This window comes from Mesorhizobium sp. BR1-1-3, assembly GCF_020165455.1.
In the GTDB taxonomy this organism is placed as follows: domain Bacteria; phylum Pseudomonadota; class Alphaproteobacteria; order Rhizobiales; family Rhizobiaceae; genus Mesorhizobium; species Mesorhizobium ciceri.
The window spans coordinates 227533-284825 of the sequence record NZ_JAIUIC010000002.1; the positions used below are offsets into that span (position 1 = coordinate 227533).

55 protein-coding genes and 2 pseudogenes (2 of these 57 only partly in view) are annotated in these 57293 nt (G+C 61.5%); 34 read left to right on the plus strand and 23 right to left on the minus strand.

What is annotated here, in order from left to right:
- The 3 genes in view from trbG to LB559_RS05475 are tightly spaced (each overlapping or abutting the next) and all read left to right on the plus strand, a layout consistent with a single transcriptional unit that may run on beyond the window.
- Positions 1 to 983, plus strand: partial view of a P-type conjugative transfer protein TrbG gene (gene trbG, locus LB559_RS05465; protein ID WP_411970028.1) — the 3' portion only. Its footprint begins 82 nt before the window's first position; the window shows 983 of its 1065 coding nt (coding positions 83-1065); its start codon lies beyond the left edge, outside the window; its stop codon occupies positions 981 to 983.
- A complete protein-coding gene (locus LB559_RS05470) occupies positions 980 to 2194 on the plus strand; it encodes a TrbI/VirB10 family protein (protein ID WP_224673324.1) in 1215 nt (404 codons plus the stop codon). The genes trbG and LB559_RS05470 overlap by 4 nt, the downstream gene beginning before the upstream one ends.
- Positions 2191 to 2418: a DUF2274 domain-containing protein gene (locus tag LB559_RS05475; RefSeq protein ID WP_127369821.1), complete on the plus strand. Its 228-nt coding sequence runs from the start codon at positions 2191 to 2193 to the stop codon at positions 2416 to 2418. Before LB559_RS05470 ends, LB559_RS05475 begins: the two co-directional genes overlap by 4 nt.
- Here the strand turns inward: LB559_RS05475 and LB559_RS05480 are convergent.
- The 5 genes from LB559_RS05480 to hisC form a co-directional block, all read right to left on the minus strand.
- Positions 2410 to 2829, minus strand: coding sequence for a LysR family transcriptional regulator (locus tag LB559_RS05480; protein ID WP_164766207.1), 420 nt, complete (start codon positions 2827 to 2829; stop codon positions 2410 to 2412). The genes LB559_RS05475 and LB559_RS05480 overlap by 9 nt on opposite strands.
- 120 nt (positions 2830 to 2949) lie before the next feature.
- On the minus strand, positions 2950 to 3558 hold the full coding sequence (locus tag LB559_RS05485; RefSeq protein WP_127369819.1) for an acyl-homoserine-lactone synthase: 609 nt from the start codon (positions 3556 to 3558) through the stop codon (positions 2950 to 2952).
- A gap of 74 nt (positions 3559 to 3632) precedes the next feature.
- The gene (locus LB559_RS05490) at positions 3633 to 4370 is read right to left on the minus strand and encodes a helix-turn-helix transcriptional regulator (RefSeq protein WP_128338103.1); all 738 of its coding nucleotides are present in this window, start codon (positions 4368 to 4370) and stop codon (positions 3633 to 3635) included.
- A 54-nt stretch (positions 4371 to 4424) separates the two neighbouring features.
- Entirely contained in the window at positions 4425 to 5195 is a 771-nt protein-coding gene (locus LB559_RS05495) for a TetR/AcrR family transcriptional regulator (RefSeq protein ID WP_127388545.1), read from the minus strand.
- 18 nt (positions 5196 to 5213) lie between these two features.
- Positions 5214 to 6329: a histidinol-phosphate transaminase gene (hisC, locus tag LB559_RS05500; RefSeq protein WP_224673326.1), complete on the minus strand. Its 1116-nt coding sequence runs from the start codon at positions 6327 to 6329 to the stop codon at positions 5214 to 5216.
- A 341-nt stretch (positions 6330 to 6670) separates the two neighbouring features.
- Between hisC and LB559_RS05505 the strand changes: the two genes are divergently transcribed.
- From LB559_RS05505 to LB559_RS05545, 9 genes are all read left to right on the plus strand, one after another.
- On the plus strand, positions 6671 to 7855 hold the full coding sequence (locus LB559_RS05505; protein ID WP_224673328.1) for a serine hydrolase domain-containing protein: 1185 nt from the start codon (positions 6671 to 6673) through the stop codon (positions 7853 to 7855).
- A 52-nt stretch (positions 7856 to 7907) separates the two neighbouring features.
- On the plus strand, positions 7908 to 9494 hold the full coding sequence (locus LB559_RS05510; protein WP_224673337.1) for an ABC transporter substrate-binding protein: 1587 nt from the start codon (positions 7908 to 7910) through the stop codon (positions 9492 to 9494).
- Between the two features lie 12 nt (positions 9495 to 9506).
- Positions 9507 to 10433 (plus strand): ABC transporter permease, encoded by a 927-nt coding sequence (locus LB559_RS05515; protein WP_224673339.1) that lies wholly within the window; start codon positions 9507 to 9509, stop codon positions 10431 to 10433.
- The gene (locus tag LB559_RS05520; RefSeq protein WP_063170698.1) at positions 10430 to 11281 is read left to right on the plus strand and encodes an ABC transporter permease; all 852 of its coding nucleotides are present in this window, start codon (positions 10430 to 10432) and stop codon (positions 11279 to 11281) included. The genes LB559_RS05515 and LB559_RS05520 overlap by 4 nt, the downstream gene beginning before the upstream one ends.
- Positions 11278 to 12237 (plus strand): ABC transporter ATP-binding protein, encoded by a 960-nt coding sequence (locus LB559_RS05525; RefSeq protein WP_224673348.1) that lies wholly within the window; start codon positions 11278 to 11280, stop codon positions 12235 to 12237. Before LB559_RS05520 ends, LB559_RS05525 begins: the two co-directional genes overlap by 4 nt.
- Entirely contained in the window at positions 12234 to 13184 is a 951-nt protein-coding gene (locus LB559_RS05530; protein ID WP_224673351.1) for an ABC transporter ATP-binding protein, read from the plus strand. The genes LB559_RS05525 and LB559_RS05530 overlap by 4 nt, the downstream gene beginning before the upstream one ends.
- A gap of 21 nt (positions 13185 to 13205) precedes the next feature.
- Positions 13206 to 13916 (plus strand): M15 family metallopeptidase, encoded by a 711-nt coding sequence (locus LB559_RS05535; protein WP_224673353.1) that lies wholly within the window; start codon positions 13206 to 13208, stop codon positions 13914 to 13916.
- Positions 13917 to 14051: 135 nt separating this feature from the next.
- Positions 14052 to 14405, plus strand: a complete 354-nt coding sequence (locus tag LB559_RS05540; RefSeq protein ID WP_224673354.1) for a RidA family protein — start codon at positions 14052 to 14054, stop codon at positions 14403 to 14405.
- Between the two features lie 7 nt (positions 14406 to 14412).
- Entirely contained in the window at positions 14413 to 15651 is a 1239-nt protein-coding gene (locus tag LB559_RS05545) for an NAD(P)/FAD-dependent oxidoreductase (RefSeq protein ID WP_224673356.1), read from the plus strand.
- Between the two features lie 183 nt (positions 15652 to 15834).
- On the opposite strand, the gene LB559_RS05550 is transcribed toward LB559_RS05545, so the two are convergent.
- Both LB559_RS05550 and LB559_RS05555 read right to left on the minus strand, forming a co-directional pair.
- The gene (locus LB559_RS05550) at positions 15835 to 16974 is read right to left on the minus strand and encodes an FAD-dependent oxidoreductase (RefSeq protein WP_224673365.1); all 1140 of its coding nucleotides are present in this window, start codon (positions 16972 to 16974) and stop codon (positions 15835 to 15837) included.
- 322 nt (positions 16975 to 17296) lie between these two features.
- Entirely contained in the window at positions 17297 to 17881 is a 585-nt protein-coding gene (locus tag LB559_RS05555) for an amino acid synthesis family protein (RefSeq protein WP_224673367.1), read from the minus strand.
- Between the two features lie 199 nt (positions 17882 to 18080).
- Here LB559_RS05555 and LB559_RS05560 point away from each other — a divergent pair, with 199 nt between their 5' ends.
- The 9 genes from LB559_RS05560 (at position 18081) to LB559_RS05600 (ending at position 27639) form a co-directional block, all read left to right on the plus strand.
- Entirely contained in the window at positions 18081 to 19886 is a 1806-nt protein-coding gene (locus LB559_RS05560) for a helix-turn-helix domain-containing protein (RefSeq protein ID WP_224673368.1), read from the plus strand.
- 191 nt (positions 19887 to 20077) lie between these two features.
- Positions 20078 to 21070 carry a flavin reductase gene (locus tag LB559_RS05565; RefSeq protein ID WP_127371394.1) on the plus strand — a complete coding sequence of 331 codons (993 nt, stop codon included), beginning with the start codon at positions 20078 to 20080 and terminating at the stop codon, positions 21068 to 21070.
- Positions 21067 to 22578, plus strand: coding sequence for an aldehyde dehydrogenase (locus LB559_RS05570; RefSeq protein ID WP_224673371.1), 1512 nt, complete (start codon positions 21067 to 21069; stop codon positions 22576 to 22578). The genes LB559_RS05565 and LB559_RS05570 overlap by 4 nt, the downstream gene beginning before the upstream one ends.
- Positions 22579 to 22617: 39 nt before the next feature.
- Positions 22618 to 23691, plus strand: coding sequence for an LLM class flavin-dependent oxidoreductase (locus LB559_RS05575; RefSeq protein ID WP_224673373.1), 1074 nt, complete (start codon positions 22618 to 22620; stop codon positions 23689 to 23691).
- The gene (locus LB559_RS05580) at positions 23691 to 24521 is read left to right on the plus strand and encodes an alpha/beta fold hydrolase (RefSeq protein ID WP_063173994.1); all 831 of its coding nucleotides are present in this window, start codon (positions 23691 to 23693) and stop codon (positions 24519 to 24521) included. The genes LB559_RS05575 and LB559_RS05580 overlap by 1 nt, the downstream gene beginning before the upstream one ends.
- The gene (locus LB559_RS05585) at positions 24514 to 24900 is read left to right on the plus strand and encodes a carboxymuconolactone decarboxylase family protein (protein ID WP_063170687.1); all 387 of its coding nucleotides are present in this window, start codon (positions 24514 to 24516) and stop codon (positions 24898 to 24900) included. The genes LB559_RS05580 and LB559_RS05585 overlap by 8 nt, the downstream gene beginning before the upstream one ends.
- Before the next feature lie 131 nt (positions 24901 to 25031).
- Positions 25032 to 25865: a transporter substrate-binding domain-containing protein gene (locus tag LB559_RS05590; protein ID WP_224673375.1), complete on the plus strand. Its 834-nt coding sequence runs from the start codon at positions 25032 to 25034 to the stop codon at positions 25863 to 25865.
- 59 nt (positions 25866 to 25924) lie between these two features.
- Complete coding sequence (locus tag LB559_RS05595) at positions 25925 to 26899, plus strand: amino acid ABC transporter permease (RefSeq protein WP_013525195.1); 975 nt, start codon at positions 25925 to 25927, stop codon at positions 26897 to 26899.
- Positions 26896 to 27639 (plus strand): amino acid ABC transporter ATP-binding protein, encoded by a 744-nt coding sequence (locus LB559_RS05600; protein WP_263498957.1) that lies wholly within the window; start codon positions 26896 to 26898, stop codon positions 27637 to 27639. Before LB559_RS05595 ends, LB559_RS05600 begins: the two co-directional genes overlap by 4 nt.
- Before the next feature lie 150 nt (positions 27640 to 27789).
- Here the strand turns inward: LB559_RS05600 and LB559_RS05605 are convergent, their stop codons facing one another.
- From LB559_RS05605 to LB559_RS05675, 15 genes and pseudogenes are all read right to left on the minus strand, one after another.
- Positions 27790 to 28053 (minus strand): DUF6894 family protein, encoded by a 264-nt coding sequence (locus LB559_RS05605; RefSeq protein WP_224673376.1) that lies wholly within the window; start codon positions 28051 to 28053, stop codon positions 27790 to 27792.
- 141 nt (positions 28054 to 28194) lie between these two features.
- Positions 28195 to 28846: pseudogene (locus LB559_RS05610) on the minus strand (IS1 family transposase); the annotation flags it as partial.
- Between the two features lie 556 nt (positions 28847 to 29402).
- A complete protein-coding gene (locus LB559_RS05615; protein ID WP_224673378.1) occupies positions 29403 to 30122 on the minus strand; it encodes an SDR family oxidoreductase in 720 nt (239 codons plus the stop codon).
- 154 nt (positions 30123 to 30276) lie between these two features.
- Entirely contained in the window at positions 30277 to 31257 is a 981-nt protein-coding gene (locus LB559_RS05620; RefSeq protein WP_224673644.1) for an alkene reductase, read from the minus strand.
- Positions 31258 to 31563: 306 nt separating this feature from the next.
- Positions 31564 to 32052, minus strand: a complete 489-nt coding sequence (locus LB559_RS05625) for an SRPBCC family protein (RefSeq protein ID WP_224673380.1) — start codon at positions 32050 to 32052, stop codon at positions 31564 to 31566.
- Entirely contained in the window at positions 32049 to 32366 is a 318-nt protein-coding gene (locus tag LB559_RS05630; RefSeq protein ID WP_224673389.1) for an ArsR/SmtB family transcription factor, read from the minus strand. Before LB559_RS05630 ends, LB559_RS05625 begins: the two co-directional genes overlap by 4 nt.
- Positions 32367 to 32565: 199 nt before the next feature.
- A complete protein-coding gene (locus LB559_RS05635; protein ID WP_224673391.1) occupies positions 32566 to 33774 on the minus strand; it encodes a glycosyltransferase family 9 protein in 1209 nt (402 codons plus the stop codon).
- Between the two features lie 181 nt (positions 33775 to 33955).
- Positions 33956 to 34654: a hypothetical protein gene (locus LB559_RS05640; protein WP_127371244.1), complete on the minus strand. Its 699-nt coding sequence runs from the start codon at positions 34652 to 34654 to the stop codon at positions 33956 to 33958.
- Complete coding sequence (locus tag LB559_RS05645) at positions 34651 to 35199, minus strand: hypothetical protein (protein ID WP_224673393.1); 549 nt, start codon at positions 35197 to 35199, stop codon at positions 34651 to 34653. The genes LB559_RS05640 and LB559_RS05645 overlap by 4 nt, the downstream gene beginning before the upstream one ends.
- A 424-nt stretch (positions 35200 to 35623) precedes the next feature.
- Positions 35624 to 37023 (minus strand): annotated as a pseudogene (locus tag LB559_RS05650) (response regulator); the annotation flags it as partial.
- Positions 36984 to 38069 (minus strand): ABC transporter ATP-binding protein, encoded by a 1086-nt coding sequence (locus LB559_RS05655; protein WP_063170677.1) that lies wholly within the window; start codon positions 38067 to 38069, stop codon positions 36984 to 36986. The gene LB559_RS05655 and the pseudogene LB559_RS05650, both read right to left, overlap by 40 nt.
- An 11-nt stretch (positions 38070 to 38080) precedes the next feature.
- Entirely contained in the window at positions 38081 to 39013 is a 933-nt protein-coding gene (locus tag LB559_RS05660; RefSeq protein ID WP_064994970.1) for a 3-keto-5-aminohexanoate cleavage protein, read from the minus strand.
- A gap of 29 nt (positions 39014 to 39042) precedes the next feature.
- Positions 39043 to 39891: a carbohydrate ABC transporter permease gene (locus tag LB559_RS05665; protein WP_064994969.1), complete on the minus strand. Its 849-nt coding sequence runs from the start codon at positions 39889 to 39891 to the stop codon at positions 39043 to 39045.
- Entirely contained in the window at positions 39888 to 40823 is a 936-nt protein-coding gene (locus LB559_RS05670; RefSeq protein WP_027161988.1) for a carbohydrate ABC transporter permease, read from the minus strand. Before LB559_RS05670 ends, LB559_RS05665 begins: the two co-directional genes overlap by 4 nt.
- Position 40824: 1 nt before the next feature.
- Positions 40825 to 42075 (minus strand): extracellular solute-binding protein, encoded by a 1251-nt coding sequence (locus tag LB559_RS05675; protein ID WP_224673397.1) that lies wholly within the window; start codon positions 42073 to 42075, stop codon positions 40825 to 40827.
- A gap of 152 nt (positions 42076 to 42227) precedes the next feature.
- On the opposite strand from LB559_RS05675, the gene LB559_RS05680 reads away from it, so the two are divergent.
- From LB559_RS05680 to LB559_RS05690, 3 genes are all read left to right on the plus strand, one after another.
- The gene (locus LB559_RS05680) at positions 42228 to 43151 is read left to right on the plus strand and encodes a BadF/BadG/BcrA/BcrD ATPase family protein (RefSeq protein ID WP_224673405.1); all 924 of its coding nucleotides are present in this window, start codon (positions 42228 to 42230) and stop codon (positions 43149 to 43151) included.
- Positions 43152 to 44174, plus strand: a complete 1023-nt coding sequence (locus LB559_RS05685; protein ID WP_027161991.1) for an SIS domain-containing protein — start codon at positions 43152 to 43154, stop codon at positions 44172 to 44174.
- Positions 44175 to 44315: 141 nt separating this feature from the next.
- The gene (locus tag LB559_RS05690) at positions 44316 to 45506 is read left to right on the plus strand and encodes an ROK family transcriptional regulator (protein ID WP_064994965.1); all 1191 of its coding nucleotides are present in this window, start codon (positions 44316 to 44318) and stop codon (positions 45504 to 45506) included.
- A gap of 503 nt (positions 45507 to 46009) precedes the next feature.
- Here the strand turns inward: LB559_RS05690 and LB559_RS05695 are convergent.
- Positions 46010 to 46681 (minus strand): GntR family transcriptional regulator, encoded by a 672-nt coding sequence (locus LB559_RS05695; protein WP_013525211.1) that lies wholly within the window; start codon positions 46679 to 46681, stop codon positions 46010 to 46012.
- Positions 46682 to 46814: 133 nt separating this feature from the next.
- Between LB559_RS05695 and LB559_RS05700 the strand changes: the two genes are divergently transcribed.
- The 10 genes from LB559_RS05700 to LB559_RS05750 form a co-directional block, all read left to right on the plus strand.
- Positions 46815 to 47402, plus strand: a complete 588-nt coding sequence (locus tag LB559_RS05700) for an amino acid synthesis family protein (protein WP_027161992.1) — start codon at positions 46815 to 46817, stop codon at positions 47400 to 47402.
- On the plus strand, positions 47395 to 49194 hold the full coding sequence (locus LB559_RS32990) for an alpha/beta fold hydrolase (RefSeq protein ID WP_318014153.1): 1800 nt from the start codon (positions 47395 to 47397) through the stop codon (positions 49192 to 49194). The genes LB559_RS05700 and LB559_RS32990 overlap by 8 nt, the downstream gene beginning before the upstream one ends.
- Positions 49191 to 50228, plus strand: coding sequence for an LLM class flavin-dependent oxidoreductase (locus LB559_RS05715; protein ID WP_013525214.1), 1038 nt, complete (start codon positions 49191 to 49193; stop codon positions 50226 to 50228). The genes LB559_RS32990 and LB559_RS05715 overlap by 4 nt, the downstream gene beginning before the upstream one ends.
- A gap of 10 nt (positions 50229 to 50238) precedes the next feature.
- Entirely contained in the window at positions 50239 to 51708 is a 1470-nt protein-coding gene (locus LB559_RS05720; RefSeq protein WP_224673407.1) for an aldehyde dehydrogenase, read from the plus strand.
- A gap of 59 nt (positions 51709 to 51767) precedes the next feature.
- Positions 51768 to 52772 carry an ABC transporter substrate-binding protein gene (locus tag LB559_RS05725; protein WP_127367630.1) on the plus strand — a complete coding sequence of 335 codons (1005 nt, stop codon included), beginning with the start codon at positions 51768 to 51770 and terminating at the stop codon, positions 52770 to 52772.
- 59 nt (positions 52773 to 52831) lie between these two features.
- Positions 52832 to 53692, plus strand: a complete 861-nt coding sequence (locus LB559_RS05730) for an ABC transporter permease (RefSeq protein ID WP_027161996.1) — start codon at positions 52832 to 52834, stop codon at positions 53690 to 53692.
- A gap of 1 nt (position 53693) precedes the next feature.
- Positions 53694 to 54494, plus strand: a complete 801-nt coding sequence (locus LB559_RS05735; RefSeq protein WP_064994959.1) for an ABC transporter permease — start codon at positions 53694 to 53696, stop codon at positions 54492 to 54494.
- Positions 54491 to 55567 (plus strand): ABC transporter ATP-binding protein, encoded by a 1077-nt coding sequence (locus tag LB559_RS05740; protein WP_013525219.1) that lies wholly within the window; start codon positions 54491 to 54493, stop codon positions 55565 to 55567. Before LB559_RS05735 ends, LB559_RS05740 begins: the two co-directional genes overlap by 4 nt.
- 240 nt (positions 55568 to 55807) lie before the next feature.
- Positions 55808 to 56032: a hypothetical protein gene (locus LB559_RS05745; protein WP_224673409.1), complete on the plus strand. Its 225-nt coding sequence runs from the start codon at positions 55808 to 55810 to the stop codon at positions 56030 to 56032.
- A 654-nt stretch (positions 56033 to 56686) separates the two neighbouring features.
- A protein-coding gene (locus LB559_RS05750) for a M23 family metallopeptidase (RefSeq protein ID WP_224673411.1) crosses the window boundary here: on the plus strand, positions 56687 to 57293 show its 5' portion. It continues 533 nt past the right edge of the window; the window shows 607 of its 1140 coding nt (coding positions 1-607); it begins with the start codon at positions 56687 to 56689; its stop codon lies beyond the right edge, outside the window.

Genomic DNA, 57293 nt, shown 5'->3' on the forward strand with positions numbered 1-57293 from the left:
TGCTGTCAGCGACGGCGCTCGCCGGCTGCGCCTCGAAAAAATACATCCCGCCAGAGATCCGGTATGACGATGCGGTCCCCGCCGTGCAGAAGGCCGGCCCGCCCGGTCCGGTAAAGGTGGTGGAACTGCCGAAACCGCTTCCGCTCCCGGGTCAGCTGAAGCCGGTCGGGATCAGCAGGGCGAAGCCCGAGCCGGCCGATCCCAGACAGCGGATCAGTCAGGCGAATGAGGCCGCTCGGATGCAGCCGGTCCGCGACGGCTTTATCAACGCCATCCAGCTCTATCCCTGGAGCGAAGGTGCGCTCTACCAGATTTATGCAGCGCCCGGTCAGGTCACCGACATCGCGCTGCAGCCGGGTGAACAGCTCGTCGGCTCTGGACCCGTCGCCGCGGGCGACACGGTGCGCTGGATCATCGGCGACACGCAGAGCGGGGCAGGGGAGCGGCTACAGGTCCACATCCTCGTCAAGCCGACTCGATCTGACCTTCAGACGAACCTCGTCATCAACAGTGATCGCCGCACCTACCATCTTGAGCTGCGATCGACCGAAAAGACCTATATGGCCTCGGTATCATGGCAGTATCCGCAGGATGAGTTGATCGCGCTGCGGCGCCAGAACGCACAGGCGTCCGCAGCACAGCCAGTCGCTGCCGGCGTCGACATCCAGAAACTCAATTTCCGCTATCGCATCGAGGGTGACGCCGCACCCTGGAGGCCGCTGCGCGCCTTCGACGATGGCGCGAAGGTCTACATCGAGTTTCCGTCTGGCATTGGCCAGGGCGAGATGCCGCCGCTCTTCGTCATCGGCCCGTCAGGGGGCTCCGAGCTGGTCAACTACCGCGCCCGGCAGAATTACTACGTCGTCGACCGCCTCTTTGCCGCTGCCGAACTAAGACTCGGCGGCAAGACGAGCGAGAGGCGCGTCCGCATCGTGCGCACCGATGGGAGCCGGCCCCGGCATAGCGCAGGATTGTTCAGATGAGCGACCCAACGAATGGCTTGAACCGGGACATCCGCGCTGAACTGCTTCTGCGCCCCGAGCCTGCCAGGGTGACGCGACTGTCGCGCAAGGTGCTGATCGGTCTGGGCGGGGTCGCCAGTGTTGCCATCCTTGGCACATTGATCTGGGCCCTCGACAGCAGGCGGCGCGGCATGGAACCAACATCCGAACTCTTCATCACGGAAAACCGCTCGACCGCTGACGGGCTGCAGACGCTGCCGAAGGACTATGCTGGCGTTCCAAAGCTCGGGCCCGCGCTGCCTGGCGATCTCGGCCGACCGATCCTGCGCGCGCAGGAGCAGGGCAGGCCCGCCATTGCGCCTGACATCAGAACGCCTCGCGTCGATCCGGAAGAACAGCGCCGCCTCGCCGAGATCGAGGCCGCGCGCGTCGCAAAGCTCTTCACGGAAACCAGCGCGCGGACAGCTCCGTTGCGGCAGGGTACCGGCGCTGGAACCTCCATCGCGGACACCAAGTCCGGATTGACGCCGCCGGCCGAACCGACGGTGCCTGATGCAGTGTCCACTCAAGATACGCAGGACAGCAAACTCGCCTTCGTCAACGCCAAGCCGGATCGTCGCACCGTTAGTCCCGATCGGCTCGAGGCGAAGGCTTCGCCCTATGTCGTCCAGGCCGGCACGGTCATACCCGCGGCCCTCCTTACCGGCATCCGCTCCGACCTGCCCGGCGTGATTACCGCTCAGGTCACGGAGAACGTCTACGACAGCCCGTCAGGGGTATATCTCCTGATCCCCCAGGGTGCAAAACTGGTTGGTCAGTATGACAGCCAGGTCGCCTTCGGTCAGTCTCGCGTACTCCTGGTCTGGAACCGGCTCATCATGCCGGACGGCGCCTCGATCGTGCTGGAGCGCCAGCAAGGCGCAGATACCCAAGGGTTCTCCGGACTTGAGGACGAGATCGATCATCACTGGGGCCAGTTGTTCCGGGCCGCAGCGCTCTCGACCCTGCTTGGTATTGGAGCGTCGCTTGGCTCCAGCGACGACGAAAGCGATATCGCGAAAGCGATCCGCGAGAGCGCGCAGGATTCGGCCTCCAATATCGGTCAGCAGATCGTGCGAAATCAACTCAACGTCCAGCCGACACTCACCGTCCGACCAGGGTTCCCGGTCCGTGTCATCGTCAATCGCGACCTTGTCCTGGCACCTTACGGCGTGCCGAAGGAACCGTCATGAGCAAGCTGAAACTCTCTGCAATTCCGGATGAGCGGCCAGTCAAGATTACGGTCGAGTTGCCTGCCGCCGTTCATCGAGATCTTGTCGCCTACGCCGAAGTGCTGGGCCGCGAGACGGGACAGACGGTCGCCGATCCCGTAAGGCTGATTGCGCCGATGCTGGTGCGATTCATGGCGACGGACCGCGCGTTCAGCCGGGCCCGACGCGACACGAAATCAGGATAGGCGGACCGTGGCGCGCTTCGTTTCCACGAAACGCAGGGCGACGTCGGGCCTGCTGCGAATGAAGTCGGCAACCGCATCGAGAAGCTCGGTAGCATGCACCGCCATTTCAAAGCCGCCCGGCAGGATGCCGGCCTGTTCTCTTCGGTCCGTTTCCTCCATGGCGAGTGTGCCGTCGAGATCAGTCAGAACGCGGCGAAGATTGCGCAGGAGTCGTGCGCCGGCCAGGGTCGGTCGGACTCCGCCTGCGTGGCGTTCGAAAAGAATTGTTCCCACCGCGTGCTCAAGGCTACGGATGCGCCGGCTCAGTGCGGAATGGTGGATGCCCATGCGTCGGGAGGCGCCGAGGAAGCTGCCCTCCTCGAACACGATGAGGGCGCATTCGAGCGTGATGAGTTGGACGCGTCGCCGCATGGCGCTTCCTCCACCTGGAAGTGATTGTGGCCCGCGCCCACCACGCGAACTGTCCAGTCGCCCGCCTATCTGCCCCATTGAAGTACCTGGTCAAAGCCCCCCGGTTTGGGGGCGAGCGCCTCAGTTGCCAATCGCACCAGTCGGCGGGCTCGCCTTCCGCGTTTCATGCAATCTGGCGAGTGTGCGTTCATCGAAGCTCGCCGTCACCGCCACTGTCTCTTCACCGCCTATGATCTTCGGCAGCCCCAGCGGCGTCACCCTGAAATGCAGTTGGACCAGGCGCAGCAGCCAGAGAGGGTTCATCTCGATGATGATCGTATCGATGCTTCTGTCCAGGCCCCACTCGACGATGCCTGACAAAAGCGCATTCGCCACCGGGCTCAGCATTCTTCCCCGTTCTCGGTACTGCGGCTCGACGCAGTAGCGCGTCCATTCCCAGATGTTTTCGCCCACGGGGCGTTGGCCTTCGCAAAGGTCCGACAGGACCTCCGAGAGCAAGTGGGGGCGGGTCGAAGGCAGCATGCGCTGGTAGCCGACAACGCGCTCCTCAGCCGTAAAGAGCATGTGGACTGCGTGCTCATTGTCGAACCGGTCGATTTCACGACCATCTGCGCGCCGCAGATCCGTCCAGCCCTTTTCTTCGACAAAGACCTTGTGGCGAAGGCGGAACGCCTGTTCCAGCTCCGCCTGATATTCTTCTGAATTCTGCGATGTAACCACAAGAAGCATCTCGGTTATCCTCCAGTTTGGAGGTCAACCAATGGTCGCTTCCTGTAGAAGGCGGCATCACGCGATTGCGTGAGCTAGGCGATCAGACCGTGACGAAAGGCTTCCGCGACAGCATGCACTGTGCTTGCTACTCCGAGCCTCTCGCGCGCCGCCCGCAGGTGAGTGTCTGCCGTGTTGCGACTTACAGCGAGACGGTCAGCGATCTCATCGACAGTCAAGCCTTCCGCTGCCCAGCGCAGAACGTCCCTTTGTCTCGGAGATAAACGTGCCGGCCGGATATTGCGTTTTGCATCAGTGATAACAGCCGCGCAGCCGAAAGCGTAAGCTGCAACCAACTGAAAGGCGAGACGGTCGTGGGGATCCGGATCCAGCTTTTCTCCCGCGACGGAAAACCCGACCGGCTGCCCATCCAATGTGGCAAACGGGACTGTCAAACCCTCGCATAATCTGAAGTCGGTTGCCTCGTCCATGATCCGGCGGCCGAAAGGACAGACCTTGCATAGGTTATCGATCTCGCTCCAGAGGAAGGGCGTGCTGCCCCGGTTCACAAGTTGAATCGTTGGATCGCGATATAGGTAGCCCTTTGAAAAATATCGCTCGGACCATTGTTCTGGCCAGGCATGGAGAATGACATGCGAAGCTTGATCATGTTTCAGGGCTTGGGGTGGGGGAATTAGTCCTGCCAGAAGATTGGTCGCGCCAATGCGTCCGGCGTAGCCAAGGATGTGTCGGCATATTTCCTGTTGAGTTGAGCTCTTACCGACATTGTTCAGAAGCTCGTACGTATCGTCGATGCGTTTAAACCATGCCATATGTACTCCTGCGTCCAGTACTAGGCCGGGACGCGCGCTGCGCCCGTATTCTGGTTATCTATCCGTGGTCTGCTCGCCAGCGTCCTTATCCCTGTTTCGGCCAGGTTTGGCCTGCGCCTCCAGTCCCAGGATCAGGGTTTCGATCAGGAAGTCGTAACCATCCTCGAGCGGGGCGACGTTCCCGCTTTTCCAGCGCATCACGAACGACCGGTTGTACATTTGCGGCAGGTATCGCGTAACCAACGGAAACCGCGCTGGGTCAAGCGCATCAAGGCCTGCGTTAAATGTTTCTACCCATTCCGAGTCTTCGGTAGCGCCGTCTGCGGCGAGTTCCATCGTGATATAGCCTTCCAGGGCGCCAACCACTGAATTGAAGGCATTGATCAAAGCCTGATCCTCGAATCCGGCTTGGGTGAGCGCAGTCAGAATGATCTCGACCCAAGGTGCATTCGGCGCGCCGTTGGAGCGGATATGCGGACCGAGCAGGGGTGCGGCCCTGGGGTGCTCGTGGACTCGCGCGCGAAACCGGCGGAATAGAAGCCGGATCGTGTCGCGCCAATCGTCCGGCAGATCCGAGGGTGTCATCAGGCTTGCAATCAGCGCGCCCGAAATTTCGGCAAGCAGATCCGACTTGGCGCCGCCCGCATGCCAGTACAGGGCGGCCGGATAGACGTTGAGCCGGCGGGCGAGAGCGCGGACAGAGAATCCGGCTATTCCCTCGTCGTCGATCAGGGCAATGGCGGCCTCCACGACGCGCTCCCGCGTCAAGCCGATAGCGCCTGCTCTACCGACCGAGCGCTTCTTGGTGGAAGACTGTGTGTTCAAGGCAGCTTTCCGTCGCCACTATGCGAGGCCGAGGATGTGCCCGACTTCTGTCGCAAATCGTTCATTGTCCCCTGTTGTCCCGATGCTCACCCGCAGAAAGTGACGATAGCCGGCCTCCATCCATGGCTTGACGACTATGCCTTTTTTGATCAGGGCGCTAGCCACAGGGGCAGCTTGGGTCGCCAAGTCGAGGAACAGGAAGTTGGTCTGTGACGGGACAACGCGGACACCCAATCCGGCCAGGCGATCGGCGAGGATGTTTCGGTCGTGCCGTATCTTGGCCGTGGTCTGCAGCATCCATGCTTCGTCCCGGAGCGCGGCAATTGCGGCAGCCTGCGCGGCCGCGTTGACGTTGAACGGGGTCATGCATGAACGCATCGCCCTGGCGATGCGTTCATCCGAGGCGATGCCGTAGCCCGCACGCAAGCCGGCGAGACCATAGGCCTTGGAGAAGGTCCGTAGCACAACCCAGGAAAGATCCGAGCGACCGCCCAGCACCTGCAAGCCATCCGGATAGCTGGAGTCGATCATCTCGAAATAGGCTTCATCCAACACGAACAATGTCGTGGGATGCACCGCGTCAAGCAGCCGGTCGAGTGCCCTACGCGACAAGGCCCGCCCCACCGGATTGGAAGGCGATGAGACGAAAACGATCTTTGGTCTGCGTGTGAGCTCATCCGCCAACCCGTCCACGTCATAATCGAGTGCTGGTGTCATCGGCACCTTGAGCACTTGTGCACCGGCCGCCATGGGCTCGATCTCGTGCAAGCCGAAGCACGGTGAGACGGTCAAGACCGAATCACCCTTTTGCAGATACGCGCGGCAAAGTGCTGCAATCAACTCCTCCGAGCCATTGCCGCAGACGATCTGATCAGAGGAGGTGCCGAGCTTTTCCGAAAGCACGTGCCGCAGCGCAGCCGACGCCGGGTCGCTGTAGCGCGATGGGACAAGTGATGCCAGGGCGGCGGACACTGCCGGCGATGAACCGTAAGGATTCTCGTTGCTTGCCAATGCCGCAATGTCTTGCAGGCCACTGACCCGCCGCGCGGCAACTGCCGATATTCCAGCGTTGTAAACGGGAAGAGAGGCGATTTCCTGCCGAGGGCAGATGGCGTCGTTCGGAAATGACTGCATGATCCTACCTTCTCCTTTTTCTCGCTATTCGCGTCGGTTGCCCCCCGCCAGGGAGGAGGCCAATCCGGGCAAAAAATGTCGTTGACACGGCAAAGGTATATACATAATGTTTTTATTGTCCACTGAACAATAAATCTCAAAGCGGCGGACACTGAGACACTGCACCGACCATCGTAGGTGGCTTCGATGGGCACATGCAGTGTGGGAAAGGGATGGAACAATTCGCACCGGGCGACTTGGGCGCCAGAGTGCCGGCGGATAGGCGTGCAACCTGGTTCGTATCACCGAAGGCCTCGTGCGCAGGCCGCAAATCCAAAAATGTCCAGGAAGGGAAATCCATTATGATCTCGACCCGACGTTCGTTGCTCAAGATGGGTTTGGCGGGGCTGCTTGTTCCCCAGGGGCGCGTTGCATCCGCAGACGAGAAGAAGGGGCAGTCGTTCGAAGCCTGGCGACACGATTTCGAAGCCTCCCTTCCAGCACGCATGGCGGCCGCCAAGGTATCAGGAGCCGCCGTCGCCATCGCCTCCAGAGACAGCGCGACGCGCTACACCGCGGCCTTCGGGTTTGCCGATCTGGCGCAAAACCGCAAATTGACCGCGGACACGCCAATGCATTTGGCTTCGGTCAGCAAACTGGTCACCGCCACGGCCCTGGTTCAGTTGTTTGAGCGGAAGGGCTACGATTTGCACGATGACATCAACAAGTTCATCGACTTTCGGATCAAGAACCCTCGCCACCCGAGCTTGCCGATCACGCCGCATCAGCTGATCACGCACACATCCAGTATCTCGGATAAAGGCTACGACGATCTGGACGTGGCCACCGACGGAGATCCGACGCAAAGCCTGAAGGGCTTTCTAAAGGACTATCTTGTCGAGGGTGGCGCATACTATTCGCCTACCACGTCGTTTTTCCCAGCCAAGCCAGGCAATCGATGGAGCTACTGCAATGTCGGGGTGGCGTTGGCAGGTTATGCGGTCCAGTGCATCAGCAAGCAGAGCTTTTCCGCGTACACCCAGAAGAACATATTCGAACCCCTGGGTGTTCGAAATGCGCATTGGTATCTGAAAGAGTTCGCACCAAACGTTCTCGCCAAGCCTTATGAATTTGGGAAAGGCGCGTTCAACGAGCTGCCGCAGGAGGGATATCCTGATGTCCCGTCTGGAATGCTTCGTTGCTCGGTAGCCGACCTCACAAAAATCCTGCGTGGCATGCTTGGCGGAATAAGCGGCCAGTGCGCGATTTTGTCGCCACGCGCAGTAGCCGCCATGTTGCACGACCAGGTCGATCCGGAACTGGTTTCGTACCAGGGGCTGGGATGGGTTTCTGAGCCGATCAACGGGCACGATTTCGTCGGGCATTCCGGCAGCGACGTGGGCGCCTCCAACATGGTGGTCCTGACGCGGGATCAAACCCATGCGGTCGCCGTGCTGATGAACATCGAGGGAACCAAGAAGACCGGCGATTTCAGGGCCTCGGTGATCGAAGACCTCGTCCTAGGGGCGAAGCTTGCGAGATGGTGAGCAGCTAACCACTCAGGAATGCCGTCACAAAAACTAGAAAAGGGGAGAGAATATGAACAGACGCGAGTTTCTGATTTCGGCATCTGGTCTGTCGCTGGCCGCAGGGGTTGGAGTGCTATCTCCTCCTGCGCATGCCTCGCAGGACGAGCTTGTGCTGGTGCTTGGCAGCAGCAGCAATGGCTGCCCCAACTATGACCCGATCCGCGGCACCTATCTCAATCTTGGAGCCTATTTGATCTACGACAGGCTGATCGAGATGGATGCCGATCAGTCCTACCATCCGCATCTCGCGCAATCTTGGGAAAATTCCCCGGACGGGATGAGCTGGAGCTTCACATTGCGTCAGGGCGTCAAGTTCCACGATGGCGAGCCCTTCAACGCGCACACGATCCCGTGGTGGATCTCGAAATACGCGGGCACCGAGAATCAGTTCATGGTCGACGCCATCGACCACGTCGAGATCATCGATGACCATGCGTTCCGGTTCATCATGAAGCGGCCAGAGCCAAATCTCATCTATTATTTGGCGAACGTGTTCATGGGAATCCCGAGCCCGAAGTCCTATGACGCAGTGAGTGACGGCTACGGCGTGACGGAAGCTGTGGGAACCGGGCCTTTCAAGCTTGAGAGCTTCGTCATCAGCCAGGAAACCGTGCTGGTCAGCAATGACGACTATGCCTGGCCCAATCCGCTCTCCGAAAATCAGGGGCCGCCAAGCATCAAGCGTCTGACGCTGCGCGAGATTCCGGATGCTTCGACAGCCTTCCTGGAACTGAAGACCGGCGGGGTTGGCATGCTGCTTGGCCTGCCTACCGAATTTCTCCCTCAGTTGCAGGCTGAAAAGAGCATCAAGTTCCGGACCCTGCCCGGCATCGGCGTCACCACAATCAAGTTCAACGTTCGCAAGGAGCCGTTCACCGACATCAAGATTCGCCAGGCGACAGCCCTGGCTGTTGATCAAGCTGCCATCCTCAAAGGCGTCTACAACGGCATCGGAACAGAGTCGCACCAATTTCTTATCGCCTCGCTAGCGGAATCGCGGGTCGGCAAGGATTTTGAGATCCACTACGATGCGGAAAAAGCCAACCATCTGCTCGACGAGGCCGGATGGGTTCGTGGCGACGATGGCGTCCGTCACAAGGCCGGGGCGCCGCTGGCGGTCAGCCTCTGGACGAGAGGCGAGACCGAATACAAGCGGATTGCCGAAATTGTGCAGGCTCAGCTCAAGGCGGTTGGCATGGCGGTCGATATCGCTGTCTTCGATAAAGCCTCGCTGGATGATCAACTCAAAAAGGGCGAACACCAGTTTGTCGTCAATCACTACGATTGGAACAATGCGGACGAACTCGATTGGGAGTTCAGCGCAAAACGCATTCCCTTCCCAAACGTATCGATGTGGGACGATCCGCGCTCAGAGGAGCTCAACGAAATCGCAATGCACAAGTCCAAGACCTGGGACGGGCGTGTCGCTAATTTCAAAAAACTGCATGAATATATCCTTAGCCAGTTCGTCTTCATACCCATCCACGAGGCCGCGCAGAATATAGCCTACAATAGCGACATGCTGTCGGTTCCCGAAGCCATCCGTGGGGCGGAGATCATGCAGCAGACGGTTCTCGACCTGAAAGCGGTCGGGTAGGCGACCTGGTCCATGGCCGCATATCTCCTGAAGCGGACGCTGCTGCTCCTGCCCATTTTTGTGGTTGTCTCGGCTCTTGTCTTTATGGTCGTCCACTTGGTCCCGGGCGATCCCATCAACAATCTGGTGCGGGCCGGCTCTTCGCCGGCTCAGCGCGCGCAACTGGTTGTCAAATACGGCTTGGATCGCAGCCTGATCGAGCAATATCTGCTGTGGATGTTCCACCTTCTGCAAGGTGATCTTGGCACCTCGATCCTTCAAGCTCGGCCGGTGCGCGATCTCATCTTGCAAAACCTGCCATACAGCCTCCAGCTCGGCGTGGGGGCGCTTGTCATTTCTTCATTGGTCGGGATTGTCGCCGGTGCGCTCGCTGCCAGCTATCAAGGCACGCGGATCGACGAGGCGATAGGCGCATTGAGCTTGCTTGGTGCGACCCTGCCAAGTTTTCTGCTTGGCCTGCTCCTGATCCTTGTCTTCGCTGTCTGGCTTGGCTGGGTTCCAGTCTCCGGCGTGCGATCCTGGACCTCATTGATCCTGCCGGTCCTTGCGACCAGCCTTGGCGGCATTGCGCTCGTAGCTCGTATCACCAGGATCGCGATGGTCGAGACAGCCAGCCAGGACTTCGTAACCTTGCTGTACGCCAAAGGGCTGTCTCCGTGGCGTATCCAGATCCGGCATGTTCTGCGCCACGCCATGCTGCCTGTCGTCACCATTCTGGGGCTTCGTATTGGCTGGATCATCGGCGGCGCCGTGACAACCGAATATGTATTCGCTCGCCCTGGTTTGGGCAGCCTGCTGATCCGCGCGCTGAACCAGCGTGACTATCCGCTGGTTCAAGGCTGTCTGCTGATGCTTGCGATGGCTGTCATCCTGGGCACCCTCATGGGCGACGTCGCTCAAGCCTTCATTGACCCTCGCCAGCGGAGATCCCAGTCGTGACCCGCAAACGATACACCGCGTTTGTGTCCGCATTTGCCACGCCAAAAGGGTGTGTCGCGGGCGTTTATCTGCTGCTTTTGATTAGCGCGGCGCTTCTCGCCCCATGGTTGGCGCCCTATGGCGATTCCCAGCAGAACCTCTCCATCATGAACCAGCAGCCATCGACGAGCCATCTGCTGGGGACCGATGAGTTGGGCCGCGACGTGCTGTCGCGTGTGATCTTCGGCGCTCGCACTTCGCTCACCGTCAGTTCCACGGCGATTGGCCTGTCGCTGCTCCTGGGATTGTTCCTCGGTGCCGCGTGTGGATATTTCGGTGGAGCCCTGGACCGGATCGTGATGGTGGCGGTCGATCTTACCTGGTCGTTTCCGGAGATACTGATAGCCTTGATGCTGGTCGCCGTCGTCGGGCCGGGACTCGGCGGTGTCGTCTGCGCGGTGGCGATTGCCTACCTTGCACAATTCACCCGGCTGACGCGCACCCAGGTGATCTCGCTCACCGGCGAAACCTATATCGAAGCCACCCGAAATCTCGGCGCCACGCACTTTCGTATCCTGTTTTCCCACCTTCTGCCCAATGTGCTTGCTCCCGTGCTGGTCGCCGCCATCCTTGCCACGGGCGATGCCATCATCCTCGAAGCCACTTTCGGCTTCTTTGGCCTGGGCGCGCAGCCGCCAACGCCGAGTTGGGGCGCCATGATGAGTTCCGGGACGGCGCAGCTCTTCATCGCGCCATGGGTGATTCTGTTTCCGGGATTTGCCGTGGCCATGACGGTCATCTTCCTGAACCTGTTTGGCGACGCTCTGATTGGGGCGCTCAATGTCCGATCCAAACCAAAGGGCGCATGAAAATGCTTCTTGATGTGGAACGACTGCAGATCGGTTTCGGCGCCTTCTCGCCTGTCGATGATGTCACCTTCGGTATCGATCGTGGCGAGGTTCTCGGCGTGGTCGGCGAGTCGGGGTCTGGCAAGTCGCTGTCGGCGACAGCGATCATGGGCCTGTTGCCACGCATCGGTGCGAGGATCAGCTCAGGTCGCATGAGGTTTGACGGCATCGATCTGGTGGGCCTGCCGGAAAAGCGCATGCGCCGGCTGCGTGGCGGAAAGATTGCGTTGATAACGCAGAACCCGATGACGTCGCTCGATCCGATGATACGGGTCGGCCCCCAGATCGACCAGTCATCGCGCCTTCATCTTAAGGTCGACCGTAAGGCCGCCCGCGCACGAAGTCTGGCTCTCATGGCGGACATGCAGATACCCAATCCCGCTGTCGTCTACGATCTCTATCCCTTTCAGCTCTCCGGCGGCATGAAGCAGCGCATTGTCATCGCAATGGCGCTAGCCGGCGAGCCGCAGCTTCTGATCGCGGATGAAGCGACCACCGCGCTCGACGTCACCGTGCAGGCGCAAATCATCAAGATCCTCGTGGATCTCGTAAAGCAGCGCGGATTGGCGCTGATCCTCATAACGCACGACATGGGCATCGTGGCACAGGCTTGCGATCGGGTGGCTGTCATGTATTGCGGGCGGATAATTGAGTCCGGTGCGGTGGAGCGGATCTTTGAAAATCCTCGCCATCCCTACACAAAAGCCCTGATCCGCTGCATTCCTCGCCTCGGCATGGTGCGAGGTAGCCTTAGCGCCATCCCGGGAACGGTACCGAACGCCGCGGCTTATCCGACTGGCTGCCGTTTTCGTCCGCGTTGTCCGGTTGCTGTCGTCCGCTGCCAGACCGAAATTCCCAAACTGCACGGTGATTGCGAAGGCCATGGTACCGCCTGCCATCTGGTGACAGCAGCATGAGCGAGCTTCTATCCGTGAAGGACCTCAGCTGCCGGTTTACGAACACGGCCCTGTTTCGAAAGCCGCGCGTCTTCCGCGCCGTCAGCGATGTCTCATTTGAAACTCAACGCGGCGAGATCGTCGGGGTCGTCGGTGAATCGGGATGTGGCAAATCCACCTTGGCCCGCCTGGTGCTTCGGCTGATCGAGGCCAGCGCGGGAGAGGTCCGTTTCGACGGGCAAGACATCGCCCAGCTGTCGGCGGGGAATTTGCGGCGGTTGCGCCGTCACATGCAACTGGTGTTCCAGGATCCATATTCGGCGATCGATCCTCGTTTTTCGATAAGAGATGCGTTGCTTGAGCCTTTCCGCATCCAGGGCGTGAAGCCAGATTCGGCGGAGGCAACCGTGACCTCGCTGCTGGATATGGTTGGCCTCAGTGGTGCTGTCGCCAACAGCTATCCCCACCAGTTGTCAGGCGGACAGAAACAGCGGGTCGGCATTGCCCGTGCTCTCGCGCTCAAGCCGTCCCTTGTTGTGCTTGATGAGCCGACAGCGTCTCTGGACGTCTCGGTACAGGCACAGATCATCGCGCTGTTGGACCAACTGCGTGGCGAGTTGAACCTTACCTATCTCTTCATTTCCCACGACCTCGGACTGGTCAGCTATTTCTGCCATCGCGTCCTTGTCATGTATCTGGGCCGTGTGGTCGAGGTGATGGCGAGCAACGCCAAACCTTGCCACCCCTACACGCAGGCCCTGTTCGACAGCACATACGAGCCCGACCCCAAGCAACGACGCAAGGTCGCCCGGCTTTCGGGTGAAGTCCCCAGTGGCTATGATATCCCGCCCGGCTGTTCATTCGCAGCACGCTGTCCACGCGCCACCGACCTGTGCCGCCAATTATTGCCGCCCCTGATGACTATCGCCAGCGGACAGCAAGCCGCCTGTCACCATCCCTTGATCTAGAATTGCGAGGAGCAAAATTACATGAACACGCAGGACGCCTGCTATGCTGCCCTTGAGCGGCATTTCCTGACATACACGGAATTGGCCGCAGTGCCGGTCGAGGACAATGACGAGCCCCTGATTGCGATCGGCCCCGAGTTCTCAGGCAAAGTCCTCGCCGTAGACAGCACGATGAAAGTACACACGGGAGACCAGATCTTCGTCCGGTCGCGTGTGGTTCCGATGCTGGATGTGGCGCAACGCGCGCTCCGCGCACAGGATTACGACCTGGAGGTTGTCTGTGGCTATCGGCATCTCGATGTGCAGCGCCAGCAATTCCAGGAGCAGATCCAGCACGTGCAGCAAAGAACTCCCTCCCTGTCTGGTGAAGCGCTGAAGGAGGCGGCTCATCGTTTCTCGGCCGTACCGGAGGTAGCAGGGCACCCGACCGGCGGCGCGGTCGACGTCCGGATCATTCAATCGAACGGTCAGGCGCTCGCTATGGGCACTGAACTGGGCGAGGATTGCCCGGACACCTACGTCTTTTCGCCATTCATCAAGAGAGAGCACTGGCGCAATCGACAGACGCTCAGGTTCTGCATGCTTCGCGCCGGCTTTGCGCCATTTGACGGCGAATGGTGGCATTTCTCATTCGGGGACCGTGAATGGGCGCGCTATTTCGACAAGGACAGAGCGATCTACAGCCAGCTAAGTTTCTCGATGGATAAGGGCGCGGAGACGACCTCTCGTTGATTGCCGCTGGAACTGGAAGCCTGCTCGCCTCGGAGCGGGCTCCATCCTGTATCAACGTCCTGCGACGGCAAAACCTGTTTGCTCGCTAGCGAACCCAAAAGAGCGCCGCCGCGCCGATCCTTCCAAGGACCTGTCATGACCGCTTCCACACTGCCGTTCTCAAACCTTCGCCGTGCCGGCGATACAGTCTACCTCTCGGGCGAACTCGGCTTCGATGACACTGGAAAAATCTCCGGCGACATTGTGCAGCAAACCCAAAACGTTCTGCGGCGGATCGAGGCCACCCTTGGCACTAGTGGATTATCGCGACGCGATATCCTCTCCTGTACCTGCTACCTGGTGCGCAAGGACGATTTCTCCGCCTTCAACCAGGTGTATCGCGCTTTCTTCAGTCACCATCCGCTGCCGGTCCGTGTCACTGTGGTCAGCGAGTTGGTCGTCGACGCGCTGATTGAAATAGCTGTCATCGCGCAGGACTGTAGCGTTTGACTTGCCGATGAGTGAGTTTGCAATCCTCGGCGCCGGCATCGTCGGTGTGACGACAGCACTTGCCCTGCAAGAAGGCGGGCATGAGGTCATCATTATTGACCGTCGGCAACCGGGCAGGGAGGCAAGCTACGGAAACGCCGGGATTGTCCAGGTCGAAGTGATGGAGCCCTATGCATTTCCGCGGGCCGCGCTTGATATACTGCGTCTGGCACTCGGGTTGGGCAACGACGTCAGGTACCAGCTGGCGGCTCTGCCCTCCGCCGCACTGCCACTCGCGCTCTACTATCTCAACTCTGCCCCGATAAGATATCGGACAATTTCCCAAATCTATAGGCAGCTGATTGGCCACTGCGCCGCGGACCACGACAAGCTGATTGCCGGAGCCGGCGCAGAACACTTGTTCGTAAGACGCGGCTACATCCAGATGCATCGCGAGGCCCGTGAGCTCGATACGGACGCCGCGCAGGCGGAACGCTACAGAAGGGACTTTGGTGTTCAGTCGCGCATCTTGACCAATCAGGCTTTGAGAGGTGAGGAGCCCTGCCTGAAGAGGGATTTCGCGGGTGCCGTGCATTGGCAACAAAGCAGAAGTTGTGTTGATCCGGGCGGGCTCGTCGCGACGTATGCAGCGCTTTTTCGCCGCCGCGGCGGCACACTGCTGGAAGAAGAAGTGCGGTCACTGACGCAGCCTGCTTCCGGCTGGCACGTCCACTTGCGGAACGGGCGGCGCCTGGCCACTGAAAACATAGTCATTGCGCTCGGTGCCTGGTCGCCATCCCTCCTCAGGCCGTTGGGCGTTTCCATGCCCATGATACGCAAGCGGGGCTACCACAGGCACTACAAAGCCGATCGCCTTCCAGGCAGGCCGTTGTTCGATGTTGCCGCCGCGGCCCTCTATTGCCCCATGAGTCAAGGGCTTCGGCTGACCACGGGCGCCGAGATTGCCCGCTTCGCGTCGACCAAGACGCCTTGGCAACTGGCCCGAGCCGAACATATGGCGCGCGAGGTGATGGATTTCGGTGAAGCCGTCGAGCCTGAGCCCTGGGCAGGTTGGCGGCCATGCATGCCAGACATGCTTCCCGTAGTTGGCGCCGTTCCCAAAATCCCCGGTCTCTGGTGCAATTTTGGTCACGGCCATCAGGGATTTACCCTTGGACCCACAAGCGCCCGGCTATTCTCGGAACTGGCGGGCGGCAGGGCCGAAGATCAGGAGACTCAGGCTGTATCCCCTGTGCGATATCTCTGAAACAACGGGGTCGCGGCTGAGCCGGATACCGCTTAGACCGAGACCGCTTCGCATTGGAATATGAATTCTCAAATCTCACCTCCTTCCAGATTCCGCCGGTATCACGGCGGAGCCCAGATCGTCCTCCTGGGCCTCCGACCGGTCGTGTTGTCGGGGACTTCAGCGAGTCACGCCCCAGTGCGATTACTTCGCCGATCCCTGCATCGCACCGAACAGATCGACCACGCTTTGCGGTGCGGTGTCGTCAAAAAACCGCTTTAGGTTCTGCTCGGTTTCTTGGGCCACCTTGCCGCTTCGTGGGAAGAGGTCGTTTTCGTAGACAGCGAGTGCGGCTTCGATGTCATCAGGATAGGCAAAGAGCGCTTGGGCAAGCTCCGCGCCATCAAGCATGGCGAGGTTCGCGCCTTCGCCAGAGAATGGGGACATCAGATGCGCGGCATCGCCGAGTAAAGTTGCGCCTGGCACCCGGCTCCAGCGATGACTAACCGGGAGCGCATAGATCGGTCGAAGCACTGGATCGGTGTCGCAGTCCGTGATGAGGGCAGTCAGCTGCGGAGCCCATCCTTCGAATTGCCCGGCGATATGAGCCAACCCAGCTTCAGCGTCACTGAAGTCGATCGAAGCGATCCAGTCTTCCGGTTTGTTCAAGGCGACGTAGACATGCAGACTACCGTCGGCATTGCGATGCGCCAGGATACCTTTGCCGGGCGCAACGGCCATCAGCGTGCCGCTGCCGATCGCCTCTGCGCTCGCCTTGTGGCGCGTGTCGCCAGCGAAAAGGAATGTCTCGACGAAACACGTTCCTGTGTAGGCCGGCTTTGAATCAGAAAGCAGTTGACGGACCTTCGACCACGCGCCATCGGCCCCAATGACAAGGTCGCAGGTCACCTTTGAGCCGTCCATGAAGGTGATCTCATGGCGATTGTCGTCGGTAGCTGCCACGGACGTGACCTTATGGTCCCAATGGATCATATCGGCCGGGATCGAATCGATCAGCATCTTGCGAAGCTCGCCCCGGTCCACTTCAGGACGCTCGCCGCTGTGGCTGCCCGGCCTGTCGAACAAGATATGACAGTCCTTGTCGACAATCCGTTTTGCATCTTCGCCAGGACGGACGAGCTGAAGAAACGAGTCAAACAGACCTGCGGATTTGAGGGCGAGCTGACCGTTATATGCGTGGATGTCGAGAAGTCCCCCCTGCGCTCTCGAGGCGGAGGAGGCGTCGGCTTCATAGAGCGTGGCTGAAACGCCATGGACATGAAGAACGCGGGCAAGCGTGAGGCCACCAAGGCCCGCACCAATGATTGCAATACGATTTCGCATTTTTAGCGCTCCAATGCATCCGTCGGAATGACGGTTGCCATGAGCCCGACTTCTCGTCGGGCGGTTACTCTCGGAGACGCTGGCCGAACCGTGCTGTGCACAGTTGACGTGTACTCGACTGCCTGACGAAGGTGACAATGGTCAGGCAGTTGTTTTTCGCGACGGAGCGTAGAATAGGTCGGCTCCTTGCACGAAACAAGGTCCCGCTTCCCAGAAGCCACCCCGGTTTGTAGAAGGCCTTTCGCAGCCAATGTCCCGCAATGGCGCGCTTGAAAGACAGGACAAAGGCTGGTCGGTCTACGACCTGACACGACTCCGATTATCAGGAGGAGCCGTTTTCCGCGTCCATTTCCGCTATATCCTGGAACCTGTCGGCAATCCTGGCGTGAACGCGTCCGCCGTTGGCTGCACCAATGGCAACCAGCACTTCATCGGCACCCGGTGCATCGGCGATCTGGAAGTTGGCGGTGATGAAATGCGAGCGCCTCCCGTTCTCGCTCTTGTGCATCATTGGCAGTGACAACAACGCCCCGGCGGCGTTTCTGGTGTTGCAGAATTCGAGATAGGTGGTGCCGCCGACGGCATCGCGGAACAGATTGCCAAAGCGCAGCGTGTGGATCAGCGCCGAGGCGTGTTCGATTTCGCCATTGATACCGACGGCCGCGGCCTTGCCGTAGGATTCGATCTCGGCCGGCGGCATCAAGGCGGTTAGCCGCTGCGTAAGTTCGGCGCCGAGCTTGGGGGCGATGTCGATGATCTCGGGGCGAAGGTTTTCGACGAAGCCCCGTCCCATCCACGGGTTCTTCAACACGGCGGCGACGACGATCGATGTGACCGGTTTGCCAGCGACCTTGCCGCCCTCGATCAGAACCTCGTCGATGAAGGTGCAGACTTTCCTGATTTCCATTCGCGCCAACGGTCCTTCCTGCCCAAACTCGAAAGGGCCAGGCTAGGAAGGCGCGCACCACGCGTCTTCCTCTGCTTCAGAGGAAAAACCGAATGTCTCGCTCTCGGAATACGTGTAGCTTCACTCGGCCGCGAATTGCTTATATCGGCGCTCGCAGTGCCAACAGGAACAGATCGGTCAGCCGGAACAGATCACACCAGTGAACCATCAGTCGCAAATCCTGTCGTTACGCGACGCCGCCAGCCTGATCAACTCAGGCGGCGATCTCAGCACGGTCCTGCGTGATCTGGTGTTGGCCGCCTGCCGGCATGCCGGATGGACGATGGGGTCGATCATGAGCATCGACGCACCGCATGGCCATGCTTACGTGATTGTTCGCCATGACCCGACCTTGATCCAGCGGTCGCTCCCCGACCGCTGGGAACTCGCCACCAGTCCGTCGATCGTTGCCCTGCAACGCAACGAGGCCGTCTATATCAGGGATGCCCGGGTCTCGGAGGAGTTTCCTGGCTATCGGATAGAGGCTTACGAACGCGACTACCGCAGCGTTCTGGTAATGCCGATGAGTTGCCTCGACGAGGCCGGAAGGCCGATGGTGCTCAGCGTCATCTCGCGAGAGATCATGGACGTCAGCGCCGACGATCTCGCCTTCATCGGGATGATCGTCCATCTCGGTGAAATCGCTGTCGAGAAACAGCACAAGCTGCGCGAGGAGAAGCGTGCATCGGAACGGCTCCAGCAGGCGCTCCAGGCACATACGTCGCTGCTGCAGCAGGCCTTGGCCGAAAGCTCGATGCCTTCGCTTGCCGGCAAGATCGCAGCACTTGTGCCGAACCCCGTCGCCGTGGTCGATTTCACCGCCAACCTGATCGTCGCCAGCCGCTCACCGAGCGAGAAGCATTTCGACGACGCGGCCTGGCAGCTTGCCGCCAGCACCAGCCTGCACCGGCAAATCATGAAGGTCGCGCGGTCGGCGGTGGATCAGCCGCACAGCGAGGCTCATACGTTCTTCCTCGACGACGGCACGCGCCGTCTGCGTCTCACTGCGAAGATCGAACCGTTGAGCGTTGATGCCGAGGCTGTCGGGGCAATGGTCATCTTCACCATGCAGGAGCCCTTCAGCCAGCTCGACCTGCTCCTGCTGGACAGCGCCAAATTCGCGCTCAGCGTCCAGATGATGCGCAGCTTCATCCGCTTCCGATTCGAGACACGCACGCTGACTGAGTTGTTCATAGAGGTGGTCGAGCATCGCTGGCAGGACCCCGCCGATGTAATGCAGCGGGCGCAGCGGCTTGGCGTAGGGCTGGCATCACCAAAGCAGATGATCCTCATCGACCTGCCTGAAGGCGCCCAAAGCAGCGCCGGACGTCTGGTCGATCCGCATCATGCGGTGATCCGGTTGCTGCAGCAGAACTCGGTCGCGGCTGACATCATCGTCGTCGACAATGGCCTCGTCTGCCTGATCCCGGCTGAGCTGGGCGAAGACAGGGACCGTCTCGCCAAGCTGCTGCGCAAGATCGCCGAGGAACTGGGGCGCCAATTCGGCCAGGAACCGTTCATCGTGCTTTCCGGTGTCTGCACGAAACTTGCAGACTATCCCCCGGCATGGGATCGCTGCCGGCGCATGATCCGCATCGGACGCTCGTTCGGCCGGACCGGCGTCTTTGCCAGCCAGGATTTCGGCCCCCTGCCGATGCTGATCGCGGCCGCCGAGGTGGAGGATGTGCGGAGCTTCGTGCAGGACAGTGTCGGCGCCATCGCCGATCACGATCGCCAGCACGGCACCCCCTATATGGAGACGTTGTTCTCCTATCTGCGCGAAGGCTGCCGCAGCCAGGCCTGCGCTGATGCGATGGGGCTGCACGTGACCACCTTGCGGTACCGGCTGGCGCGCATCCAGGAACTGTTCGGTGTCGATCTCGACACCCCTGAGCGGCGCTTTGCTTTCGAGCTCGCCATCCGCTTGCGCGAGGTCATCGACAACCGCGCTTCGGTCGAAAGATAGCATCGTTCCAGCCTCCGCCGTGCGGACTGTTTCCAGCTTGGGTATCTTCCCTGCCGTTTGCGTTGTTGTCCGCGATCCTTGCTCGCAAACACAGCAGCCTCTCTGCCTACTGTTCCTATCAACAGGAGGAAGAACGGCTGCAGGTCAGCGGCTAACGTCTCGCGCAATACGAAGAGGGAACACGAGGCCAGATGCTGACGACTCCACAGCCAACGATCGATCCGATTGCACTGAGAAGGGCATTCGGAACCTTCGTGACCGGCGTCACAGTCATCACCACCCGCGACGCCGATGGCACGCCGCGCGGCATGACGGCCAACTCCTTCACGTCGGTCTCGCTTGATCCGCCGCTGCTTCTGGTTTGCGTCGGCAAGGCCGCTGCCAGCTATGCCGCGTTCAACGCGTCCGACTCTTTCGCGGTCAATCTTTTGCATGAGGGGCAGACCGACGTCTCGGCGGTCTTCGCCTCGAAGGCGCACGACAAGTTCGGCTCGATCAGCCATGACCGTGTCCACACCGGGGCGCCGATCCTCAACGAATGCCTGACCTGGTTCGACTGCACCGTGCACAACCGCGTCGATGCCGGCGACCATGCCGTTCTCATCGGCGCCGTGCAGGCGTTTGGCACCAGTCCGTCGGCACCGCTCGGCTTTTGCCGCGGACGCTATGCCTCGGTGAAGGATCCACTGCCACCGGGCTGGCTTGCTTCCCACTCGATGATCGTCGGCTATTTGATCGAAGCCGAAGGCAACATCCTGTTGCGCGCCGACGGCAAGGGCGGCTGGGTGCTGCCCAGCGCCAAGAGCCGCAAGGCGGAAAACGAACTCAAGCTCGAAGGCGGCGACGCACTGACGCTGCTTCCGGATGAGACGTTTCTTTATTCCGTCTTCGATGTCGCCGACAGCGATCCCGGCTACCTCATCTATCGCGCCCGGCTCTCCGGCGCTTCCGCCGCCCTCACATTGCCCGCGGGATTCAAGTTCTTTCCGCTGGCGGACCTTCCCTATCAAGACATTCCGGCGCGCGAAATCCGCGCGCTGCTGCGCCGCTACAGCCGCGAGCGGCACGACGAGCGCTTCAGCATCTACATGGATTCGGGCGATGGCGGGCGTCTCGCCAGCATTGATGGCGGTTCGAAGCCATGGATGCAAAGCCCCAAGGACGCCGAACAGGAACAGCCATGAAGACGTCAGTCAAATCGATCGAGAATTCCCGCCAGCAGCTGTTCATCGGCGGCGGTTTCGTCGCACCGAAAGGCGGGCAATATATTCCAAGCTACGATCCAACGACCGCCAGGTCCTGGTATGAACTGGCCGAGGCCGACGCATCCGATGTCGATGCCGCTGTGGCCTCTGCGCGAGCAGCCTTTGCCGATCCGGCTTGGCGCCGCATGACCCAGACCGACCGCGGCAAGCTCGTCTATCGCCTGGCGGAACTGGTGTTCGAACATGCCGACGAGCTGGCGCTGATCGAGACACGCGACAATGGCAAGCTGCTCAAGGAGATGCGGGCGCAGATGCGCGCCATGCCAGATTCCTACAGCTATTTCGCCGGGATGGCCGACAAGCTGATGGGCGACACCATCCCCGTCAACAAGCTTGACATGCTGAACTTCAACATGCGCGAGCCGCTTGGCGTCGTCGGCATGATCACGCCGTGGAACTCGCCGCTGATGCTGCTCACTGGCACCTTGGCGCCGTGCCTTGCCATCGGTAACACCGTTGTCATCAAGCCGTCCGAACACGCCACCGCCTCGACGTTGGCGCTGGCCGAACTGATCATGGAAGCCGGCTTCCCCGCCGGCGTCGTCAATGTCGTGACCGGCACCGGCACCAGCGCCGGCGACGCGCTGACGCGTCATCCCGACATCGCCAAGATCGTCTTCACTGGCAGCACGGCCACCGGCCGGCGGATCGCCACCAACGCGGCCGCAAACCTGGTTTCGTGCCAGATGGAGCTTGGCGGGAAATCACCTCAGGTCGTCTTTGCCGACGTCGACTTGGACCATGCCGTCAACGGCGTCGTCTCCGGCATCTTCGCCGCCGCCGGCCAGAGCTGCGTTGCCGGATCGCGCTGCTTCGTCGAGGCCAGTATCTATGACCGTTTCGTCGACGCGCTGGTCGAGCGCGCCAAGCGGGTCAGGGTGGGCCACCCCCTGAATGACGATACCGACATGGGTCCGCTGGCGCTGTCGGCACAACTTGCCAAAGTTGAAAGCTACGTCGCCTCTGGCGTCCATCAGGGGGCTATGATCGCGGCCGGTGGCCGCAGACCGCAATCGGCCGAGCTCGCGGAAGGCTGGTACTTCGAGCCGACGGTCATGGTCAACGCCCGAAATGACATGGACTTCATGCAGGAAGAAATCTTCGGTCCGGTTGTCGGCGTGGTTCCTTTCTCTTCGGAAGAAGAGATGACAGCACTCGCCAATGACACGCGCTACGGGCTGTCCTCCGGCATCTGGACCAAGGACATCGACCGCGCGCTGCGCTTTGCCCGCAATGTCGATGCCGGAACCGTCTGGATCAACACCTATCGCGCCTCGTCCTTCATGTCGGCCAATGGCGGCTTCAAGGAAAGCGGCTATGGCCGCAGGGGAGGCTTCGACGTGATGGAGGAGTTCTCGCGGCTGAAGAACATCATGATCGATTATTCCGGGGTCATGCAGGACCCATTCGTCATCCGCCTGCGCTGAGCATCATCCACACCGACCACAAAGGACGGGACAACAGAAATGAAGTTTGCAGTGTCGCTGACCATGGAGCGCTTCTCGCCCGACATGCCGATGTCGAAGGTGAAGAGCAATCTGCTCGAGCTGGCGCAGATGGCCGACGCCGGCGGCTTCGAGACGCTGTGGACGGCAGAGCATCATACGATCGAGTGCACCATCTCGCCCAATCCGTTGATGACCCTGACCTGGCTGGCGCAGCACACGCAGCAGATCCGGCTTGGCACCTCGACGCTGGTGGCGCCGTACTGGAGCCCGATCCGGCTGGCTGGCGAGGCCGCCCTTTGCGATCACCTGACCGGCGGCAGGCTGGAGTTCGGCATAGCCCGCGGCTCCTATCAATACGAGTTCGACCGCATGGCCGGCGGCATGCCGCAGCAGGAGGGCGTCGCCTATCTCAAGGAACTGGTGCCGGCGGTGAAGAGACTGTGGGCCGATGACTATGCGCATGACGGCCACTACTGGAAGTTTCCGCTGGCCGCTGGCGTTCCCAAGCCATTGCAGACGCCGCATCCGCCGATCTGGGTGGCGGCACGTGACCCCGGCACATTCGACTGGGCCGTAGGCATCGGTGCCAACATCCTGTCGACGCCGCTTTCAGCGCCCGCAGCCGAGATTGCCGTGCTCGGCGAAAAATTTCGCAAGGCGGTCGCCGACCATCCGGAAGTGCCGCGCCCACGCCTGATGATGCAACGCCGCACCTGCATCTACGATCGCCCGGAGGACTGGGAAGTCGCGGTCCGCCACGCCATCGACTACGGGCGCTCCTTCGAGAACCTCTTCCAGAACATCGGCACGGTAAAGAACGGTTTCCCCGAGGCTGTGCCTTATGAAAGCGTCAAGGGCAAGGACAACTACAATCCAGAGAGCATCCGCAAGAACCTGATGTTTGGCACCCCAGGCGAGATCATCGAGAAGCTCGAGGATTATGAGGCCGCGGGCGTCGACCAGTACTGCCTGGGACTCACCTTCAACCTGCCGTTCGAGCTGCAGAAGAAGACGATCAGGCTGTTCGTCGATGAGGTCATGCCGCACTTCGCCACGCGGGATCGCACCAGGGCTGTCGCGGTGGGGCACTGATGGCGATGGCGACCGGTTCCTTCGTTCACGGCGATGTGGCGCTCAACTATCGTGTCGACGGGAACGGGCCACAGAAGCTGGTCTGCATCCATGGCGTCGGCTCCTATCTGGAAGCGTGGAGCGGCGTCGTCGCTCGCCTGCCGGATCAGTTCACCGTGCTCACATTTGATCTACGTGGCCATGGCGGGTCGGCGCGCATCAAGGGACGCTACGAGATTGATGACTTCGTCGGCGATACGCTGGCGCTGGCCGATCATGCTGGCTTTGCGCGCTTTCATCTTGCCGGCTTCTCGCTGGGCGGCCTTATAGCCCAGCGCCTGGCACTGACCCATCCCGATCGGCTTCAAAAGCTGGTGCTGCTGGCGACCGTCGCCGGGCGCTTGCCGGAAGAACGGCAGGCGGTTCTGCGTCGTCTCGCCGCTTTGACCGCCAGCCAGCCGAGTGCGCACCATGCCGCGTCGCTCTCGCGGTGGCTGACCGAGGAGTTTCAGGAGCGCAACCCGGATGTGATCGCCGAGCTGCATCGGCGCGACGCCGAGAACGATCCTGCGTGCTACGCCGCCGCTTACCGGGTTCTGGCCGAGACAGATTTCGGCGGCATCCTCGACCAGATCAGGTCGTCGACACTGATCGTGACGGGGGAGGACGACCAGGGATCCAACCCGCGCATGGCGCGTCATATGCACGACCAGATCCGCGGCTCGCGGCTCGAGATCCTGCCGGGGTTGCGGCATTCGATCCTGATCGAAGCGCCCGGGCCGGTCGCTGGCCTGATTGCGGATTTCCTGGATGACCACTCACGACGGGCAGGGGCGACCAGCCATGGATAGCAAATTGCAGAAAGCCGGCGAGGCAGTCCGCCGCAAAGTACTGGGCGACGACTATGTCGACCGCGCAATCGGCAATGCCGATGACTTCTCCAGGCCCCTCCAGGACATGCTCAACGAGTATTGCTGGGGCACATGCTGGACTGACGCCGCGCTCGATCTCAAGCAGCGCAGCCTGCTCAATCTCGGCATGCTTGCGGCACTGGGGCGCATGCATGAATTCGGCGTGCATTTTCGAGGTGCGATGCGCAACGGGCTTGGCGACGACGAGCTGCGGGCGGCCCTGATCCAGATCGCGGTCTATTGCGGCGTTCCGGCAGGTGTCGAGGCCTTCCGTGTCGCGCGTGCGGTGCGCGACGAAGCCAAGGCCGACACGCCATGACAAGCGTTTCGCGACCGTCGGCTTACCTTCGTTCCGAGCAATCGGCGCGGCAAACCTCCTCTGCCTCGCCGGAAGACGGCGACGGCAGTCTCATTTCTAAATTAGCAACAACAACAAGGGGAACGGTGCACATGAAAACATCTCTGAAAATGGCGACATTGGCGGCTTCGCTTGCCCTGACATTGACGACGCTTCCGGCTCAGGCCGGCGCGGTGCTGGACCGTGTCGTGGCGGCCGGAACTCTCAAGGTCGCAACTGACGCCAACTGGGCGCCGCAGTCCTTCCTCAATGCCAGCAACGAGCTGGACGGCTTCGACATCGATGTCGCCAAGGAGATCGGCAAGCGCATCGGCGTCAAGGTCGAGTTCGTGACGCCGGGCTGGGACATCATCACCGCCGGCAACTGGGTCGGCCGCTGGGACATGCATGTCGGCTCGATGACGCCGACGAAGAAGCGCGCCGAGATCTTCGATTTTCCCGCTGTCTACTACTACACGCCAGCAGCGGTTGCGGTTCACAAGGACAGCAAGGCCAAATCGTTGAGCGATCTGGATGGCAAGGTTGTCGGCGCGACGACGACATCGACCTTCGAAGCCTATGCCAAGAAGGATCTGACGCTCGACGCGGCCGGTGCGCCGCCATTCGAATACAAGCTCAACCCGAAGGAAGTGCACTCCTACGAGAACTCCACCACCGCTTTCGACGATCTGCGGGTCGGTGACGGCGTTCGGCTCGATGCCGTCGTCTCGTCGCAGCCCAGCATCGTCGATGCCGTGAAAGCCGGTTATCCGATCAGGCAGATCGGCGATCCGGTGTTTTATGAGCCCCTGGCTGTCGCAATCGAACACGGTGACCCGGAATTCTCGGCCAGGATCGCCGATGCCGTGAAGGCCATGAAAGGCGACGGAACGCTGAGCACGCTCTCCAGGAAATGGTACGGGGTCGACTACTCGGTCGTAAAGTAGTTCCGACGTTCGCTGGCGGCTCGCCTGTGCGGGCCGCCGACCATTCGAAGGGACAGGCTATGCTCTACCCCGATACCGTCGAAGCTGAAGTCCTCGTGCACAAGCCGTGGTTTGTGGCGACGATGTTCGGCGTCGTCTTTGCGATCTTCCTCGCCTTCAACCTGACGTCGACGAGCTTCGGCGAATTGATGCGCCCGGTCATCGGCGAACCGTCGCAGAGCGGCCTCTATGGTCGGTTTGCCATCGCCTTCGTGATCGCGCTTCTGTTCGTCCTCAATGTCGTCCTGATCGGCTTCGCCTCGCTGCGTGTCCAGATCGCCATCGTCTGGTTCGAACTGCTGCTGCTCTTCCTGGCCTTCTTCGCGACCTTTCATCTCAGCCTGCCCTTCATCCGGGAAAAGCTGCCATTCCTGATTTCCCAGGGCGTGGTGACCACGCTCTACGTCTCGGCCATCTCCATCATCATCGCCTCCCTGATCGCCATACTGGGTGCCGTAGCCAAGCTGTCCACCAACGGCTTCGCCTACGCCATCGCAAGCTTCTACACTTCGTTCTTTCGCGGCCTGCCGCTCCTGATGCAGGTTTATCTGATCTATCTCGGCCTGCCGCAACTGGGCTTCGTGGTCGGTGCGGTTCCCGCCGGCATCCTGGCGCTCTCGCTGTGCTACGGCGCCTACATGACCGAAATTTTCCGATCGGGAATCCAGAGCATCGACCGTGGTCAATGGGAAGCATCGCGCTCGATGGGTTTTGGCTTTTCGCTGACCATGCGCCGGATCATACTGCCGCAGGCGCTTCCGGTCATCATTCCGCCGACCGGCAACCAGTTCATTTCCATGCTCAAGGACAGTTCGCTGGTCTCGGTCATCGGCGTCTGGGAACTGATGTTCCTTGCCCGCACGCTGGGTCAGAAGACCTTCCAGCACATGGAGATGCTGATTTCGGCGTCTCTCATCTACTGGATGCTGTCGATCTGCCTCGAGCTGATCCAGTCCCGCATCGAACGACACTATGCCAGGAGCAAGGTGCGATGAGCGCTCAAGCCATCATTGAAGCCAGAGCCGTCTCCAAATGGTACGGCCAGTTCCATGCCCTGAAGGACATCAATCTGACGGTCCACAAAGGCGAACGCATCGTCATCTGTGGTCCGTCCGGCTCCGGAAAGTCGACACTGATCCGCTGCTTCAATCGCCTCGAATCGCATCAGGAGGGCGACATCGCCGTCAACGGCATCCATCTTCACCCAAAGATGAAGGACGTCGCCGACGTGCGCAGCAATGTCGGCATGGTGTTCCAGCACTTCAACCTGTTTCCGCATCTGACCGTGCTGATGAACTGCATGGCCGGGCCGATGTGGGTCAAGGGCGTTTCCGCCGCCGAGGCACGCAAGACCGCGCTGCAGTTCCTGGAGCGCGTGCGCATTCCCGAACAGGCGAACAAATTCCCGGTCCAGCTGTCGGGCGGCCAGCAGCAGCGCGTCGCCATTGCGCGAAGCCTGTGCATGAAGCCGGCGGTAATGCTGTTCGATGAGCCGACATCGGCACTCGACCCGGAAATGGTGTCGGAAGTGCTCGATACGATGACCGGGCTAGCGCGCGACGGCATGACTATGGTTTGCGTCACTCATGAAATGGGCTTTGCACGGGCGGTGGCCGACCGCGTCATCTTCATGGATGCCGGCCAGATAGTCGAGGAAGGCAAGCCGGACAGCTTCTTCGGCAATCCTCAGCACGATCGCACCAAGCTGTTTCTCAGCCAGATACTGAAGCACTGATACGCACATTTTGCCAAGCCAATGGCGGTGAGGGTAGTGGGTCAGTTATTCAGCGATAATGCGGACGGTCTCTGCTATGGTGGAGCGCAAGTCTCCACCCGTGCCGCCGCGCGCATCTGAAAGCGTCGGGCGCTTTCAACAGCAAGATGGTTAGGCTCCCACTTGCTGATCGGGATAAGGCTCGTTGCGGATTAGCTCCAACGTCGCTTTTACCACAAACAGCGGCGCGGTTGTACCGGCATGAACTTGCAATGCGACTTGGCGGAATGTGCCGTTCGGCATCTGGTCCTTGGCTATTTCGAGCAACGCCCTTGCTGCCTCATCTTCGGCAGAAGCTAGGGTTGTAAGGTCTGTGCCTTCCGTGTCCGGGTATGAGGTTCCATTGTCGACTAGATCGAAGAAGAAGCGGGCCATTTAGCCCTAATCGCGAACCCTCAGAAATGTTTCATTGCTACTACATCTCAATCAGGGCGTAGGCCACGCCGAAGATTGCAAGCGTTGCAGCCGCAAAAAACCAACATCAATCGGCAGTGAGCAACCCTTCGGTGGGGTCTGTCAGGCGAACGCGCGCTTCTTATAGGAGCCGCGCACCGCCGGCTTCTCGGATTCCTTCGCTTCGATCAGGGCCACGATATCGCCAAACTCCCAAAGTTTGCCAGTCACGCCAGCGGCCATTGCCGGGGTCAGCCGCAAGGTCGCATGGATACGGCCAAAATTGTAGTACATGAAGTGAAGCGCCACGGCGTTGGCGTGAGCCTCCACCTTTTTGGAAAAGCCATTTGTCAGGCGCGTGAAGCGGCGCATGTGCATCCGCATGGTAAGGTTCTGGCGCTCTGCAAATGACGTGCTGACGTGCTTGATGTCTGGATTGCCTTCGATCCATTCTTTCCGCGCATCAGTGCATTCGGCAGGGCTGTAACGGCCCTTGGCGCTGTCAGGCGAAGCCCCATAGAGCTTGATCAGCATGGCGTAGTCGATGTCGCCGCCGAAGGTACCTTCAACGGCCTCTAGATAGGCCCTATGGCCGTCGCTCGTAAGCTGGACGCGATTAGCTAAGCGGCGCGAAAGATCGTCTATGAAGCCCATTGCGTATTCGCTGTCGCGCCCGCCGACCAGCCACGACATGACAAGCTTGGTGTCGGCATCGATTGCCGTCCATGTCCATGTGTCGAGGGCCTTCCGGCGCGGCCTTTGCCATCTTGACGTCGACGGGCGGTAATCCTCGTTCACGGATGCTTCTGGCATCGGCACGCGGGTTGTCACTGGTGCAGCACACCAGCGTCCAGGCCGGAATTCTGGGCTGCGAAGTTCGATCGAAACATGACCCGAGACTGCGAGCTGGTCGATGCCTTGCATGCGGAAGGCTAGCGCGTCGCTATCGTCTGGGTATGTGGGCTTCGGGCAGCGTATCTCAATGAGACGGTCGAACGGGTGCTGGCCTGGGTGTGGTCGGAAAGCGGTGATTTCGAAAGCGATGTTGTACGCCCACGTGTCGATTCTCCGCTGACCAGGAGAGCATCATTGTGACCGGAGTGGCGAGTTGAGAAAGCCAAGGACCAGACATTGGGATTGTGACAAATCCTGGGTATATTTTAAATGAGACCCAGGATTTGTCACGGAGCGACAAGCCGACGCTAGGTGGGAGCGGCTAGGGCGCCATCTGGGATTTTCGTCGACTATGGCCGCAAAAAAGCAGCACTGTCTTCCCGTCGCATTCCTCCGAATGTGCGACTTGATCGGATGACGAAGCTGTAGGCCGGTGTTCAGATAGACACTCTTCCAGTCGATCCACCGCCATCGACGAACAATGTCTGTCCGGTAATGAATCCGGCGTCGTCCGAGAGCAGAAAGGCGATCGTTGCGGCAATTTCTTCCGGCTTGCCGAGGCGCCGCATCGGGATCATCGACAGGAAGCGCTTTTCCACCTCGCTGCCGACAGGCGTGTTTTGGCGGAACATCTCCGTCTCCACCGGGCCGGGCGCCACGGCGTTCACGGTGATGCCGGTCTCGGCCAGTTCCAGCGCCCAGGTGCGCGTCAGGCTGTTGATCGCCGCCTTGGCGGCCGCATAGGCACTGCGCCGCGCAATGCCCACGACCCCGATGCTGGAGAGGTTGACGATGCGGCCCCAGCCCTTCGCCTGCATGGTCGGCAGGATCGCCTGCACCGCCTGGATCGTCGGGTGGAGGTTGCCGCGCAATATGTCGTCCACGTCCGAGAGGTCGATCTCGCCCAGCAGATGCATCTTGATCATGCCGAAATTATTGACGACGCCATCGAAGGAATAGCGCTGGACGAGATCGGCAAAGGCTTGGGCCGAAGCCTTGCCGTCACTGAGGTCGATCGGCACCAGCGTGCCGGGAAAGTTTGGATTCTCACCGCGAGCGATGCCGACCACGTGATGGCCGGCGGCTGCGAGCCGCGCCGAGCGCGCGCGGCCGATGCCCTTGCTGGCGCCGGTGACGAGAAATGTTCGCTTTGTCATTGTGTCTCTACCTGTTGTGAAAGAAGGGCGGTCGGCCGCATCAGGTCCAGGATCTGCGCGGGTAAAGGGCGACTTCGCCGGGAACGGTGGAGGTCGTCTCCACCGGCAGGAGTGCGTGGCGCTGAGCCTGACTCCTGCTCGGCCTATCGCCGTGTCAGGCGGCCCTGTTTGCTGCGCCGTCGTTCGAATAGGCGGGGAAGTCCGTGTACCCCACTTCACCGTTGCGGGTGTAATAGACGGACCGGTCCGCCACAGCCAATGGCCAGCTGTTTCGAAGACGCTCGACGAGGTCGGGGTTCGCGATATACGGCCTACCGTAGGCAATCAGTTCCACCAGCCCGGTGTCGAGCGCGGCCTGGGCATGCTCGACGTCATTGAAGCCGCCGCACCATATGAACGCGCCGGGGAACAACGCTCGCGCCTTGGCGAGCATGTCATGGTCGAGATGGCGCGCCTCGAACGTGACCGATTCCATGTTGCCGTCGGGCAGCAGCTCATAGAGCAGATGGACATAGGCCACGCCGCGGCGCCCGAGCTGCTCGACGATGTACAGGAACGTCTCCTCGACGAGCGGATCAGCGGGCATCGAACCATACTTGCCGAACGGTGAAAGGCGAACCCCCACGCGTCCCGGGCCGAATTCCGCCACGACCGCGTCGACGACTTCCATCAGGAAGCGCGTACGATCTTCCATGCTGCCGCCGCCATAGCAGTCTGTGCGGGTGTTGAGCACCGAGTTCATGAACTGCTCGATCAGATAGCCATTGGCGGCATGGATCTCGGTTCCGTCAAACCCGACCTCCCGGGCATTGGCGGCGGCTTTGGCGAAGGTTCCCACCATGGCCGTCACTTCCTCGGTGCTGAGCGGCCTCGGCATCTCTGCCGCCATGAAGCGCAACCGGCCGTCCGGGCCATGGGCGAATACCTCTGAGCCGACGGCCTGTTCCGCGGTCACGCCCACTGGCGCCTGGCCGTTCGGCAGAAGCGAGGAATGCGCCAGTCGGCCGACATGCCACAGCTGCATGAAGATGGTGCCGCCCTGACGATGAACCTCTTCGGTCACCGGGCGCCAGGCCTGCTTTTGGGCTTCGGAGTGAATCCCGGGAATCCGCGCGTAGCCGTGGCTGGACGTGATCCACGTCGTTGACTTCGGAGATGATCAGGCCGGCGCTACCGCGCTGACCGTAATATTTGACGGTCAGTTCGTTCGGGAGGTCGCCATCTGTCGGAAGGGCGCCCTCGGAGGTAGAGCCGGTTGTCGTCGTCTGCAGGGATTACCGGTCCCGCCAGCCCTCCCGCAAATCCTTTGGACGAACCCGAGTAGATTGCCAACGCGACCGAGAATGCTTAACCAATAGGCTTCCATGTTGTCTCCGCTCACCGGAACCGCAATGGACCCAAACTGTGCTTGCGAGCGACGTTCTCAAATCGCGGCACGGCGTCAGGGCGCCCGACCGGTGAAAAGATCGTGGAACCGCTGCAGGTACAGCGGCCAGCCTTGATCGCTATCGACCCCACCGCGCACGCTCTCCCAGCCTTCGCCGTGGCGCTCGAAATTCCTGTGCTCGATCTCAACCCTGGTCCGGTTCTCCGTCTCCGCCGTGAACCGGACTTCCCATTCGCTGGTCTTGTTCAGGTCAGACTCAATCTGCCACCGCGGGTTGATATCCCAACTCAGAACCAGCCGGCTCGGCGGATCGTAAGTCAATACACGAGCCCAGCGACACTCGCTGCCGTCGACGCCGCGATCGTAAACGTGCCCCCCAACCCAGGCTTCAAAGATCGTCTCAGCAATGGGCACTGCGAGAAGATTGTGCTCGCGAGGTTTGAACCTGCCGAAATCCTCGGTGAAGACCTTGAAGGCACGCGCCATAGATGCCTCGACGACGACGGAGTGCCTTACAGGCTCGGTAGCAGGATGCTTGCTCATACCTGGTCCTTCTTTGGAGGCTCGACGGCTAGTTTGTAGCCCGCCAGGGTCTTGCTCCAGAACTGATCGACTTCCGCGCGCAGACTTGCCAGGCCGCCGGGATCGATACGATATATGCTTTCCTTGCCCGAGCGCGTGTCGGCAACAAGCCCGGCCTCCTTGAGTACCTTCAGGTGCTGAGAGACCGCTGGTCTGGTTACAGGCAGCGCACGAGCAAGTCCGCTGACCGAACAAGGCTGTTCGAGCAACAGTTCGAAGATCGTTCGTCTCGTCGAATCTCCGAGCGCAGTCCAGTAGTTCGCGTTAGTGACCACTAACGCGACTTAAATCGACGGGCCTTCCATGTCAACCTTGGAGTAGTCGACGGGCGGCCCGTTGACTCTGATTAAGCCGCCTTGGCGGCCCCGTCTCGTCGCGCCTTCCGGGCGAGCCGCGGCGCATGCAAAAGCGCGAGCCGATGAGAGCGTTGCAGGACGATCTTGCCAAGGACCCGTACAGCCCATGCCGAGGTCATTACTGCAACCGGCTCCGATCCTGAGCCGATGGGAGGATCAGCGCGTCGCCGCCGGGAGGAGGTGAATTGACGGATGCATTCCCCTGTTGTCTCACCGCCTCTATCAACTCATGTGTTGCTTGAGCGACCTTGGCAACGGGCAATCGGTGCACGCAGTAGACGCCGCCCGGGTTGTTGGGTTTGCACAAATGGGGAGCAACACACTGGCAAGGCAATGGCGGCTCAACCGTGCGGTAAGGCACGCCAACTGGCCCCCAGACATCTGGGGGAGTGAGCCCGTAGAGGCCCACAACTGGAGTTCCGACCGATGCGGCCAAGTGCATTGGGCCGCTCTCGTTTCCCAGGAAGATAAACGCGTCCGCAAGCAATGCTGTTAGTGTCTCAAGCGAGGCTTTGCCAACAACGCTTGCCAACGGGGAGACCGCCACATTCAGGATAAGTTGCGCGATTGCGCTCTCGTCAGGTCCGCCAATCAGCAGTGACCGCAGGCCCGTCGTTTCATAAACCTCATCGATCACTGCGGCGAACCGTTCAGGTTGCCAGCACCGCCCTTCGAACCTTGCTCCGGCGTGCACCGCGACGAAAGCTTTTGCATTCAGATTGCTCTGAGCCAGAATCTGGGTCGAAGCGCCTCGTCCGATGGACGTGGGCTCAAGCCTCGGTGTCACTTCACTCGACGTTATCCCGAGCGCTCTCAGCGGCGAAAGATATCGGTACAGGTAATGCGCGCCTCCCTGGCCGAAGGTTTCAGCAAATATATTGGCAGGCTGACTTTCCCAAGATTTTAAAGGCACTTCGGGGGGATCGTATCCGACGCGCATTGGGGCGCCGATCAGCTTGTGTAGCATCCTCGATGTCTTCGAGTCGGTCAGATCGATGGTGAGATCGAATTTTCGGCGGCGGAGCTCAGCGACCAAGCTTGAATATTCCTTCAAGCGCCTGGTTAGGCTTCTACCACCACCTCGAGGGTCGAATCCGATGGCTATGTCTGCGATACCTTGGCTGACCACCAAGTCTCGCAGGCCAGGAGCGCAAAGCATGGCCATGATGGCGTGTGGGTAGGCGACGCGCAGATTTCGCATAAGCGCCGAGGTCAGAATGACGTCCCCGATGTACTTCGCCTGGATAACCAGAATGGATTTGACAGCCAGCCGATCAGCCATCGAGATATTCAGCACGTCAAAACGATGGGGCAGGATGTTGGTCATTGGGCGCGCACAAACGTCCAAGAGAGCTCATGTGCCGCTTGTGGTGATCGATGGATCGGCAGCCTTGGAACCTCCGACCCATGCACCTCTCGTTTGTTCCACAAACAAAAAGGCAATCCCACGCAGCGCTCGCTGCCTGGGAGGAGCGGAACCGGGGCCTGTCGGTCTGCGGATGCCGTGGTCATGGCGTCTGTCCCTGCCAAAGCGGCAATCCGCTTTCTCTGGCGAAGTCTCTATCTTCCGCGTAGATGGGCTCGCCTCTTCTCGCCACCCGCCGAAGCAAATCCGCATCTTCGTCGGCATGATATCGGAAGGCGTTTCGGCTATCGTATCCATGCCCGGCCTGAGACAGGGAAAACCCGCTGACCACAACCGGAGCGAAGCCGGCGAAACGCGCAAGCATGACAGCGAAAGCCCCCGTGGAGATGTTCCGGTGCCAGCCGCGGGATACGTGAAATTTGCCGCTAAGCCGCCAGACGATGTTGGCAAGCTGCCACCTGGTAAGCGCCTGCAAGGTGTCGTAACGATAATCGAAGGTGCGACAGCCGGCTTTCAGCTTGTCCTCCACGTCAGGCCAGATCGGGACGATCAGATGCTTTGCCTGCCGCCCTTTTAGCAAGTCACGCTTGTAGAAGTCCTGCTCACCTTGGCCAACTAGAATGCCGCGACGCATCAGCGCCATATCAGGAGCGGCGAGGCCAAAGGTTTCCGCCAAAATCTGGGAAGCGTTGACGGTTACAAGCGCCCAACCGGCATCATGTCCGTACGGGAGGCGAAAATTCGGCGCCGATCCCATGACCAAGGCGGGACCCGTGAGCCTGGGCAAGCGGAGGATGGGCTTTGAGAGCACGGGCAAGAGATCCGAAAGCGGAGGTTTCATGCGGGGATCTGAACCGCATTTTCCTCAAACGCACGCAGAATGCTTTCTTCTCGGCTCCACAATTCGTCCCATTGTGTGGCGCCCGACCAACCGGCAAACCAGGGACCGCCGAGCGTGTAGTGCGCCAGCGACACCTCGGCGGGGTCGAGTTCGGAAGCCGACGCCCCTACGAGGTAGTTCCATGCCAGAGGCAACTCCCCGATCTCATGATCCTCGAGCCATTTGAAGGCGTGGAGGTCACGTCCGGGCCACGTATTAAGCATTTCGTTCGTCAGTCGTTTGTTGGCGGGATGGTCTAGATTCCACAAAACGACCGACGACCAGTTCTTGCGCCGATAGAACGTCTGCGTTTGTCCGTCCATCTTGACGGCTTCAGACTCGCGTTGCCGGTGCTTAACCGCCATGATCGCGTAGGAAGGATCGACCAGGTCGAGCAGCTTGACGGGATCCTGCAGAAAAAGAACGTCACAATCGCAGAACATGGCCCAGCCGCCTTGCCGCATAAACGGAACGGCAAAGCGCGATATGGCAAACTCGGTCGCCATCGGTGCCTCGGAGATCGGGCACCAGAGCCTACCGTCACGTACCTCCATCGGTCGCTTCATGATTCCTTGGGCTTCAAGGTCTTTGAGCACCAGTGGGTGGATCTGCAACGGCGTGCTTGTCCGGCGGAAGGCGCTCCATCGCGCCACCTCGAGGACTCGGGCTTCGCGTGGGTCGTACCCGATGTAGATTGGCATCATAGTGTAACTCTGCAGTTGGAAGTGAGTTTGCCCGCATTATGCAAGGTTGCGCGGCTGGCGGTAGACCCCAGGTAAATGGATCAACCCGCCGCGATGGCGATCGTGCAAGGCCAGAGCGCCACAGTCGGGATATTGTTGCAGTCAGGCCGGAGTCAAGCAACCGTGAGCGACGGTATTTCGTTTGGCTCGACGGAACATTGGCCGGGCCGGCGGCCCAAATAAAGCGAACAGATGTTATCGCGCTCGCTAGCTCCTTTTCCGTGAATGGCTTGCTGAGAATTTTGATGTCGCGAGTCCCCGGGAGTTCGGCGTAGCCCGTTGCTATAATGACGGGTACGTTCGGCCACTGGACTTTGATCGTATTCGATAGCTGCAGGCCCGTCATCTTCGGCATAGCATGATCCGTTATGACGAGGTCGAACGGCTGCTCCTCCAGCAACCTGAGGGCTGCCGCCGCAGAATGCGCCTCCGCGACAGTATGGCCGAGATCCTCGAGCATTGCCGCGGTATTCAAAAGGACCAGCGCATCGTCATCCACTGCCAGAATCCGCAGCGACGCCGTCTCAATGGCTTCCTCGGCAAGAACATCCGGCCCGCGCGCGAATTCCGAGCTCGCGGTTGCGATCGGCAGCCATAGTTCCGCTGTGGTTCCGGTTCCCCTGGAGCTCTTGAGCACTAGGCACCCGCCCATTTGCTCTGTCATCCCATGCACCATAGACAGACCGAGACCCGTACCTTTGCCAACGCCTTTTGTGGTGAAAAACGGTTCCGTCGCCCGAGCCAGCGTTTCTTCGTCCATTCCTTCGCCACTGTCGGCTACCGAGAGGCAGACATAATGGCCGGGAGCCAAGCCAGCACCATTGCTTTCGCCGACCTGTTCCATCCGGGCGGAAATGATGATCGTCCCACCATCAGGCATGGCGTCACTGGCGTTGACACACAGGTTGAGCAAGGCAAGTTCGATTTGACTTTCATCAACCATCACACGATCAAGCGAGAGCGGAAATTTCGTCTCTATGATCGCCCTTGAGCCCAGCGATCGTTCCAAGAGATCCTTCATTCCGTGTATGAGCCCTATCAAATCGACAGGCTTTGGATCGAGTTGCTGCCGCCGGGCAAAGGCCAGCATGCGCTGCGTCAAGGACGCTCCCCGTCGCGCGCCGAGCACCGCGTTGTCGAGAAGACGCAGCAATTGTGGATCGTCGGGAAGCCGTTTGCGGAGCAGCTCAAGACTACCCAGAATCGCCATCAGCAAATTGTTGAAATCGTGAGCGACGCCGCCCGTCAGTTTGCCGATCGCATCCATTTTTTGGGAGTGGAAAAGGGCCTCACGTGCCTGATCCAGGGACTCCTGCGCCTTCTTCCGCTCCGTAATGTCGCGTGTGATCTTCGCGAACCCCAGGAGTTCGCCATCCTCGTGCCGAATGGCGTCGATGACCACGTGGGACCAGAACGCAGTGCCGTCTTGCGTATACGCCAGCCTTCGCGCTCAACTCGCCCTTCACGGGCGGCGATCTCCAGGGCACTTTGCGGACTGCCCCGCTCACGGTCCTTGAGAGTATAGAATTGCGAAAAGTGCTTGCCGATTAATTCATCTGCCGAATAACCCTTGATGCGTTCCGCACCCGCATAATGCGCTGACCCTTGGCGTTGAACAGATGCAACTGGGTGAGGTCCGGCGCCAGGAAAACCTTCTGGCCCGGCATCACGGAAATCCGCTCGCGCAGCAACGCGCTCAGCGTGTTGTTGCCGGCTTTGGCCATGACAAGGGTTTCCGCGCCGGTCGGCTCGACCACTTCGACCACCGCCGGCACGCCGCTGTCTGAGAGCTTGAGATGTTCGGGCCGGATGCCCCAGGCAAGCGCACTTTCGCCCTGTCCCAACGCAGGCAGCGGAAATACCGTGCCGTCGCTGGCGACAAAACCGTCCGTAGTGGTGCGGCCGTCCAGGATGTTCATCGACGGCGAGCCGATGAACTGGGCAACGAACAGATTGGCCGGCCGGTCGTAGAGATCGAGCGGGGCGCCGACCTGTTCGACGATGCCGCCATTCATGACGACGATCTTGTCGGCCATAGTCATGGCTTCGACCTGGTCGTGGGTGACGTAGACGATGGTGGTTCCCAGGCGCTGGTGCAGCGCCTTGATTTCGGCGCGCATCTGCACGCGCAGCTTGGCGTCGAGGTTGGAGAGTGGCTCGTCGAACAGAAAGACCTTCGGGTCGCGCACGATAGCGCGGCCCATGGCGACACGCTGGCGCTGCCCGCCGGAAAGCTGGCGCGGATAACGATCCAGCAAGTCCTGCAGTCCGAGGATCGTCGCGGCACGCGCAATCTTGGCGTCGATCTCGCTTTTATCGATCTTCTTCAGCGTCAGTGCGAAGGCCATGTTCTCACGCACCGTCATGTGCGGGTAGAGCGCATAGTTCTGGAAGACCATGGCGATATCGCGCGATTTCGGCGCGACATCGTTGATGATCTTGCCTTCGAGCGCGATCTCGCCGGCGCTGATGTCTTCCAGGCCGGCGATCATCCTGAGCAAGGTCGACTTGCCGCAACCGGACGGGCCAACCAGGATGACGAATTCGCCCGACGCGATGTCGACGGACACGCCGTGGATGACCTTCGCCTTGCCATAGGCCTTATCGACACCTGATATGGTGAGCGCACTCATTGGTATTTTCCTTAGAAAGAGACTTTGTCGCCGCCCTTGAGCTGCAAGATCTGCCGTGCCTCGTCAGGGGTGGCGACCGAAGCGCCAAGCCCTTCGATGATCTGGCGTACCTTGCGCACCTGCTCGGCATTGGATTTCGCCAGTTGGCCCTTGCCGATCCAGAGCGAGTCCTCCAGCCCGACGCGCACATTGCCGCCGAGCGCAATGGCCTGGGTGGCGATCGGCAGCTGGCTGCGGCCGGCGCCCAGCACCGACCAGTGGTAGTCCTGTCCAAACAGCCGGTCGGCGGTGCGCCTCATATGCGCGACATCTTCCGGATGGGTGCCGATGCCGCCCAATATGCCGAACACGCTCTGGACGAAGAACGGCGCCTTGACCAGGCCGCGCTCAACGAAATGGGCGAGCGTGTAGAGGTGGCCGATGTCGTAGCACTCGATCTCGAAACGCGTGCCGTTTTGCGCGCAGGTGCGCAGGATGTGCTCGATGTCGCCAAAGGTGTTGCGGAAGATGCGGTCGCGCGAGCCTTCGAGATAGGGGCGTTCCCAGTCATGCTCGAAGGTCTTGAAGCGCTCCAGCATTGGGTAGAGGCCGAAATTCATCGAGCCCATGTTGAGCGATGCAACTTCCGGCGCAAAGGTCGCCGCCGGCTTGACGCGCTCCTCGACGCTCATTGTCGCGGCGCCGCCTGTGGTGATGTTGATGACGCAGTCCGAGCGTTGCTTGATCACCTTCAGGAAGGGCGCAAACGCCTCGGTCGACTGGTCGGGCCGGCCGTCGGCGGGGTTGCGCGCATGCAGATGGACGATGGCAGCGCCGGCCTCGGCCGCGCCGATCGCGGCATCGGCAATCTCTTGCGCGCTCACCGGCAGATGTGGCGACATGGACGGCGTGTGGATCGAGCCGGTAACCGCGCAGGTGATGATGATCTTGTTCTGGTTCGCCACTTGAAATTCCTCGTCTATTTGACCGCAGTCTATTTCACCGCGCCTTGGGTGATGCCCGAGATGAACTGCTTCGACAGCACGATGTAGAGCAGCGTTATCGGCAGCGCCGCCAGAGTCAGCCCGGTGAACAGCACGCCCCAGTCGGTGGTGAATTCACCGACGAAGACGGTGAGGCCCTGCGGCAGCGTCTTGAGATTGTCCGAGGTGATCAGCACCAGTGGAAAGAAGAAGTCGTTCCAGATCGGCACGGCGTTCTGGATCGCGACGATGACCAGCGCCGGCCGCGCCAGCGGTAGCATGATCGAGCGCATGATGCGAAATTCGCTGGCGCCGTCCATGCGTGCGGACTCTTCCAGTTCGCGCGGCAAGGTCCGGAGGAAGCCGGTCATGATGAACACCGCCGAAGGAATGCCCATGGCGACATAGACCAGCACCAGGCCGGCATAGCTGTCGACCAGCCCAAGCGAATCCAGCTGGATGAACAGCGGAATGATCGCCAGTTTCAGCGGCACCGTCATGCCGCTGAGGAAAAACATCAGCACCAGCGCGCTCAGCCTGAACTGGTAGCGGGCAATCGCATAGGCGGCCATGGTGCTGAACAGGAGGATCAGCGCCACCGCGGCCATGGTGATGCCGACGGAATTGGCGAGGTAGCGGACGAAATTGGTTTCGCTCCACACCCGCTCGGCATTGGCCAGCGAAAAGTGCGCCGGCAGGGCGAAGGGCGAGCTGAAGATTTCGGCGTTGGTCTTGAACGACGACATCACCATGACGAACAGCGGATAGATCATGATGACGGCGTTGATCGCCAGCATCAGCTGGATGGCGCCATTCTTCAGCAACTCGGCGGGTTGCCCGGTGCGGGCTGTCGCGCTCACAGCTCGATCTCGCGACGGCGCAGGTAGCGAAGCGCGATTGCCGTGACGCCTGCAACGATGATGAACATCATCACGGCCAGCGCGCTGCCCTGGCCGAAATCCTGGATGCCGGTCGTCGTCGAGCCGAAGGCGGTGCGGTAGAAATAGAGGCCGAGCACGTCGGTGGCGCCGCCGGGCGAACCGGTGAGGCCGGCCATGACGTAGGGGATTTCGAACCAGTTGAAGCTGCCGATGAAAGTCAGGATGGTGACGATGGTGACGCTCGGCGCAATCAGCGGCCAGATAATCCTGGTCATCAGCACATAGTCGCCGGCGCCGTCGAGACGGGCAGCCTCGATGACTTCCTTGCTGACGCGCTGCATGCCGGCGAGCAGCACCAGGGTGGGGAAGCCGAGCCAGTGCCAGACGTTGGCGAACAGGACGCTGCCGAGTGCGGTGTGTTCGTTGCCGAGCCACGGTATGGCGCCGATGCCGACCAGCGCCAGCGTCTGGTTCACGAGGCCGAACAGCGGATGCAGGAACAGTTTCCACAGGAAGCCGACGATGACCGCCGACAGCACGACCGGAAGAAAGACGATGACCTGGTGGATACGGTGGCCGGGCAGCGCCTTCAGCAAGGCATAGGCGAGCAGGAAGGCGGTGCCGTTCTCGAACACCATCAGCGCCACGAAGGCGATGATGTTGTGCTTCAGCGCATTCCAGGTCCAGTCGCTGTAAGGCTGTTCAAACAGCACCTTGCGGAAGTTTTCGAACCCGATGAATCCGGTCGGCTGCAAGCCGTTGAACTCATAGAAGGCAAGGCGGAAGGCTGAGAGCAGCGGCCAGAGCACGAACAGCACCATGACCACCAGGGCCGGTGTCAGCAGGGACGCGATCCAGAGTGACCGGCGCCACGGAAAGGCTTTTGTGGTGTGGCGCCGGCCGCTGTTCATGTCACTTGCCCTGGAAAGGCTTGTACCATTTGGCGAGGCCGCTGGTCAGGTCGGCGGCCAGCTGGTCCGGGGTGATCGAACCCGACATCAGCTTGGTGATGTCGCCCTGCAGCAGCTCCGATCCCGTCGGCTTCTCGAAACGGAAGTAGACGACATTGATATGTGGCATGGCGGTTTCGTTCAACTTGGCGACGTGGGCGAGAAGCTCGTCCTTGATGACGACGCCCTTGATCGGCGAGATGTTGCCGAGCAGCGCGGAGAACTTGTCGCCGAACTCCTTTGTGCCCATCCAGTTGACGAGCTTGAGCGCCGCCTCCTTGTTGGCCGACTTGGCGTTGACGGCATAGCCCCCGTCGAAGAACTTGGTCACCTGCGGGGTGTCGCCGGCCTTGGCCATGGGCGGGGCGACGAAGTCCATGTTGATGGCAGGGTTCTGGCTCCTGTAGGTGGCGATGTCGAAGCTGCCGCCGGCCAGCATCGCCGCCTTGCCGCTGATGAACAGCTGGCCCGCGGTGTCGTAGTCGATGCCTTCGAAACCGGGAGGCATGTAGTCGCGCAGTTCGAGCAGCCTGCCGAGCGCCGCGACATAGCGGGGGTCCTTGAAGGTGGTCTTGCCCGAGGTCAGGTCGCTGACGAAGTCCTGGCCAAGGAACGGGTTGGTGAAGATGGCCACGAACATCTCGTTGAACCAGCTGGTGCCCATGCCGTTGGCGAGGGGATAAATACCCTTTTCCTTCAGCGCCTTGCTGACGGTGATGAACTCGTTCCATGTGGTCGGTGGCGTCAGCCCGGCCTTGGCGAAGACGTCCTTGTTGATGAACAGCCCGAGCGTCTGCGAAGCGAAGGGCAGCGAATAGACCTTCTTGTCGGCGCGATAGGTGCCGGCCACCAGCGCATCGGCGGGCTGGTTGGCGAGCGAAGGCACCGTGGTCAGATCCTGTGGTTCAAAATAGCCGGCCTTCACGAACTGCTCGAGCCAGCCATAGGCGTGGGTGTGGATGACGTCGCCACCCTTGCCGGCGGCCAGGGCCGTCGAGACGATGGTCGGATAGTTCTCGTCCGGGAAGGACTCGAACTTCACATGGATGTCCGGGTTGGCCTTGGTGAAATCGGCGAAAAGTTCGTTGTAGGCGGCCTTGTCTTCCTGGCGCCAGGTCCAGAACGAGATGTCGGTGGCATGCGCCACGCTGGCTGCCAATCCCCATGCGAAAGACGCGGCCGCGAGGGCCAGCCCAATCCTTCTCCTGCTCATGTTGCAATCTCCCAATCGCGCTTGATGCGCTTTTTACGAAGATTATCAAATCATAGTTCTTGCCGTCTGGAAAGATAGTTTGTAAAGTTTCCTAACTAAGATGAATTGGACGCGGCAGCCCGCTTCGTCCGGCGTGCGCGCGGTGGCTCTCGGTGACCCAGAAAATCATTGCAGGCGTGGATATAGGCGGCACCAAGACACGCATCATGGCGTGCCAGGGCGAGCGCATGATCGCCGACGAGGTGCTGGTGACGGAGAGCTGGCGCATTCGCCAGATGGAGACCGACGCGACGACACTGGCCGGCATCGTCGCCAATCTGTGCGGCGGCGTCGCGCCCGCTGCGCTGGCCGTTGGCGCGCATGGCTGCGACACGGGTGAACAATGCCTTCGCTTCCAGGCGCTGTTGGCAAGCAGGACCGGTGGTGCGGTGCGGGTGGTCAACGATGCCGAGCTGATGGTTCCTGCCGCTGGCTATATCGACGGCATCGGCGTCGTCTCCGGCACAGGCTCGATCGCGGTGGCACGCACGGCCGATGGCAAGATGCTGGCAGCCGGTGGCTGGGGCTGGATCCTTGGCGACGAGGGCAGCGCGCCGGCATTGGTGCGCGAGGCGGCGAAAGCAATCCGGCACAGCCTCGACCGGGGCCAGGATGGTGACCCGCTGATTGCCGGGCTGATGCGCGAACTGGGCACAGACGACCAGACCAAGCTTGGCATCCTGCTCAACGAAACGCGTGGTGCCGCGGTCTGGGGCCGCTATGCCAATGCCGTATTCGACGCGGCGATCGCCGGCTCGGCTCTGGCTATCCGTGTTATCAGCGAAGGCGGGGCAGGGTTGGCCGCATTGGTCGAACTCTTGATCGAACGCGGCGCCAATCCCGCCCTTGTCGTGGCTGGCGGCGGGGTCATCTCGGAGCAGCCGATGTTGATGACGGCATTCGTCGAGGCCATGGCAAAGGTCTCGCCGTCGAGCCAGGTGCTGCTGCTGCGCGAGCCGCCGGTGCTGGGTGCGGTCGCCTTGGCGAGACGACTGCTGGTCGGTCAGGGCCAATCTTCGGGAATTGGAGCGGTTTGAATGATGAAGCGTATCGGCTATCGCCCGGCGGTGGCGCGCCAGACGGAAAGTCTCGAAATCGGCCGGCGTTCGGTGGCCTCGTCGCTTGACGACCTCGATCTCGGCGCTTTTGCCGGCAAGACGATCGGGCTTGCCGGCATCGGCGCCAGCTATCAGGCGGCGCTGGCCGGTGCGCTTTATCTGCGCGCCTCCGGTATCAAGGCTTTTGCCTATACGCCGACCGATCTCTATGGCCGGACGGATGCAGCCGCCGATGCGTTCATCGCGCTGTCGGCCTCCGGGCAGAGCCGCGAAATCTACGACGTCATGCGCGAGGCGTCGGGCGCGCCGCGCCTGGCGGTCTGCCGTGGCAGCGGCAATCCGCTGGCTGATCTGACTGGTGCTGTGCTTGCCACGGATTCTGGCGCCGACAATGGCGCAAGCTCCACCGGCTATACCGGGACCTTGCTGGCGCTCGGCATGCTGATCGACAGGCTCGCCGGCAACAGATTCGACTGGACGACTTTGTCACCTGCAGCCGCCACCGTCCTTTCCGGTGCGCAAAGCGCTGCCGGGCAGGCGGCCCGGCTGCTGCAGGGCAGAACATCCATCGACATCGTCGCCGCCGGTGTCGGCTTCGCCAATGCCGGCGAGGCGGCGATGCTGATACGCGAGGCGGTGCGGGTGCCGGCATCGGGATGGGACACGCTGAACTATCTGCACGGGCCGATGGAATCGCAGGATGCGGCGACCGGACTGATCGCCATCGGCGACGGTCGCGAGGTGAAGATCGCGCAGGATCTTGCGGCGCTGGGCTGCCCCTCGGTGCTGGTGACGCGGCGCAGCGATGTCGCTCCAGCCGACAGGCTGGTGGTGATCTCGATTCCCGCGCTCGGCAACGCCATCGCTGATGCCATACTGGAGATCATCGCCATCCAGCTCATTGTCGGCGACATGCAGGACGCGGCCGGCCTCACCGACATCGTGTTCCGCTACCGCCAGACCGATACCAAGCTGAAGCCGTGGTCGCCGACCGAAGTCTGACGTCCTTGTCCGGACATCGCGGAAATTGCCAAACCGGTCAGCAATGAGGCATTGAGGACAGGATATGGCTTTCGAGTCGGGGCAGCGAATGCGCTTTCGCCGACCGGAGACAGGATTTCAGGCAAAGGTCGAACGGCTGAGATGGCGGCTGCGGAAATCCCCAATCTGACCGACAGCGCCCGGGCGGTGCTGCGCCTGCTTGCCTCGCACGGGCCGGTGACGCGGCCAAAGCTCGGCGCCATGCTCGACCTGTCGAAGCCTACCATGTCGGCGGCGGTGTCGGAGCTGAGCGCGCTCGGCCTCGTCGCCTCGCGTGGGATTGAGCGCGGCGCCATTGGCCGCACGGCGACGATCTACGGCATCGGTCCAGGTGCCGGCTACGCGATCGGCATCGATGTCGGCGCCGCCCAGGTGCGCGCCGTCGCCTATTCGATGGATGCGCAGAAGCTGGCGTCGGTGGAAGAACCGATCCCGGAAACGATAGCCGGCGATGCCGACGCGGTCGGCGCCGTCGTGCTGTCGGTCGCTCGTGCCACAATGGCCAAGGTGGCCAAGAGTTTTCGCGCGCTGCGCGCCATTGCGGTGGCGGTGCCGCGCATCGTCTCCAATGATCGTTTCGACCGGCCCGGGGGGCCGTCCGCCGTGCTTGGCCTGCTGCGGCGCAGCATCGAGGTGCCGATCGTCCTGGAAAACAACGTCAACTGCGCGGCCATTGGCGAGATGCATTTTGGTGCCGCGCAAGGCCACCAGACCTTCGCCTTTCTGCAGGTCGGCGTGCGGGTTGGCCTCGGCTTCATCACCGAGGGGCGTTTGTTTCGCGGCGCCGGTGGTGCGGCCGGCGAAATCGGCCGCATGCCGTTTCCATGGTCGGCCAGCGAGACGCCCTATCGTGAAGGGCTCGAACATTATCTCGGCTCTCGGGCGCTAATAGAGCGCTGCCGTGTCGACTGGCCCGCTGGGGAAGGCGCGCCGCCCGACTCGGCCAAGGATCTGTTCGCGCGTGCTCTGGAGGGCTCAGCACCGGCGGTGGCGGCTGTCGCGCGCCATGCCGCCGATATCGGCAGGCTGGCCGCTGGCTGTATCGGCATACTCGACCCTGGCCTGATCGTGCTTGGCGGCGGTGTCGGCAGAAACCCGCTGATGACGGAAAACGTCGAGCGTGTCGCGGCAGAGCTTGCGTGGCCGACACGGATCGCCGTCAGTTCCCTGGGGGACGACGGGACCGCGCTGGGTGCCGTGAAGCTGGCGGTTGATTACACTCTCGGGCTGATGCTGCGCGAAGGGCGCCACCCGGCTGTGGTGCTGCCCCCAACGTCAAACGTGGAGCCTTAGAGGTGGTGTATCGTGGAGCACAATACCTCGTCGCCACTGAGCATTGCTAGCGCTCATCGCGCCAAAGAAGCGCCTGACGGACGAGAGAGACTGGGCCATATGGATTTCGTTTCTTGCGGTGTTCGGGAACGTGCTTTCGCTCGGCCCTGCGCTCGTTTGGCGCGCCCACGTACTGCGACGAGACTTTTTTCCTTCGCCTGAAGATCCTGCATCGCTCGTTCTAGGTGGTCGTATAAAGGAAGCCATTCCTCGCCTTGGTCACTAGGCGCGACGATGATCTCCGCAACGCGGTCGAGCGCTCGCTCGATGCGCTCCTCCTCATGAGAAATTTCAATGGAATATATGCTATTTAAACGATCGAGTGGGCATCCAGTTCCAGGCTCGAAGGCGGACGGCAGCTTTGCGCCCCATCTCAGTCGTAAAGTTGCATTTTTCAATTGCCCGGAAGCAGACACTTTCTTCAAGGCCCTTCGACGGGTTGGATAGGCTGAACTCACCGGGATCTAGACCAGGCGAAGTTTATCTCGAGCGATCTGCCAAGCCGATTCGACATGTCGCCGTGCCGCCGCTTCCGCCTCATCGGGCTTGCGCGACCTTATCGCGTCCATGATCTCGTTCATCTCGCTGATCGCAGGCTCGCGGCGGTTCTCCGAAAGAATGGTCATCGAACGAAGCTGATTGATTCGGACATTCAGCCCGCTGACGATTTCCCAGGCGACACGCTTGTCGGCGGCCTCGAACAGCGCCTCGTAGAATTTCGTCGTCGCCCGCATCACTGCCGGCGGCGTCGCCGACGCCCATGCCCCGAACAAGTCCGCCAGCGCGCGTTCGAGCGTTGCCAGTTGCTCGCCGGTGGCCGACAGGGCGCAGGCGCGTGCCGCAATGCCTTCAAGCAGTGCCCTCAACTCATAGATCTCGTCGGTGCGGCCGAGATCCGGCCTGGCTACGGCCGGCCCGTGCCCAGGGATCATCTGCACGAGCCCCTCGGCCTCCAGTTGCCGCAGCACCTCGCGCACGACGGAACGGCTGACGCCAAGCTGGTCGCAAAGCGGCCGCTCGACCAACCTTTCGCCAGGCTGGAAGTGGAAATCCATGATGGCTTCGCGCATGCGCTCCAGCGCCAGCGTTCTCAAGGTCTTGGCGCTGCGGTCGATGCGAAGGGTGTCGTCTGGCATGTCTTGGCTCCTGCACCGCCACGAAAACAGATTCCATGCCCGGTTGACAAGGTACTTGGTGCTCCATAGCATGGTATACCATAAGATGATACAGAGATCGGACGGTCCCTGGCATCGCCGACCCGAGGATTCCATGCAGCCTGCCATCCGCAAGATCGTGACTTATACCGAGAACACGCTGATTGAAGGCGGCAAGGCTGCACCGCGGCCGCTGCGCCTGATCGGCGTCGCCGCGGTGCTGACGAACCCTTGGGCGGGACGCGGCTTCACCGACGATCTGTCGCCCGAGATCCGCGACTGTGCGCCTGTGCTCGGAGAGACCCTATCCCGCGAGATCATTGCCATCGCCGGTTCCGGCGACGCGATCGAGGGTTATGGCAAGGCAGCCATTTGCGGCACGTCTGGCGAGATCGAGCATGCCTCGGCGCTGATCCACACGCTGCATTTTGGCAATCATTATCGCCGCGCCGTCGGCGCCAAGACCTATCTTGCCTTCACCAACCTGCGCGGCGGGCCGAACACGCCGATCATGATCCCACTGATGGACAAGAATGACGAAGGACGGCGCTCGCATTACCTGACCGTGCATTTCCAGATCGGCGATGCGCCGGCGCCGGACGAACTGGTGGTGGCGCTTGGTGCGTCGATCGGCGGTCGCCCGCATCATCGTATCGGCGATCGCTATCAGGACCTCAAGGAGCTTGGGGACGTGCATGGCTGACGCTTCCACCTGGGCGCGACAGGGCACAACGTTCGATGGCACCTGCTTCATCCGTGCCGGCGCTGGCACGCCGGTGCTGTTCATCCACGGCGTCGGCATGAACGCCGCGATCTGGCAGCCGCAGTTCGAACGCATGGCCGACAGCTTCGACGTCATCGCGATCGACATGCTCGGCCACGGCCAGTCGCCACTGCCGCCGCAGCACCCGGAACTGGCCGACTACGCCGACCAGGCCATTCGCCTGCTCGACCATCTTGGCCTCGACCGGGTGTCCGTCGTCGGCCATTCGATGGGTGCGCTCGTTGCCCAGGAGTTGGCCCTGCGCGCACCGGAGCGCGTCCGCCGCATCGTTTCCCTGAATGCCGTGTTCCGGCGGCCACCTGAACTGGCCGAAGCCGTTCGCCAGCGCGCGGTGGCGCTCAACGGGCGCAGCGATACGGCCGGCACGGCACAGACCATTGCGCGCTGGTTCGGCGATCCGGTGCCGACCGAGCTGGAGGCGGCAGCGCGGAACACGGCATCCGCACTGAGCGCGGTCGACCCGGAAGGCTATGCCCGCACCTACCGCCTGTTCGCTCGTGCCGACGGCGATCATGCCGACCGCCTGCCGACGCTGGCCGTACCGGCCCTGTTCATGACCGGCTCCGAGGACAGGAACTCTTCGCCGGCAATGTCGGCCGCGATGGCACGGCTGGCGCCGCATGGCCGCTGCACGGTGCTGCCGGGCGAGAAGCACATGATGGCGGTCGCGGCGCCGGACCTCACCACGCGCCATATCGTTGACTTCCTCGCGGAGGACGAAGCGATCGAGCGAAGCGGCACTGCTGAGGCGAATACCGGGTTCGACAGCGGCGAGTTCCGCCGTGCGCTGGGATCCTTCCTCACCGGCGTCACCATCGTCACCACCATCGGGCCAGAAGGCGAGCCGCGCGGCTTCACCGCCAACTCGTTCACCTCAGTGTCGCTCGATCCGCCCCTGGTGCTGGTCTGCATCGCCCACAAGGCCTTAGGCCATCCTGTCTTCGCGACATCGAAAAGCTTCGCCATCAACATCCTCAACGAGGGCCAGAAGGCAGCGTCCGGCATCTTCGCCTCGAAAGCCGCCGACAAGTTCGCCGCCGTAGCATGGCGGCCGGGAAGGACCGGCAGTCCCGTTTTGGACGGCTCCGTCGCGTCCTTTGACTGCGACATGGAGCGGCTGGTCGAGGCCGGTGATCATTCGATCCTCATCGGCCGCGTCCGCGATTTCGAGTACAATTCCGCGCAGCCGCTCGGCTATTGCCGCGGCGCCTATGTTGCACCCGGCCTCAGCCAGGACGCGCTGGCCGCCACCCAGCCCGGCACCGATGTCGGCGCCATCCTCGAAAATGGTGGCCGGATCCTGTTCGTGGAAACGACGGACGGTTTTGAACTGCCGCGCGGCCGAGGGTTGGGTTCGGCAGGCGATGGCAATAGTCTGCGTGGACTGCTTGCGGCAAAGGCCATCGAGGCCCAGCTCGGTTTCCTGTTCGCCGTCTGGGACGACGCCGGACCTGTTTCGCGCACGCATGTCTACTATCGCGGCACGTTCGACGTGCCCGCTTCCAGCGATCGCGGCATTCGGCTCATCGAGATCGACGCGATCGAAGGATTGAAGATCGCCGATCCGGCGATCCGCTCGATGCTCACGCGCTATATCAGGGAATGCTCGGTAGATGCATTCGGCGTCTATGTCGGCAACGATGTCGAAGGCGAGGTCCGGCCGCTCGCCAGACCCAGCGCTTCCACCGTCAATACAGGTGCCCACGGATGAAATTCTCGCTCTTCGTGCATATGGAACGGTCGGATCTGGCCAAGCCGCATTCCGAGCTTGTGACCGAGCTCGAAGAACTGGTCCTGATGGCCGAACAGGCATGCTTCGAGACCGCCTGGATCGGCGAGCATCACGGCATGGAATTCACCATCTCGCCCAATCCCTTCATCAACATCGCCTATCTCGCCGCCAAGACCAGCCGTATCCGCCTCGGCACCGGAACCGTGATTGCGCCCTTCTGGCACCCGATCAAGCTTGCCGGCGAAGCGGCGATGGCTGACGTCATCAGCGGTGGCCGGCTGGACATCGGCATCGCGCGCGGCGCCTACAGCTATGAATATCAGCGCATCTTCCCAGGTCTTGACGCCTGGGGCGCCGGCCAGCGCATGCGCGAGATCATACCGGCGATCCGCGGCCTATGGGACGGCGACTTCGAACTCTCCGGCGAGTTCTGGCAATTCCCCGCCACCACCTCCTCGCCCAAGCCGCTGCAGAAACCCTACCCGCCGATCTGGGTGGCGGCCCGCGACCCGAACTCGCACGATTTCGCCGTCGCCAACGGATGCAAGGTCCAGGTAACGCCGCTGGCTTCCGGCGATGACGAGGTGACGAGCCTGATGCAGCGCTTCAACGCCGCCTGCGCCGCGCATCCCGAGATCGAACGACCGGAAATCATGCTTTTGATGCACACCTTCGTTGCCGACGACGCGGCTGACGCCGATCGCCTGACGCAGGACCTGTCGACTTTCTATTGCCAGTTCGGCGCCTGGTTCCAGAACAAGAAACCAGTGCATCAAGGCATATTGGAGCCGCTGACGCCGGACGAGATCGCGGCCATGCCGCAATACGCGCCCGACAAGATCAGGCAGAACCTGGTGATCGGCGAGGCCGATGAGGTCATCGCCCGGCTGAAGACCTATGAGGCACTCGGCTACGACCAGTATTCGATCTGGATCGACAGCGGGCTTTCGCACGAGCACAAGAAAAAATCGCTGCAACTGTTCATCGACCGGGTGATGCCGGCCTTCCTTTGATCGCGAGCCCATGACCGACGCCCCCTTCAGGAACTTCATCGACGGCCGCTTCGACGAACCGTCCGCTACTTTCGACAGCGTCGACCCGTCGACCGGGGCGGCCTGGGCCAGGATGCCGGCGGCGAGCGAAGCCGATGTCGACCGCGCCGTCGAGGCGGCGCACCGCGCCCTGCGTTCCGGCCCATGGCGTAGGATGACCGCGACGGCGCGTGGAAAGCTGCTGGTCAAGCTGGGCGACCTCGTCGCCGCCAATGCTGGGCGACTTGCCGAGCTCGAGACCCGCGATACAGGCAAGATCATCCGCGAGACCCGCGCCCAGATCGCCTATGTCGGCGACTACTACCGCTATTATGGCGGGCTTGCAGATAAGCACGAAGGCGCGCATGTGCCGATCGACAAGCCGGATCTCGACGTCACCATCCGCCGCGAACCGATCGGTGTCGTTGCCGCGGTGGTTCCGTGGAATTCGCAGCTCTTCCTCTCGGCCGTCAAGCTCGGTCCGGCGCTCGCCGCCGGCTGCACCATCGTGCTCAAGGCCTCCGAGGATGGCCCGGGGCCGCTGCTCGCTTTTGCCGAACTGGTTCATGAGGCTGGCTTTCCCCCAGGCGTCGTCAACATCCTCACCGGTTTGGGCCATGATTGCGGCCGGCGCCTGACCAGCCATCCGCTGGTTTCGCGAGTCGCCTTCACCGGCGGTCCCTCGACGGCGCGCGCCATCGTCAGGAACACGGCGGAGAACCTCGCGTACACCACTCTGGAACTCGGCGGCAAAAGCCCGGTCGTCGTCTTTGCCGACGCCGATCTCGACAGCGCCGCCAATGCAGTGGTCGCCGGCATTTTTGCCGCGACCGGCCAGAGCTGCGTCGCCGGCTCGCGGCTGCTGGTCGAGCGTTCGGTCAAGGATGAATTCCTCGCCCGCCTGAAGCGCAAGGCCGAGGCGATCCGCATCGGCGATCCGCAGGATCCGGCGACCCAAATGGGTCCGCTCGCCACGCTGCGTCAGCGCGACTGGATCGAGAAAGTTGTCGCGGAAAGCGTCGCCGGGGGCGGCACGCTGGTCACCGGCGGCACAAGGCCAGCCGGCAGCGGCTTCTACTATGCGCCGACCATCATCGATGCCGGCGCCAGCGACCTGCCTTGCGTGCGCGAGGAACTGTTCGGGCCAGTGCTCAGCGTGCTTGCCTTCGACACCGAAGCGCAGGCGCTGGCGCTCGCCAACGACACGCCCTTCGGCCTCGCTTCAGGCGTGTTCACCAGCAATCTCGCTAGGGCGCACCGCATGGCGCGCGACATCCGTGCCGGCGTCGTCTGGGTCAACACCTATCGCGTCGTATCGCCGCTCGTTCCCTTCGGCGGCTACGGCCTGTCGGGGCTCGGCCGGGAGGGTGGGCTCGACACCATCAGAGATTACACACGCTCGAAATCCGTCTGGATCAACACCTCGGACGAGCCGATCCCCGATCCCTTCGTCATGCGCTGAGAACCGCGGGACGCAGGTGCACTGAGAAAAACAAGAACTGACCAACAGAGGAGAATGACATGAAACTGATTTTGACCGGCCTGCTGGCCGGGCTACTCACGGCAACCGCCGCCAAGGCCGATGAGATGGCGTTCACCAGCTGGGGCGGCACCACGCAGGAAGCGCAGACCAAATCCTGGGCAGCCCCCTTCGAAGCCAGCTCCGGCATCAAGGTGCTGCAGGACGGACCGACCGACTATGGCAAGCTCAAGGCCATGGTCGACGCCGGCAATGTCACCTGGGATGTCGTCGACGTGGAAATGGATTTCGCCATAAAGGCCGCCAAGGACGGGCTGCTGGAGCCGATCGACTATGCGGTCGTGCCCAAGGCCGATCTTGACCCGCGTTTCAGCAATGAGCATGCCGTCGGCAGCTTCTACTACTCCTTCGTGCTCGCCTGGAACAAGGGCGCCGTCTCGGGCGAACCGACCGGCTGGGCCGACATGTTCGACACCAAGAAGTTTCCCGGAAAGCGGACCTTCTACAAATGGTCGGCGCCGGGCGTCATCGAGATCGCTTTGCTGGCCGACGGCGTGCCGGCGGACAAGCTTTATCCGCTTGATCTCGACCGTGCCTTCAAGAAACTCGACACCATCAAATCCGATATCGTCTGGTGGGGCGGCGGCGCTGAATCACAGCAGCTGATTGCCTCCGGCGAGGCTGCCTTCGGTCAGTTGTGGAACGGGCGTGTCTTCGCCCTCCAGCAGGATGGCACCGACGTCGGCGTCGCCTGGAAGCAGAACCTCACCGCCGCCGACGTGCTCGTCGTGCCGAAGGGCGCCAAGAACAAGGACAGCGCGATGAAGTTCCTCGCCGCCGCCACCAGCCCGACCGGCCAGGCGAAATTCGCCGAGGCAAGCGGCTATGCGCCCATCAACACCAAGGCCAAGGCGGAGATGCCCGCCGATGCCGTCAAGGCCCTGCCTGATGCCCATGTCGACGGCCAGATCAACCTCGACATGAACTACTGGGCCGAGCATCGCGACGAGATCGCCGCGCGCTGGTATGCCTGGCAGACCAAGTAACACCGTTGCAGACCGACGGGGCGCAGCTTGCGCGCCCCGTTTTGAGACAGGACCGCTCGATGCAGGGAAGTTCTTTCAGACGCAGCTCGGTTGCCGGCCTGCCAGCCGGCAGCGGCAGCGCCTTGCCGGCCCTGCTTCTGGTTGGCCTGTTCTTCATCGTGCCGGTGGTTGCCCTGCTGCTGCGCAGCGTCACCGATCCCGAACCCGGCTTGCAGAACTACGCGGCGCTGTTCGGCAGCGACACCTATGTGCGGGTGTTCCTCAACACCTTCCTGGTCGCATCGGTCGTCACAGCCGTCACCATCCTGGTGGCTTTCCCTGTTGCCTGGATGCTGGCGATCATGCCGCCGGCCCCGGGCTCGATCGTCTTCGGCATCATCATTCTGTCGATGTGGACGAACCTTCTCACCCGCACCTATGCGTGGATGGTGCTGCTGCAACGCACCGGCGTCATCAACAGGGCGCTGATGGGGTTGGGCATCATCCATGAGCCGCTGCCGCTCATCAACAACCTCGCCGGGGTCACCATCGGCATGGTGTACATCATGCTGCCCTTCATGATCCTGCCGCTGGTCGGCACTTTACGCGCCATCGACCCTATGACGCTGCGCGCGGCCGCCCTTTGCGGCGCAAGCCCGTCCGAGGCCTTCCGCCGCATCCTTTTGCCGCTGTCGCTTCCCGGCATCGCCGCCGGAGGGCTGATGGTCTTCGTCATGTCGCTTGGCTACTTCGTCACGCCTGCCCTGCTTGGCGGCACATCGAACATGATGCTGGCCGAGATGATCGCCCAGACGGTGCAGTCGCTGCTCAACTGGGGGCTTGGAAGTGCGGCCGCCTTCGTCCTGCTTGTCGTCACCATGGCGCTCTACGCGATCCAGCTTCGCCTGGTCGGCGCCAGGCGCGCCGGCGGAGGGCTCTGACATGCTGCTCGACTATGACCGGCTCGGATGGCTGCGCGTGGCACTTGTCGGCTTCACGGCGGCAGTGGCGGCTTTCCTGTTGCTGCCGGTGGTCTTCATCGTGCTCCTGTCGTTCGGCTCGTCGCGCTGGCTCGCCTTCCCTCCGCCCGGCTGGACGCTGAAATGGTACCAGCAGTTGCTGGCTGATCCGACCTGGATCGATGCCGCGCTGACCAGTGTCCGGATTGCCGCCATGGCCGCCATCCTCGCCGTCGTCATCGGCCTGTTCGCCTCCTTCAGCCTGGTCAGGGGTGAGTTTCGCGGACGCCAGGTCCTGCGCGGCTTGCTGTTGATGCCGATGGTGCTGCCAGTCGTCGTGTTCGCCATCGCCATCTACGCCTTCTTCCTGCGCATCGGCCTTGCCGGCACCACGGTCGGCTTCGTCATCGCCCACACCATCCTGGCGCTGCCTTTCGCCATTATCCCGATCACTGCGGCGCTAGAGGGTTTCGACAAATCCATCGAGGACGCGGCCATAGTCTGCGGCGCCAGCCCGCTGCAGGCACGGTTGAGGATCACCTTGCCGTCGATCAGGATCGGCATCTTCTCCGCGGCGATCTTCTCTTTCCTGGCCTCATGGGACGAGGTCGTGGTGGCGATCTTCATGGCAAGCCCGACCTTGCAGACCTTGCCGGTCAAGATCTGGGGCAGCTTGCGCGCCGACCTCAGCCCGGTCATCGCCGCCGCCTCCAGCCTGCTTGTCGGCCTGACCTTGTGCCTGATGATCGTGACCGCACTCCTTCGCAGGAAAATGTCAAGATGACCCGGCCATTCCTGTCCATACGCGCGGTGAGAAAGACGTTCGGCGCCTTCGTCGCCGTCCATGACGTCACCATCGATGTGCCCAAGGGGGAGTTCCTGACGTTCCTTGGCCCGTCGGGTTCCGGTAAGTCGACGACACTCTACGCCATCGCCGGTTTCCAGGATCCGAGCTCGGGCGATGTGCTCCTGGAGGACAGGTCGCTGCTTTCGGTGCCGTCGCACAAGCGCAACATCGGCATGGTCTTCCAGCGCTACACGCTATTTCCGCATCTGAGTGTCGCCGAGAATGTCGCCTTTCCGCTGCGCGTGCGCCGCCGACCGGATGGCGAGATCAAGCGCAAGGTCGCCGACATGCTGGCGCTGGTGCGCCTCGAAAACTTCGCCGACCGCCATCCGGGCGCGCTGTCGGGCGGCCAGCAGCAGCGCGTGGCGCTTGCCCGCGCGCTCGCCTACGACCCGCCGATCCTGCTGATGGACGAGCCGCTGTCGGCGCTCGACAAGAAGCTGCGCCAGGAGATCCAGGCCGAGATCCGCCGCATCCACCGCGAGACCGGCGTCACCATCCTCTATGTCACGCACGACCAGGAGGAGGCGCTGCATCTTTCGGATCGCATCGCTCTGTTCAGGGAAGGCCGCATCGAACAGATCGGTACTGGCGAGGATCTTTACCTCCGGCCGGCGAGCGAGTTCGTCGCCGGCTTCATCGGCAACTCGAATTTCCTGCCGGCTGAGCATTTGCAAACCGCAGATGGCGCATCGACGATCCGCCTGGCCGGCGGCTCGATCGTGACCGGCGTCAAGGCGACAACGTCGTTCGGCCAAGGCCAGAACGTCCGGCTGATGGTGCGCCCGGAAGCCTTCCGCTTGACGCCTACGCCGACAAGCGTGGCACTCGCCGTCGAGATCGTCGATACCGCCTTCTTCGGCGACCGACGGCGGGTCGTGGCACGCACGGCCGGCGGAGATGAGATCGACGTCAGGCCAACCTCTGACGCAGAGGTGGGCGATGGCACCGCCACATCAGGTCAGCGCATCTTTTTCGATCCCGCTTCGGCGTTCCTGTTCCCGGCCTGATGGCCGGGATTGCGCATGTCAAAGCGATTCCGGTGCGGAAAGAAAGTCCGCTTGTGAAAATGCGTGCTTAGAAGCTGTCAGTCCGCTTCAGGCCCCTTATCCGCCAAACAAAGTTGCTTACGGCTTAGCGAGAGGGTCAGACGCCTCTGGCTGGAAAGCTGTTCGGTTGCCATCGCACGCCTGCTGGTCTGCAGTCCGTTAACACCCCGCCGACCAGTGTCCCTGGCCTGCGCGTTATGCATGCGGCACCTCTACCCCGAGCGCGTGCGGTGGCCGCTCTTGCTGCGATCGGCCGAGGCGTTTATGCAGGTGGAGGATCGCCGCGAACAGCTGGACGTCGTGAGACGCCGCGACTGCATCGTCGCTCACCTCGCGCATTTGCTCAAGGACCAGGGCGCACGCGCGACCTCGGAGCTGAGCAGCGTCAACCTACATCTGGATGACGTTGGCGTCTTGCATACCTGAATATAATCAGGTTGCGGAACATTGTGTGCAAAAAACGCACAAGAAAGTTCTGCTTCTCTTCTTTTTTCGTTCCTACGAGGGAGCCGCCGGTAGCCCTTTCGGACGCTCTTCTGCCGACGATATTGACCGCCCCAATGCGAATGTTCGCCGGTGTATTCGTAAACCTCATTGTCCGCAGCGCCGTTCAGTCTGCTTGGGTTTCCTAGAAGCTTTTCGAACTTTCTGTCTTGCGGCTCCCGTCGAGATGCGGGCCCTCTGGAGGAGGTCGGGGTGTTTTGGATCCGCTGTGGTGCAACCTTGATCCAAGCATTTATGGGGGTTCGAGTCGGTAGAGGGCTACCGCCAATTCACCGCTGCTACCGAGTTCGTCTGTTGAATGTACTCGCAAGCAGGGACGACAGAATCACATCCTGTCCCCTGGCTGTGGTGGCCGGCTGATTTGAACTGTCATCAGAGGCCCGCAAAGTTCCCGTAAACCAGACATGCAAACGATAACACTTGAGGCCGCGGTTGCGCCAGGTTCGGCGAATCTTCCATGTGCCGCACGCCACCTTGGCTCCCGGCCTTCATTGTCGTACCCTCGCGTCGCAAAGTCAGCGTGTGCAGAGGAGGCGCGTTCGAATGCGGGTTCCAATTTGGCTCCTTTCGACCTTTGTGCTGTTGTTGGCAACATTTCCATCCGGGGTGCACGCTGCCAGCGACAATCCGAAGCTCACGCCACTCGTTGCGGAGATCATCGCTCCCCCGCATGTGATTCCAGGCTCGGACGGCAGGCGTCACATCGTCTACGAACTGGCAGTGACGAATATCACTGGCGGCGATGTCCGTTTCGAGAAGCTCAAGGTCGTCGATGCCGACAGCGGAGCACCGCTTGCAGAACTCGGCCCGGATGAATTGCGCACGCGCGTCACGCCGGGCGCAAGCCGCGGCAACGAAAACCGCGAGTTGGCCCCCTATCAGTTCGCCGTCATCTTTCTGCATGTCGTGCTTGCGGACGGCGCGGCGGTTCCGGCTCGCATTACCCACGAGATCACGGCGTTTTTCGCGGTCATCGGCGCCGACATGACGGTGACGATTGGCGAGGGTGCCGTCGTTGCGAAGGCACCGGTGGCTCTTGGGCCGCCTTTGCGCGGCAAGGGTTATGTCGCGGCTGACGGCTGCTGCGATTCCATCCGCCATGTCCGCGCCCTGCTGTCGCTCGACGGCAAGTTCTACCTTGCCCAGCGTTTCGCTATCGACTGGGAGCAAATCGACGACAACA

Bases quoted from the DNA above. Each gene is read 5' to 3' on its own strand.
- LB559_RS05470 (WP_224673324.1), top strand. From the start codon at position 980: ATGAGCGACCCAACGAATGGCTTGAACCGGGACATCCGCGCTGAACTG.
- LB559_RS05475 (WP_127369821.1), top strand. From the start codon at position 2,191: ATGAGCAAGCTGAAACTCTCTGCAATTCCGGATGAGCGGCCAGTCAAG.
- LB559_RS05480 (WP_164766207.1), bottom strand. From the start codon at position 2,829: ATGCGGCGACGCGTCCAACTCATCACGCTCGAATGCGCCCTCATCGTG.
- LB559_RS05485 (WP_127369819.1), bottom strand. From the start codon at position 3,558: ATGCTTCTTGTGGTTACATCGCAGAATTCAGAAGAATATCAGGCGGAG.
- LB559_RS05490 (WP_128338103.1), bottom strand. From the start codon at position 4,370: ATGGCATGGTTTAAACGCATCGACGATACGTACGAGCTTCTGAACAAT.
- hisC (WP_224673326.1), bottom strand. From the start codon at position 6,329: ATGCAGTCATTTCCGAACGACGCCATCTGCCCTCGGCAGGAAATCGCC.
- LB559_RS05505 (WP_224673328.1), top strand. From the start codon at position 6,671: ATGATCTCGACCCGACGTTCGTTGCTCAAGATGGGTTTGGCGGGGCTG.
- LB559_RS05510 (WP_224673337.1), top strand. From the start codon at position 7,908: ATGAACAGACGCGAGTTTCTGATTTCGGCATCTGGTCTGTCGCTGGCC.
- LB559_RS05515 (WP_224673339.1), top strand. From the start codon at position 9,507: ATGGCCGCATATCTCCTGAAGCGGACGCTGCTGCTCCTGCCCATTTTT.
- LB559_RS05525 (WP_224673348.1), top strand. From the start codon at position 11,278: ATGAAAATGCTTCTTGATGTGGAACGACTGCAGATCGGTTTCGGCGCC.
- LB559_RS05530 (WP_224673351.1), top strand. From the start codon at position 12,234: ATGAGCGAGCTTCTATCCGTGAAGGACCTCAGCTGCCGGTTTACGAAC.
- LB559_RS05535 (WP_224673353.1), top strand. From the start codon at position 13,206: ATGAACACGCAGGACGCCTGCTATGCTGCCCTTGAGCGGCATTTCCTG.
- LB559_RS05540 (WP_224673354.1), top strand. From the start codon at position 14,052: ATGACCGCTTCCACACTGCCGTTCTCAAACCTTCGCCGTGCCGGCGAT.
- LB559_RS05545 (WP_224673356.1), top strand. From the start codon at position 14,413: ATGAGTGAGTTTGCAATCCTCGGCGCCGGCATCGTCGGTGTGACGACA.
- LB559_RS05550 (WP_224673365.1), bottom strand. From the start codon at position 16,974: ATGCGAAATCGTATTGCAATCATTGGTGCGGGCCTTGGTGGCCTCACG.
- LB559_RS05555 (WP_224673367.1), bottom strand. From the start codon at position 17,881: ATGGAAATCAGGAAAGTCTGCACCTTCATCGACGAGGTTCTGATCGAG.
- LB559_RS05565 (WP_127371394.1), top strand. From the start codon at position 20,078: ATGCTGACGACTCCACAGCCAACGATCGATCCGATTGCACTGAGAAGG.
- LB559_RS05570 (WP_224673371.1), top strand. From the start codon at position 21,067: ATGAAGACGTCAGTCAAATCGATCGAGAATTCCCGCCAGCAGCTGTTC.
- LB559_RS05575 (WP_224673373.1), top strand. From the start codon at position 22,618: ATGAAGTTTGCAGTGTCGCTGACCATGGAGCGCTTCTCGCCCGACATG.
- LB559_RS05580 (WP_063173994.1), top strand. From the start codon at position 23,691: ATGGCGATGGCGACCGGTTCCTTCGTTCACGGCGATGTGGCGCTCAAC.
- LB559_RS05585 (WP_063170687.1), top strand. From the start codon at position 24,514: ATGGATAGCAAATTGCAGAAAGCCGGCGAGGCAGTCCGCCGCAAAGTA.
- LB559_RS05590 (WP_224673375.1), top strand. From the start codon at position 25,032: ATGAAAACATCTCTGAAAATGGCGACATTGGCGGCTTCGCTTGCCCTG.
- LB559_RS05595 (WP_013525195.1), top strand. From the start codon at position 25,925: ATGCTCTACCCCGATACCGTCGAAGCTGAAGTCCTCGTGCACAAGCCG.
- LB559_RS05600 (WP_263498957.1), top strand. From the start codon at position 26,896: ATGAGCGCTCAAGCCATCATTGAAGCCAGAGCCGTCTCCAAATGGTAC.
- LB559_RS05605 (WP_224673376.1), bottom strand. From the start codon at position 28,053: ATGGCCCGCTTCTTCTTCGATCTAGTCGACAATGGAACCTCATACCCG.
- LB559_RS05615 (WP_224673378.1), bottom strand. From the start codon at position 30,122: ATGACAAAGCGAACATTTCTCGTCACCGGCGCCAGCAAGGGCATCGGC.
- LB559_RS05625 (WP_224673380.1), bottom strand. From the start codon at position 32,052: ATGAGCAAGCATCCTGCTACCGAGCCTGTAAGGCACTCCGTCGTCGTC.
- LB559_RS05635 (WP_224673391.1), bottom strand. From the start codon at position 33,774: ATGACCAACATCCTGCCCCATCGTTTTGACGTGCTGAATATCTCGATG.
- LB559_RS05640 (WP_127371244.1), bottom strand. From the start codon at position 34,654: ATGAAACCTCCGCTTTCGGATCTCTTGCCCGTGCTCTCAAAGCCCATC.
- LB559_RS05645 (WP_224673393.1), bottom strand. From the start codon at position 35,199: ATGGCGACCGAGTTTGCCATATCGCGCTTTGCCGTTCCGTTTATGCGG.
- LB559_RS05655 (WP_063170677.1), bottom strand. From the start codon at position 38,069: ATGAGTGCGCTCACCATATCAGGTGTCGATAAGGCCTATGGCAAGGCG.
- LB559_RS05670 (WP_027161988.1), bottom strand. From the start codon at position 40,823: ATGAACAGCGGCCGGCGCCACACCACAAAAGCCTTTCCGTGGCGCCGG.
- LB559_RS05675 (WP_224673397.1), bottom strand. From the start codon at position 42,075: ATGAGCAGGAGAAGGATTGGGCTGGCCCTCGCGGCCGCGTCTTTCGCA.
- LB559_RS05685 (WP_027161991.1), top strand. From the start codon at position 43,152: ATGATGAAGCGTATCGGCTATCGCCCGGCGGTGGCGCGCCAGACGGAA.
- LB559_RS05690 (WP_064994965.1), top strand. From the start codon at position 44,316: ATGGCGGCTGCGGAAATCCCCAATCTGACCGACAGCGCCCGGGCGGTG.
- LB559_RS05695 (WP_013525211.1), bottom strand. From the start codon at position 46,681: ATGCCAGACGACACCCTTCGCATCGACCGCAGCGCCAAGACCTTGAGA.
- LB559_RS05700 (WP_027161992.1), top strand. From the start codon at position 46,815: ATGCAGCCTGCCATCCGCAAGATCGTGACTTATACCGAGAACACGCTG.
- LB559_RS32990 (WP_318014153.1), top strand. From the start codon at position 47,395: ATGGCTGACGCTTCCACCTGGGCGCGACAGGGCACAACGTTCGATGGC.
- LB559_RS05715 (WP_013525214.1), top strand. From the start codon at position 49,191: ATGAAATTCTCGCTCTTCGTGCATATGGAACGGTCGGATCTGGCCAAG.
- LB559_RS05720 (WP_224673407.1), top strand. From the start codon at position 50,239: ATGACCGACGCCCCCTTCAGGAACTTCATCGACGGCCGCTTCGACGAA.
- LB559_RS05725 (WP_127367630.1), top strand. From the start codon at position 51,768: ATGAAACTGATTTTGACCGGCCTGCTGGCCGGGCTACTCACGGCAACC.
- LB559_RS05730 (WP_027161996.1), top strand. From the start codon at position 52,832: ATGCAGGGAAGTTCTTTCAGACGCAGCTCGGTTGCCGGCCTGCCAGCC.
- LB559_RS05735 (WP_064994959.1), top strand. From the start codon at position 53,694: ATGCTGCTCGACTATGACCGGCTCGGATGGCTGCGCGTGGCACTTGTC.
- LB559_RS05740 (WP_013525219.1), top strand. From the start codon at position 54,491: ATGACCCGGCCATTCCTGTCCATACGCGCGGTGAGAAAGACGTTCGGC.
- LB559_RS05745 (WP_224673409.1), top strand. From the start codon at position 55,808: ATGCGGCACCTCTACCCCGAGCGCGTGCGGTGGCCGCTCTTGCTGCGA.